42 protein-coding genes, 1 tRNA gene and 2 pseudogenes (2 of these 45 cut by a window edge) are annotated in these 57,671 nt (G+C 33.1%); 18 read left to right on the top strand and 27 right to left on the bottom strand.

What is annotated here, in order from left to right:
* Positions 1 to 2,431: the 5' portion of a hypothetical protein gene (locus AD998_05690; protein KOY85711.1), read on the bottom strand. It extends 1,757 nt beyond the left edge of the window; the window shows 2,431 of its 4,188 coding nt (coding positions 1-2,431); it begins with the start codon at positions 2,429 to 2,431; its stop codon lies beyond the left edge, outside the window.
* 129 nt (positions 2,432 to 2,560) lie between these two features.
* Positions 2,561 to 3,517 (bottom strand): signal recognition particle-docking protein FtsY, encoded by a 957-nt coding sequence (locus AD998_05685; protein ID KOY85710.1) that lies wholly within the window; start codon positions 3,515 to 3,517, stop codon positions 2,561 to 2,563.
* A 141-nt stretch (positions 3,518 to 3,658) separates the two neighbouring features.
* Here AD998_05685 and AD998_05680 point away from each other — a divergent pair.
* The 6 genes from AD998_05680 to AD998_05655 all read left to right on the top strand — a co-directional run bounded on the left by AD998_05680 (position 3,659) and on the right by AD998_05655 (position 7,969).
* Positions 3,659 to 3,731 (top strand) — tRNA-Met (locus tag AD998_05680).
* A gap of 164 nt (positions 3,732 to 3,895) precedes the next feature.
* A complete protein-coding gene (locus AD998_05675; protein ID KOY85709.1) occupies positions 3,896 to 4,861 on the top strand; it encodes a hypothetical protein in 966 nt (321 codons plus the stop codon).
* 3 nt (positions 4,862 to 4,864) lie between these two features.
* Positions 4,865 to 5,275 carry a hypothetical protein gene (locus AD998_05670; GenBank protein ID KOY85708.1) on the top strand — a complete coding sequence of 137 codons (411 nt, stop codon included), beginning with the start codon at positions 4,865 to 4,867 and terminating at the stop codon, positions 5,273 to 5,275.
* A complete protein-coding gene (locus AD998_05665; GenBank protein KOY85707.1) occupies positions 5,276 to 5,668 on the top strand; it encodes a hypothetical protein in 393 nt (130 codons plus the stop codon).
* 451 nt (positions 5,669 to 6,119) lie between these two features.
* On the top strand, positions 6,120 to 7,109 hold the full coding sequence (locus tag AD998_05660) for a hypothetical protein (protein ID KOY88072.1): 990 nt from the start codon (positions 6,120 to 6,122) through the stop codon (positions 7,107 to 7,109).
* Positions 7,106 to 7,969 carry a hypothetical protein gene (locus tag AD998_05655; protein KOY85706.1) on the top strand — a complete coding sequence of 288 codons (864 nt, stop codon included), beginning with the start codon at positions 7,106 to 7,108 and terminating at the stop codon, positions 7,967 to 7,969. The genes AD998_05660 and AD998_05655 overlap by 4 nt, the downstream gene beginning before the upstream one ends.
* Before the next feature lie 19 nt (positions 7,970 to 7,988).
* Here AD998_05655 and AD998_05650 read toward each other — a convergent pair whose 3' ends face one another.
* The 4 genes from AD998_05650 to AD998_05635 all read right to left on the bottom strand — a co-directional run bounded on the left by AD998_05650 (position 7,989) and on the right by AD998_05635 (position 12,698).
* A complete protein-coding gene (locus tag AD998_05650) occupies positions 7,989 to 10,496 on the bottom strand; it encodes a primosomal protein N' (GenBank protein KOY85705.1) in 2,508 nt (835 codons plus the stop codon).
* An 81-nt stretch (positions 10,497 to 10,577) separates the two neighbouring features.
* Positions 10,578 to 10,913 (bottom strand): hypothetical protein, encoded by a 336-nt coding sequence (locus tag AD998_05645; GenBank protein ID KOY85704.1) that lies wholly within the window; start codon positions 10,911 to 10,913, stop codon positions 10,578 to 10,580.
* 24 nt (positions 10,914 to 10,937) lie between these two features.
* Positions 10,938 to 12,047: a hypothetical protein gene (locus tag AD998_05640; protein ID KOY85703.1), complete on the bottom strand. Its 1,110-nt coding sequence runs from the start codon at positions 12,045 to 12,047 to the stop codon at positions 10,938 to 10,940.
* 15 nt (positions 12,048 to 12,062) lie between these two features.
* The gene (locus AD998_05635) at positions 12,063 to 12,698 is read right to left on the bottom strand and encodes a hypothetical protein (GenBank protein ID KOY85702.1); all 636 of its coding nucleotides are present in this window, start codon (positions 12,696 to 12,698) and stop codon (positions 12,063 to 12,065) included.
* Between the two features lie 96 nt (positions 12,699 to 12,794).
* Here AD998_05635 and AD998_05630 point away from each other — a divergent pair, with 96 nt between their 5' ends.
* The 3 genes from AD998_05630 to AD998_05620 are packed head-to-tail and all read left to right on the top strand — an operon-like array spanning position 12,795 to position 14,940.
* The gene (locus AD998_05630; protein ID KOY85701.1) at positions 12,795 to 13,739 is read left to right on the top strand and encodes a riboflavin biosynthesis protein RibF; all 945 of its coding nucleotides are present in this window, start codon (positions 12,795 to 12,797) and stop codon (positions 13,737 to 13,739) included.
* The gene (locus AD998_05625) at positions 13,736 to 13,933 is read left to right on the top strand and encodes a hypothetical protein (protein KOY85700.1); all 198 of its coding nucleotides are present in this window, start codon (positions 13,736 to 13,738) and stop codon (positions 13,931 to 13,933) included. The genes AD998_05630 and AD998_05625 overlap by 4 nt, the downstream gene beginning before the upstream one ends.
* Before the next feature lie 8 nt (positions 13,934 to 13,941).
* Positions 13,942 to 14,940 (top strand): metallophosphoesterase, encoded by a 999-nt coding sequence (locus AD998_05620; protein ID KOY85699.1) that lies wholly within the window; start codon positions 13,942 to 13,944, stop codon positions 14,938 to 14,940.
* 12 nt (positions 14,941 to 14,952) lie between these two features.
* Here AD998_05620 and AD998_05615 read toward each other — a convergent pair whose 3' ends face one another.
* Positions 14,953 to 16,002 carry a branched-chain amino acid aminotransferase gene (locus AD998_05615; protein ID KOY85698.1) on the bottom strand — a complete coding sequence of 350 codons (1,050 nt, stop codon included), beginning with the start codon at positions 16,000 to 16,002 and terminating at the stop codon, positions 14,953 to 14,955.
* Positions 16,003 to 16,081: 79 nt separating this feature from the next.
* Between AD998_05615 and AD998_05610 the strand changes: the two genes are divergently transcribed.
* Positions 16,082 to 16,336 (top strand): hypothetical protein, encoded by a 255-nt coding sequence (locus AD998_05610; protein ID KOY85697.1) that lies wholly within the window; start codon positions 16,082 to 16,084, stop codon positions 16,334 to 16,336.
* Positions 16,337 to 16,993 (top strand): hypothetical protein, encoded by a 657-nt coding sequence (locus AD998_05605; protein ID KOY85696.1) that lies wholly within the window; start codon positions 16,337 to 16,339, stop codon positions 16,991 to 16,993.
* Positions 16,994 to 17,021: 28 nt separating this feature from the next.
* Here AD998_05605 and AD998_05600 read toward each other — a convergent pair whose 3' ends face one another.
* From AD998_05600 to AD998_05565, 8 genes are all read right to left on the bottom strand, one after another.
* Positions 17,022 to 18,458: a peptidase S10 gene (locus AD998_05600; protein KOY88071.1), complete on the bottom strand. Its 1,437-nt coding sequence runs from the start codon at positions 18,456 to 18,458 to the stop codon at positions 17,022 to 17,024.
* 125 nt (positions 18,459 to 18,583) lie between these two features.
* Positions 18,584 to 19,543 carry an ATPase gene (locus AD998_05595; protein KOY85695.1) on the bottom strand — a complete coding sequence of 320 codons (960 nt, stop codon included), beginning with the start codon at positions 19,541 to 19,543 and terminating at the stop codon, positions 18,584 to 18,586.
* A gap of 68 nt (positions 19,544 to 19,611) precedes the next feature.
* A complete protein-coding gene (locus tag AD998_05590; protein KOY85694.1) occupies positions 19,612 to 19,971 on the bottom strand; it encodes a hypothetical protein in 360 nt (119 codons plus the stop codon).
* A gap of 20 nt (positions 19,972 to 19,991) precedes the next feature.
* The gene (locus AD998_05585) at positions 19,992 to 22,487 is read right to left on the bottom strand and encodes a hypothetical protein (GenBank protein KOY85693.1); all 2,496 of its coding nucleotides are present in this window, start codon (positions 22,485 to 22,487) and stop codon (positions 19,992 to 19,994) included.
* 7 nt (positions 22,488 to 22,494) lie between these two features.
* A complete protein-coding gene (locus AD998_05580) occupies positions 22,495 to 24,726 on the bottom strand; it encodes a hypothetical protein (protein KOY85692.1) in 2,232 nt (743 codons plus the stop codon).
* Between the two features lie 85 nt (positions 24,727 to 24,811).
* A complete protein-coding gene (locus tag AD998_05575; GenBank protein ID KOY85691.1) occupies positions 24,812 to 26,911 on the bottom strand; it encodes an iron transporter FeoB in 2,100 nt (699 codons plus the stop codon).
* Positions 26,912 to 26,958: 47 nt separating this feature from the next.
* Positions 26,959 to 27,207 (bottom strand): hypothetical protein, encoded by a 249-nt coding sequence (locus AD998_05570; protein KOY85690.1) that lies wholly within the window; start codon positions 27,205 to 27,207, stop codon positions 26,959 to 26,961.
* Positions 27,200 to 28,405, bottom strand: a complete 1,206-nt coding sequence (locus tag AD998_05565) for a hypothetical protein (protein ID KOY88070.1) — start codon at positions 28,403 to 28,405, stop codon at positions 27,200 to 27,202. Before AD998_05565 ends, AD998_05570 begins: the two co-directional genes overlap by 8 nt.
* A 172-nt stretch (positions 28,406 to 28,577) precedes the next feature.
* Between AD998_05565 and AD998_05560 the strand changes: the two genes are divergently transcribed.
* Entirely contained in the window at positions 28,578 to 29,561 is a 984-nt protein-coding gene (locus AD998_05560) for a hypothetical protein (protein KOY85689.1), read from the top strand.
* Between the two features lie 33 nt (positions 29,562 to 29,594).
* Here the strand turns inward: AD998_05560 and AD998_05555 are convergent, their stop codons facing one another.
* From AD998_05555 to AD998_05545, 3 genes are all read right to left on the bottom strand, one after another.
* On the bottom strand, positions 29,595 to 30,269 hold the full coding sequence (locus tag AD998_05555) for a hypothetical protein (GenBank protein KOY85688.1): 675 nt from the start codon (positions 30,267 to 30,269) through the stop codon (positions 29,595 to 29,597).
* Between the two features lie 53 nt (positions 30,270 to 30,322).
* Positions 30,323 to 31,054, bottom strand: coding sequence for a hypothetical protein (locus tag AD998_05550; protein KOY85687.1), 732 nt, complete (start codon positions 31,052 to 31,054; stop codon positions 30,323 to 30,325).
* A 71-nt stretch (positions 31,055 to 31,125) separates the two neighbouring features.
* Positions 31,126 to 32,706 (bottom strand): bacillithiol biosynthesis cysteine-adding enzyme BshC, encoded by a 1,581-nt coding sequence (locus AD998_05545; protein KOY85686.1) that lies wholly within the window; start codon positions 32,704 to 32,706, stop codon positions 31,126 to 31,128.
* A gap of 182 nt (positions 32,707 to 32,888) precedes the next feature.
* On the opposite strand from AD998_05545, the pseudogene AD998_05540 reads away from it, so the two are divergent.
* Together AD998_05540 and AD998_05535 are read left to right on the top strand one after the other, a co-directional pair.
* Positions 32,889 to 35,555, top strand: a pseudogene (locus tag AD998_05540) (hypothetical protein).
* A 544-nt stretch (positions 35,556 to 36,099) separates the two neighbouring features.
* Positions 36,100 to 36,738 carry a hypothetical protein gene (locus AD998_05535; GenBank protein ID KOY85685.1) on the top strand — a complete coding sequence of 213 codons (639 nt, stop codon included), beginning with the start codon at positions 36,100 to 36,102 and terminating at the stop codon, positions 36,736 to 36,738.
* Between the two features lie 114 nt (positions 36,739 to 36,852).
* Here AD998_05535 and AD998_05530 read toward each other — a convergent pair whose 3' ends face one another.
* The 4 genes from AD998_05530 to AD998_05515 form a co-directional block, all read right to left on the bottom strand.
* Positions 36,853 to 37,674: a hypothetical protein gene (locus tag AD998_05530; protein KOY85684.1), complete on the bottom strand. Its 822-nt coding sequence runs from the start codon at positions 37,672 to 37,674 to the stop codon at positions 36,853 to 36,855.
* A gap of 92 nt (positions 37,675 to 37,766) precedes the next feature.
* The gene (locus tag AD998_05525; GenBank protein KOY85683.1) at positions 37,767 to 38,210 is read right to left on the bottom strand and encodes a hypothetical protein; all 444 of its coding nucleotides are present in this window, start codon (positions 38,208 to 38,210) and stop codon (positions 37,767 to 37,769) included.
* Positions 38,211 to 38,241: 31 nt separating this feature from the next.
* Positions 38,242 to 38,904 (bottom strand): phage-shock protein, encoded by a 663-nt coding sequence (locus AD998_05520; GenBank protein ID KOY85682.1) that lies wholly within the window; start codon positions 38,902 to 38,904, stop codon positions 38,242 to 38,244.
* A 230-nt stretch (positions 38,905 to 39,134) separates the two neighbouring features.
* The gene (locus tag AD998_05515; protein KOY85681.1) at positions 39,135 to 39,572 is read right to left on the bottom strand and encodes a hypothetical protein; all 438 of its coding nucleotides are present in this window, start codon (positions 39,570 to 39,572) and stop codon (positions 39,135 to 39,137) included.
* Positions 39,573 to 39,868: 296 nt separating this feature from the next.
* Here AD998_05515 and AD998_05510 point away from each other — a divergent pair, with 296 nt between their 5' ends.
* On the top strand, positions 39,869 to 40,993 hold the full coding sequence (locus AD998_05510; protein ID KOY85680.1) for a DNA polymerase III subunit beta: 1,125 nt from the start codon (positions 39,869 to 39,871) through the stop codon (positions 40,991 to 40,993).
* A 66-nt stretch (positions 40,994 to 41,059) separates the two neighbouring features.
* Here AD998_05510 and AD998_05505 read toward each other — a convergent pair whose 3' ends face one another.
* A complete protein-coding gene (locus AD998_05505; protein KOY85679.1) occupies positions 41,060 to 41,275 on the bottom strand; it encodes a hypothetical protein in 216 nt (71 codons plus the stop codon).
* Positions 41,276 to 41,571: 296 nt separating this feature from the next.
* Here AD998_05505 and AD998_05500 point away from each other — a divergent pair.
* Positions 41,572 to 42,279: pseudogene (locus AD998_05500) on the top strand (hypothetical protein).
* 44 nt (positions 42,280 to 42,323) lie between these two features.
* Here the strand turns inward: AD998_05500 and AD998_05495 are convergent.
* The 3 genes from AD998_05495 to AD998_05485 form a co-directional block, all read right to left on the bottom strand.
* Positions 42,324 to 44,141, bottom strand: coding sequence for a hypothetical protein (locus tag AD998_05495; protein ID KOY85678.1), 1,818 nt, complete (start codon positions 44,139 to 44,141; stop codon positions 42,324 to 42,326).
* A 230-nt stretch (positions 44,142 to 44,371) separates the two neighbouring features.
* Positions 44,372 to 50,572 carry a hypothetical protein gene (locus tag AD998_05490; protein ID KOY85677.1) on the bottom strand — a complete coding sequence of 2,067 codons (6,201 nt, stop codon included), beginning with the start codon at positions 50,570 to 50,572 and terminating at the stop codon, positions 44,372 to 44,374.
* 139 nt (positions 50,573 to 50,711) lie between these two features.
* The gene (locus tag AD998_05485) at positions 50,712 to 55,778 is read right to left on the bottom strand and encodes a hypothetical protein (GenBank protein KOY85676.1); all 5,067 of its coding nucleotides are present in this window, start codon (positions 55,776 to 55,778) and stop codon (positions 50,712 to 50,714) included.
* Between the two features lie 175 nt (positions 55,779 to 55,953).
* Here AD998_05485 and AD998_05480 point away from each other — a divergent pair, with 175 nt between their 5' ends.
* On the top strand, positions 55,954 to 56,508 hold the full coding sequence (locus AD998_05480; protein KOY85675.1) for a hypothetical protein: 555 nt from the start codon (positions 55,954 to 55,956) through the stop codon (positions 56,506 to 56,508).
* 6 nt (positions 56,509 to 56,514) lie between these two features.
* On the top strand, positions 56,515 to 56,898 hold the full coding sequence (locus AD998_05475) for a nuclear pore complex subunit (GenBank protein ID KOY85674.1): 384 nt from the start codon (positions 56,515 to 56,517) through the stop codon (positions 56,896 to 56,898).
* A gap of 30 nt (positions 56,899 to 56,928) precedes the next feature.
* Here the strand turns inward: AD998_05475 and AD998_05470 are convergent, their stop codons facing one another.
* Positions 56,929 to 57,671: the 3' portion of a hypothetical protein gene (locus AD998_05470; GenBank protein ID KOY85673.1), read on the bottom strand. 217 nt of this gene lie beyond the right edge of the window; the window shows 743 of its 960 coding nt (coding positions 218-960); the start codon falls outside the window, past its right edge — the gene reads right to left on this strand; its stop codon occupies positions 56,929 to 56,931.

The raw sequence follows: 57,671 nt of genomic DNA, 5'->3' as shown, positions 1-57,671 counted from the left end.
TTAATGACTCCTTATATAAATTTTCTGCTTGTGTTGTTTGGTTTGTTCTTTCATAGAAAACAGCCATGTTGTTCAAACTACCTGCATAAATAGGATGATTCACACCATAAATTTTCTTTTTAAGAGTCATTGCCTGTTTTAGAAGTGGCTCTGCTTTGGTGTATTGTTGTGTCGTTTGATAAAAATTAGCCAAATTATCCAAAGAGACTGCATATTCAGGATTGTCTTCACCCAAAAAGTTTTGTCTAATCTCCAATGCTTCTTTGTATAAAGGTTCTGCTTTTTCTAAATTATTTGTTTTTTTGTATAAAGATGCCAAAGCGTTGAGCGTAGTGGCATATTCGGGATGAAGTTGACCTAAAACTTCTTTACGAATTGCCAAAGCTTTTTGGTATGCTGTCGTAGCTTCAGGATAACGCCCCATGAGTTTGTACAAAGCTGCTAAATTTTGTAATGTTTCAGAGTATTCAGCAGATTGCTCTGTAAATATCTTTTTTCTAATTTCAAGTGCTTTATTTAAAAGAGGTTCAGTTTCTGCAAACTTACCTGCATCTTTGTACAAAGATGCCATATCGTTCAATGTTTGAGCATATTGGGCTGTATTTTCGCCTTTTTTACTGGCTACAATTAAGTTTTGCTTGTAAATTTTTTCAGCTTCTTCAAAATGCCCTAAAGATTTATAAAGTTTTGCTAAATCGTTTTGTAAGTCTATATAAATGATATGCCCCTCTCCTAGTTTTTCTTGACAAGTTTTTAATGCTTCTTTGTAAAGCTTCTCAGATTCTGAATAACGTCCCTGATTTTTATACAAACTAGCTATATTTTCCAATGCTTCAATGTATGCAGATGTTTGGTTATTAATATTTTCCTGATAAATACCCAAAACCTGTTCAAAATAAGCTTCTGCTTCTTGGTATTTACCCGTTTCGTAATAAAATGCAGCAAGAGCCATCAGCCATTTTGGATAAGAAGGCGATTGTGTAGCTGCTTGAATATTAATAAGTTCTTCGTAATAAGGGCGAGCATCTTTATAACGCTGAATAGCCACATAACAATCCGCTAAATTTGCCAGATTTTGCCAATATTGAGGGTCTTCTGTACCCACTAATTCCTTTTGTTGAGGTATAATTTGTGCATAGAGTTTGATAGCCTGCTCAAAACGGCGTTCGCTAGAATACAATTCAGCTAAGGCTGCATTGACTTGCAAAGCCTGTGGTGATTTTTCTTGTTTAATTTGCTTTAAAATCTGTAATCCTTGTTGATATGTTTTTTCGGCTTGGGTGTTTTTGTTTTGTTCCTTGAGTGTATTACCAAGATTAACAAGTGCATTGGCATAATCTATGCTATTTTTTCCATAATTTTTTTCTGAAATTTCTAGTCCCAATCGTGAATAGTTTTCGGCAGCAGGATAATTTTGGCGTAAAAACTCCAAACGAGTTAAATCGTTGAGTAGCTGAGAATACTGAGGAGAAGAAGCTGCTTTACTTTTTTCTACCTCCAAAGCTTTTTCTAATACTTTGGCTGCATTGGTAATATCTTTGTTGTTTAGGTACAAACGCCCCAAAACACTCAAAACTTCTGTATATTTCGGATTTTCTTTAGGATTGTTTTTTTCGTAAACAGTTAGTAATTGTTCTAAAATAGTTTTTGATTTGGCACTTTGGCGAGTTTCTTCATAACAAACAGCCAAATTGAGCATAGTTGCTTGTGTGTTTGCATTGGTCTCACCTAACTGACTTTTTCTGATTTCGAGAGCTTTTTCAAAAAAAGAAATGGCATCTTTATACTTATTTTTTTGAGCCAATACAATACCATAAGCATCCAAAGCAACAGCTACATCAGGTGTTTCGAGTTTATTTTTCTGATAAATATCTACTGCTTTTACCAAATTCTTTTCGGCTTCTGTTAGTTTGCCAGCCTTAATTTGTCCTAAAGCCTGATTGGTAAGTGTTTTTGCAAATTCTGGACTCTCCTGCCCTATTGTGTTATTAGGATTGGAGGCTGTGCCTTGTTGATCTTTTTTGAGTTGAGCCAATAGTTTATCCGATTCGGCTTGTTTGCCAGTAGCTGCATACAATTGAGCTAATTTATCAACACTCTTGATGTAATCGGGATGTTGAACGCCTACCAATGCTTTTCGAATTTCAATACATTTTTTATAAGCAGCTTCGGCTTTGGTGGCATTGCCTGCTGAACCTTGTATATTACCCAAATTATAATAAAAAGAGCCTAATTTTTCACTTCCTTTTCCTAAAGCCTTTTCTGCTAATGGTTCGGCTTGCTCACCATAAGTGGCTGCTTGTGGGTAGTTTTTGGCTTGGGTTTCTTGTACCATTTTCTGATACAATTCTGCAAAGTCTTGTGCTTTTAGATTGCTCAGGGAAGCTATTTGTAAAACAGCAAGAGCAACAAAAATCTTGAAAAAACGCATAGTAATATTAAATAAAGTGTATAATAACAGTGTCTGATGATTTTTATTGTATTGATAAAGCTATATAATAAAATTTGCTTTTCAAATGAATTGAAAAGCAAATTTCGTTCTATAATGTATTTTTTAGTTTTAATTTTGTTTAAACAGCGAATCCACAAATTCGGCTCTGTTGAAAATCTGTAAATCTTCTATCTTTTCGCCTACACCAATATATTTTACAGGAATTTTAAACTCATCCGAAATACCTATCACAACGCCTCCTTTGGCTGTACCATCCAGTTTCGTAATGGCAAGTGATGTTACTTCTGTTGTTTTAGTGAACTCTCTTGCTTGCTGAACAGCATTTTGTCCTGTACTGCCATCTAATACCAATAAAACCTCATGAGGAGCATCTGGAATAAATTTTTGAACCGTTTTCTTCATTTTGGCGAGTTCATTCATCAAGTGAAGTTTGTTGTGCAATCTACCTGCTGTATCTATAATGAGTATATCTGCTTTGAGTTCAGAGGCTTGTTTGGCTGCTTCGTACACCACGCTAGAGGGTTCTTTATTCATACCCAGTTCAATTACAGGGATGCCCACACGATTTCCCCAAATTTTTAGTTGTTCCACAGCCGCAGCCCTAAATGTATCTGCTGCACCCAAAACTACTTTTTTACCTTTCTGATGATATTGGGCTGCAATTTTGCCAATGGTGGTCGTTTTTCCTACACCATTTACACCCACAACCATAATTACGTAGGGCGTACTAAGAGCAGGTATTTCAAAATCTTGTAAATCTTCTGATTTGTTTTCAGCAAGAAGTTCAACAATTTCTTCTTTCAGGAGTTTATCTAATTCACTTGCATTGAGGTATTTATCTTTTTTTACTCTTTCTTCAATTCGTTTAATAATTTTGAGTGTTGTATCTACACCCACATCCGAAGAGATAAGGATATTTTCTAGTTCATCAAGGATTTCATCATCCACTTTCGATTTACCAGCAATAGCCTTGCCCAGTTTACTAAAAAAATTGGTTTTCGTTTTTTCTAGACCTTTATCCAGAGATTCTTTTTTTTCTTTTGAAAACAATCCAAAAAATTTCACAGCAGTAAAGTTTTAGCCACACAAATGTATGAATTTTCTATGAAATAGAGGCTTTTTATTCTTTTTTTTATAAAAACTAAAAATAAGTTATAAAAAACTTGCGGATTCAAAAAAAGGTCGTACCTTTGCACCACGTTAAATCGCGGGGTAGAGCAGTTGGTAGCTCATCGGGCTCATAACCCGGGGGTCACAGGTTCGAGTCCTGTCCCCGCTACTCTTAAAAAACCTTCAAATCGAAAAGATTTGGAGGTTTTTTGTTTTTATAGAATTCTAGTTTCTCATTCTAAACATAGCTTCATCGAGAATTTAATAGTATTATTTTCATCTGTAATAGTAGTTTTTTTTGTAAATTGCAAAATAACATACCCTTTTGCATCTATGAATCCATTTATGACAAAAATTATTGTAGAAACTACACTCAAAAAGAAGAAAAATCCTAAAGATTACTCTAAATATGAGTTAGCCAAAGCATTCAGACATTTCAAGATTATTCTATTCAGAACAGTCAAAGACACATTTCTCATTACATTAGGTATTTTTTCAGCTTCTTTTGGTTTTAAAGGTTTTCTACTAACCAATCATTTTATTGATGGTGGAGCAACAGGGATCTCTTTACTGATTTCTGCTACCACCCAAATACCTTTGTATCTCCTACTGATTGTCATCAATATACCTTTTATTATTTTAGGTTATAAAATTATAGGTAAAAAATTTGCCTTCAAAACAACACTCGCTATCATTGGGCTTGCTTTGTGTGTTGGGACTGTAGATTTTCCAAATGTAACCAACGATAACCTTTTGGTGGCTATTTTTGGAGGTTTTTTCTTGGGTATGGGTATTGGACTTTCGGTAAGAGGTGGAGCCGTCATTGATGGTACAGAAGTTTTAGCCATTTTTTTAAGTAAGAAACTTGGCACAACCATAGGTGATATTATCACGATTATCAATATCGTCATTTTTTCTGTTGCAGCTTATCTGCTCTCTGTCGAGATAGCCTTATACTCTATGATTACCTATCTTGCAGCATCGAAAATGCTCGATTTTGTTATTGAGGGCATCGAAGAATACACAGGTGTTACCATTATATCTCCTCACAGCGAAGAAATCAGGCAAATGATCACCCAAGAAATGGGACGAGGTGTTACCATTTATACAGGTAAAAGAGGATATGGTAAATTAGGAGAAAATGCTGACATTGAAATAGTTTATACAGTCATCACAAGGCTGGAAATCAATAAATTACAAACAGAACTAGAAAAAATAGATCCTCATGCATTTGTAGTCATGAATAGAATAAAAGATACCAAAGGAGGTATGATTAAGAAACGTCCTTTAAAACATTAGATTATGAAATTTCTATGGATAATTTTTGTCTTTTTTGCCTTTCACCTGAGTACTTTGGCTCAAAAGTGTCTTCCCTTGAAGGATGGAGAGTATCTTCTTTATTTTAATAACTCTAAATTTAAGCAAAATATTAAAATTGTAGGAAAAAAATGGTATTCTGAATTGAATGGTGAAATTACAGAATTTGAAATTATAGAAATTGGTGATTGTACTTTCAGACTCAAAAGTAGTATTCCTCCTGATACATCTAAAATGAGCGATTTTGATAAAATACTTGCAAAAAGACCTTCTTATTATGATATTATTAAGCGTGAAAAAAATATCTATTATTTTACTTTAAGAGTTGATTTGTATATTGAAGAGGATTCTGGAATGTTGATTCGTAAATTGATCTACAGAAGGCATAAGAATTAAATGAATTTATACTACATCAAAAATACTGCATTTCTCAGGAAAGTTTTATGGATAGATTTTCTTTGTGGTTCTTCTGTGGGTGTTGGAGGGCTTATTTTCCATAAGGAACTCATAAATATTGTAGGGCTTTCAGATATTCTAATTCTCTGGATTGCTAAGATTACTCTATTGTACGCTCTTTCTGCAATGGCTATTGCCCTCATGAAAACCCTTTCTGTACCTTTGGTACGCATACAAGTCTATGCCAATTGGTTTTGGACACTTATAAGCATTGGCTTATTGTTCTTCCATTTTTCTGATGCACAGATATTTGGTAAAATATTCTTGATACTCCAAATACTTGTGGTAGGCGGACTTGCCTACATAGAAGGTAGCCAAATTGTGAGAAAATAAGTAAAAACTATATTTGAGCACTTTAGATTGCTTCCTGCTTCACTATGCTCAGTCGCAATGACGAAGATGAACGTCATTACGAACCGAATGAAATGAGGTGAAGTGATCTCGAAAGGTTCGGCGTAGCCAAAACAAAATTTAGTACAACCACTTTGTTTTTTTACACTCCAAAATAGGTCTAAAATTTCTTAATGTTTACCTATTAAATGTTACAACATTTATTTTTTCTTTAAAAACATCTCATATCTTACATGTACTTTTAAAGATGCAAAATTATTTTAAAGCATAAAAAAGGCTTTTTTGCCTACAAAAATCTTCATAAAAATTATTTTATTACACCACTGAAAAATCAGGGAATCCCTGATGCGTGGAAGTTTTTTATTTTGTATCATTGGAAATAATAAATGCTACTCAAACAGATATAAATTGTTTAATAATAACACTAAGAAATATGAAATCCATAGTTGTATTTAACAATAAAGGTGGTGTAGGAAAAACTTCATTATTATGTAATATAGCATCTTTTTTAAGAATTAGGTATAGCAAAAAAGTTATTGTCATAGATGCAGATCCTCAATGTAATGCAACAACTTACATGTTTCCTTATGAGAATATAGAAAAAATTTATAAGGATGATTCTACTATTTATGAAATTATTAAACCTATACAAAAAGGGAGAGGGTATATAAGAAGTGAGCTACCAATTATTAAAAGCCCTTTTTTTGATATAGATGTAATTCCCGGGGACACAAGATTATCCCTTAGCGAAGACTTTTTAAGTAAGGATTGGTTAGATAGTAAAGCTGGTGATTCACGAGGTTTACAAACTACATTAGTTTTTAAAGATTTATTATTTAAGCTGAAAGATTATGATTATGTATTTTTTGATGTTGGTCCTTCACTTGGAGCCTTAAACAGAGCAGTATTAGCTTCATCAGATTATTACATAGTACCTATGTCCTCTGATATTTTTAGTCTTAAAGCACTTGAGAATATTTCTAATGCTTTAAATCAATGGAAAAATCAACTAAATAAAGGCTTAGAAGAATATAAATTAAAAGAAAATGAAGATTTTAAAATTGAAGATGAGACCATAGGTTGGAATTTACAATTTGGAGGGTATATCACTCAACAATACAAAGCCAAAATGGTCAATAATCAAATTGTACCTGTTAACGCATATGAACGAATTATCAAAAAAATACCTGATGCTATAGAAAAATATCTTGTTAGTATAAATAGTAGAGCTATACGTTTTCATCAAATAGGACAAATAAAAAACCTACATAGTTTAATTCCTTTATCTCAAAGTAGTAATGTTCCAATATTTAATCTAAAAGCAGAGCATGGAGTAGTAGGTGCTCACTTTAACAAAGTAAGAGAATATGAAGAAACACTAAAGGATATTGCTAATAAATTAATACAAAATATTGAATTATGATACAGTGGCCACAAACTTTAATTGATGATATTGCAAGAAGAAAATCAGTAATTATTTTAGGTGCTGGTGTTTCTAAGAACTCAACTAATACATCAGGGCAAAGACCTAAAGATTGGAAAGAATTCTTAGAATTTGCTTCAAAAGATCTTTTAAGTAAAAAAGAAATAAAAAAACAAATAAAGTCAGGTGATTTTTTAACAGCATGCGAATTAATAAAAAAAGAATTAGGACGAGATGGATTTAATACACTCATAAAAAGTGAGTTTTTAACTCCAAAATTCACCTCTGCTGAAATACATAAACATATATATGATTTAGATTCTAGAATTGTTATAACGCCCAATTTTGATAAAATATATGATACTTATGCAAACACAATCTCTCAAGGAAGCATAATAACTAAAAAGTTTAATGAAGAAGATATTGCTGATTGTATAAGACGACCTGAGCATCTAATTATTAAGATTCATGGCTCTGTTGATGCTCCTGATCATTTAATTTTTACAAGAAAAGACTATGCAGAATCAAGAACTAAATATAAGATTTTTTATCAAATGATGGAAGCTCTTGCTCTAACACATACATTTCTTTTTTTAGGTTGCGGAACAAATGATCCTGATATTAGATTGATTCTTGAGGATTATACATTTAAGTTTCCCTTTAATAGAAGACACTATATTGTCATGCCGAGGAATGCCCTTAATCAAAAAGTTAAAGATGTTATATCAGAAACAATGAGTTTGAACATCTTAGAATATGATTCTAATAATTATCATAAAATATTAACTTCATCAATAGCTGAATTAGTTACAGAAGTTGATAATAAAAGACAATCTTTAGCCACATCTTTGTCTTGGTAAGTTTTATTTAAACTCAAACCTACATCGGATCTACATCTATCACAACTTGTACGCTTTTAAATTGTTTCATCAGCATTACATTTTGGCATTGTTGGGCAACAAACTCCTTCACAGCTTTCAGGTTAATTTTTTCACGTTCCAGTTTTACCAAAATATGTTTGATGTACTGGTTTCGGATACGGTCTATCAGTGGCGATTCGGGACCGAGTACACGAGGCTTGCCAAGTTGCTCCCTAAGCAGTTCAGTGAGTACTTGGGCTGCGTCTTTGGTAATGTCTTTTTCTCGGTGGCGAATGGTCAGTTTTATGAGTCTTGCAAAGGGTGGATAGCTGTATTTCTCTCTTTCTAAAATTTCTTCCTCATAAAAACCTTCATAATCGTTTTTAAGTACCCTTTGGAGTGTTGGGTGTTCGGGTGTATTGGTTTGGATAATTACTTTTCCTTTGATATCCCTTCTTCCTGCTCTTCCGCTTACCTGTGTAATCAGTTGAAAAGCTCTTTCATGTGAACGGAAATCAGCAAAATAAAGCAATCTATCAGCATCAAAAATGCCTACTAAACTTACTTTATCAAAATCTAAGCCTTTGCTAATCATCTGAGTACCCACAAGTATATCAATTTGTCCAGTTTCAAAATCGTTGATGATGTTTTGGTACGCATTTTTCTGACGAGTGGTGTCTAAGTCCATACGTCTTACTTTTGCCTCTGGAAGTAGGGTTTTCAGGTCATCTTCAAGTTTTTCAGTTCCATAACCCACCGATTTTATTTTGGTAGAGCCACAAGCAAAACAAGATTGCGGAACAGCCATTTTGAAGCCACAATAATGACAACGCAATTCAGTAGAATGTTGGTGGTAGGTCAAACTTACATTACAATTATTACATTTGGGAATCCAGCCACAATCGCTACAACTCAGGTATGGCGAATAGCCTCTTCGGTTTTGGAATAAAATCACTTGTTCTTGCTTGGCAAGGGTACTTTCCATCTCAGAAAACATTACAGAAGAATAATTTTGCTTCATTTTCTTCTGTTTTTTTTCTTCTTTCATATCCACCAGCTCTATATCGGGCAGTTGGGCATTGCCAAAACGTTGGCGTAAGGCAATAAAACCATATTTTTCCATTTGAGCATTGTAATAGCTCTCAACGGCAGGCGTAGCCGAACCCAAAAGCACTTTGGCTTGTTGCATGTGGGCAATCAAGACTGCCACATCACGGGCATGATAGCGAGGAGCAGGCTCATTTTGCTTGTAAGATGGTTCATGTTCTTCATCCACGATAATCAGCCCAAGGTTATCGAAGGGCAGAAAAACAGCTGAACGAACACCCACCACAAACGAAAACTTCTGATTGATGACACCTTTCCACACCTCAACACGCTCATTATCAGAAAATTTTGAATGATACACACCCATTTTATCTCCGAATATTTTACGCAAACGAGCTACAATTTGGGTAGTCAGGGCGATTTCTGGAAGCAGATACAAAACTTGCGAACCAGAGTCTAAAACCTTCTGAATGAGATCAATATAAATTTCTGTTTTACCACTACCCGTAATACCATGCAACAAAACAGTTTGTTTGTCTTCAAAAAGCTCCATCACTTTATCAACAGCTTGTTGTTGGATGTTAGTAAGGTTTAACTCGTAGCTATCAGCAGGTTGGATATCGGCAAAACGAGAAACCACAATTTCAAATTCCTCGAAAATACCATTTTTAGTAAGTGTTTCTACAGAAGAATTGGAAATTTGAGGATTAGAACGAAACACCGATTTCTCCAAACCTGTTTCGTTGAGTGTCCAATCTCTGAAAACAGGCACATTTCTGAGGTATAAAAGGAGTACATCAAGCTGTTTGGGCTCTTTTTCTTCAAGATATTTAAAAAGTTTCTCTAAATCTGCTTTATCGAGATAATCTCGTGTAAGACGTACTTTTTTGACTTTTTTGGGCTGATAGCGTTCTTTTACTTCTTCATAGACAATTATCAATTCTTTTTCTGTCAGCGATTTGATGATATGATAAATATTTTTGAGTTCTAAAAAAACGGCTGCTTCTTGATACGCCAATGCCTTTTTTTCTTTGAGAATACCTAATAATTTAGTTTCTTTTTCAGTCAGTTCAAACTCTTCGGGGTTACTATTAGGATTTAACTCAATCATGGATTGACTACTGATTTTAAGCCCCGAAGGCAGAGCAATGTTCATTACCTCGCCAATGGTACAAAGGTAATAGTCTGCCATCCAAGCAAATAAATCGAGTTGTTTTTGGGTAACGAGTGGCTCAGTATCCAAAAGTTCGAGAATATATTTGGCTTGATAGTGTTGGGGTGGTACTTGGTGAATTTTAGCAATAACTGCTGTTAATACTTTTTTATTTCCAAATTGTACAATAGCCCTTGAGCCTACTTGTACAACTTCGTTGAGTTCGAATGGGATACGATACGTAAATAATTTTGGAATAGGAATGGGTAAAATAACATCAACAAATAGGGTTACTCTCTCAGTTTCGTTGGGTTCAAAAATCTTCATAATTATTAAGGAAAAATGCTACTTCATCCAAAAATAAGGAATTCGTAGCATTTTTAATATTCATTTTCAGCATTTTTTTTCTTACCTGAAAAGATGTGTTTTTGAACGATTCTTCCAACCTGCTTGGCTTTCATATTTTACAAAATATATTTTCACATCAGCTTGGCTTTCATAATCTACGAAGAAAATTTTCTTTTGAGCTTGACTCTCATAACTTACAAAATACCATTTGCCATCATTATTGGCTTGGCTTTCATAACTCACTTTATACACCAATAAATCTGCTTGACTTTCATATTTGACTTCATATACTTTTACTTGAGCCTGAGAAGCATATTTGGTTGCAAATACTTTTTGTCCAAAACTTACAACCGAGAAAGTTGCTAAAAAGAATACTGTAAGAAGAACTTTTTTCATAAAATATAAGGTTTAAATTGATTTTTAGAATTTAGGTTTTAAATAAATGATTCGTTTTTCGTTAGGGCGAACTTGTATTTCTTGTTGTTCATAACCCTCTTTTCTAAATAGCAATATATTATTATTTTCTTTAGAACGCAACAAATAAAAGCCCAAAGAGTCCGTTTTTACCTGAGTATTTTGGTTTTTAACAGTTACATCCACACCGCCCAATATTTTTTTAGTACTACTATCCAATACTTGTCCACTCAAATCATGATAACCATCATCTAAATCTGTTTCTTTACTCATATTTAAGGCTCTTTGTTCTTGGTTGGGTACAACTTTTGCCTTTTGCTTTTTAGCAGTTTTTCTTTCAAGTTTCTTATCTTGATAATTATCTTTATCTGCCGATTTTACAGTTGTAGAAGATTGTTTAGCAACCTCTATATCTGTTTTTTTATCTTTAAGAGCATCTTCCTTAAAGTAATTTCTTACTTTTCCTGCATTATTCTTATCTGTTACATTTTCTTCTATCTCCTTGACTTCCATTTTTTCTTCTCTTCTATTTTCTACAATAGGCTTTTCGGCTTTCATTTCTCCCATTTTTTTCTCTTCAGGAATGAGGTTTTTGTCCATTGTTACTACTTCATCTTCTTTTTCTAAATCCAAAACTTTACCTTCATTATTCTTCTTTATATTTTTAGGTGATTCTGGTTGAATGGTACGAGTTCTTTTATCTTCTGTTTTATTTTTTTCAGATGGTAAAATATTTGTTTCATTATCATCTTTTTGAGGAACAGTGGCTTCTGGCTTTATCGTATTTTCTTTCAAAGCTACATTTTCATCCATTTGTGGATTTTTAAGTAACAAAAGAGAGAGTGCCACTGTTGAAACCAAAAATACAATGGCAGCAGCCATTCCTGACCAGTTCAACCGAAAGGAAGGCGTTTGATTATGAGGAAGTTGTTGTTTGAGTGTTGCCAAATCTCTTTCTCTTTCCTCTAATCCAATACTTTTAAGCCCCTCCAAAGCTTCTGCTTCAAAAGGATTTTCAGATAAGAACTCTTCTACTTGTATCTGTTCAGAGCTATTGAGCTTGCCTGCCAGATACATTTCAATTTGTTTTTCTGATATATTTTTTAACTTTTTCATAGATTTCCCTCCCTACTACAGCAGCCACAACAACATAAGTATCCACAGATTGTTGTTATTGGAAGCATTTTTTTCCATAAATATTTTTAAGTTTCTTTTTCCATTTTGGATATAACTTTTCACCTTACTAAGCTCATATCCAGTAAACTCTGTAATTTCCTGATAACTTTTCTTTTCTAAATAGAACATTTTTAGACACACTCGTTGCTCTTCGTCAAGGTTTTCTAAACCTTTTTCTAAAAGTTGCAAGCTTTGTTCTTTGTCTTCTGTCCCTTCATTATCAAGATGCAAAGGCATAGAATTTTCCATACCATCTTCATCACTTTCTGTAAAAAAATCTTGATAAACCATCTTCTTTTCCTTTCTGAGCCACATCAGGCACTCATTTCGGGCAAAAGTATAAAGCCAACTCTTAAAATTTTCAATATCTTTTTGTTCAGGAAGTTTTTGGGAAAGGCGTTCAAAAATATGCATCACCATATCTTTCGATTCCTCTCGGTCTTTCAGATATTTGATACACAAACCATAAGTAAGCGAAATATAACGTTCGTATAGCTCCCCCAAGATTTTATTATCTTGGTACTCCTGATACTTTTGAAGTAACTCAGCATCAGAAAGATTTTTGGATGTAGAACGTTTAAAGAATAACATTTCTTAGAAACAAAGTATTATATAAATAGTATTTTTATCGTTTTTTTGCAAAATCCTTGAAAAATAATGATTTTTACAGAATTCTAGTCAAAAACTATGCAAATTTTTCATAATACACAAGATTTTCCTGATTTGCCTTTTGCCGTTGTAACCAGTGGTACATTTGATGGGGTTCATATTGGACATCAACAAATATTACAGCGTATTATTCAAATTGCCAAAGAGAATAATGGGCAAAGTGTAGTGATTACGTTTTTTCCTCATCCACGCATGTTTTTTGGGCAAGATGTAAAATTACTCAATACTTTAGAAGAAAAAATAAGTTTACTCAAAAAAACAGGCATTGATTACCTGCTTGTACTTCCGTTCAACCATGAACTTTCTAATCTTTCAGCAGAAGAATTTATCCAGAAAATTTATATACAAACCACTCAAGCCAAAAAATTGGTGATTGGTTACGACCATCATTTTGGTAAAGGAAGAGAAGGTAATTTTGAGTTTTTACAAAAGAGTATTTCAGAGCATCCATTTGATATTGAGGAAATTCCAGAACAAGATATAGACCAAATAGCTATCAGTTCTACCAAAATCAGAAATGCTCTTTTGCAAGGAGATGTACAAACAGCCTCTAAATATTTAGGTTCAGCCTATCAGATGAAAGGATTGGTTGTAAAAGGAGACCAATTGGGCAGAACTATTGGCTACCCAACAGCCAATATTCATATTGAAGAAAATTATAAACTTATTCCTTATGATGGAATTTATGCTGTGAAGGTATATATAGAAAACTCCGAATATGGAGGAATGCTTTATATTGGCAATCGCCCTACACTTCAAAATCCTTCTGAAAAACGAATTGAAGTGAATATCTTTGATTTTGAAGACGATATTTATGGTAAAACCATTCAGATTGAATTTATAGATTTTATTCGCCCTGATGCCAAACTTTCAGGACTTGAAGCTCTACAAATGCAACTCGCTCAAGATAAAATAGATGCATTGCAGAAAATTAGTTCTTTACAAAGTAATCTGACTGAATGATGCGTTACTTTTTAGTCAGTTATATCGCTCCTGATGGATTTGGGAGCATTTGGTTTGAACATTCTGAGTTTCCAAATTATCAGTGGTTGTGCCAGAAAATAATGGATAGTCATACCAAACAAGAAATTATTATTCTCAACATTTTTGAATTTAAAAATAAAACTGATTTTGATACTTTTAGAAGAGAAAGTTGATAACCCATATGAACAGAACATTTGTAGTAGGTGATATTCATGGTTGTTTTGATGAACTGATAGAATTATTAGAAAGTGTAGCTCTCCAGCCTGATGATTTTCTTATTTCTGTGGGTGATATTGTGGATAGAGGCAATAAATCCTTAGAAGTATATCAGTTTTTTAAGAATAGACATAATTCTGTTGTACTCATGGGAAACCATGAACGAAAACATCTCAATCAAGTACTTTCTTATGCTCAAGAAATTGTAAAAGTGCAATTTGGAGAAGAATATCAAGGCTTTTTAGAGTGGTTACAAACATTACCTTACTACTACGAAACTCCTGATGCCATTATCGTTCATGCTGCTTTTGAGCAAGGCAAAAACCTCCAAGAACAACGAGAAGATGTACTTTGTGGTGCTACTGCTGGCGAACGATACTTAGAAACTTTATATCCCGAAAATACTTACTGGAATGATTATTATACTGATAATAAATCCATTATCTATGGGCATCATGTAGTAGGTGATTCTCCTAAAATCAAAAATAATACTTATGGCATTGATACAGGCTGTTGTCATGGAGATTTCTTGACTATGATAGAACTTCCTGATTTTAAGGTTCATCAAGTAAAAGCAAAAAAAGATTATTGGAAAGAAGAGCAAATCAAATGGCAAATTCCTGTACTAAAGTCTAAAGACTGGAATAATATGTCTTTTGAGAACATACAAAAACAGCTTGAAAAATCAAGTTATATCCAAGAACCTCAAACCCGAGACTATCTTGATAATCTTGAAAAATGGACTCATGATTTAAAAAACTCATTGCCTAATATATTACAGAAAATCAATAATTTATCTCAAGATTTATTAGGACAATTCCCAGAAGAATTTAACCAAAAAGCTACGCAATATCCTTTTAGCACTTATTTATTCAAAGCTAAAGCTAAAAATTTACATCTCAAAGATTTGGAAAAAGGCTTAAATACTCCTCAAAAAGTATTGGATATAGTCAAAATACTTTAGAATTTTTCATAACTATAAAATTGTATTCCAGCCCCAAATATCTTGGCTTATACCAAGCCTAATGTCTTGTAAGTGTTTTTTCAATACAAACATTTGAGCATCCTCTTGGAAATACGGTATATAACTTTTTGTATCTATATCTATCTGCGAGAAAGGAGCAATAATAGCAGCCGTTCCTACACCAAAAGCTTCTATTTTGCTACCACTCTCAAAATAATTTTGAATTTCTGTGATGCTAATAGGGCGTTCTTCAACAGCAATACCAATATGCCTTGCTATTTGAAGTACAGAGTCTCGTGTTACACCTTCTAATACTGTACTACCCGCAGGAGGTGTGAGAAGCGTTCCATTGACAATAAACATTAGATTCATAGTCCCTGATTCTTCAAAATAATTGTGGGTTTGAGCATCTGTCCAAAGAATTTGGTCGTAACCTGCTGTATTGGCTTGTATAGTCGGATAAAAAGCAGCACCATAATTTCCACCATTTTTGGCCGCTCCTGCCCCACCCTCCACAGCTCTTACATACTCACGTTCTACTCTCACTTTCAAGGGTTTGGAGTAATAAGATGCCATTGGTGTAGCCACTACCATAAATAAATACTCTTGTGAAGGCACAAGCCCCAATCTGCTTTCTGTGGCTATCATGAAAGGACGTAAATACAACGAATAGCCTTCTTTATCGCTTATCCAGTTTTTTTCGAGATTTACAAGTTGTTTTGTTCCTTCTATAAATAGTTCCTGAGGCACTTCGGGCATACACATACGCCTCAAAGACTTGTTCATGCGTTCAGCATGTTTATCTAATCTAAAAATATTAATAGCTCCAGAAGGTTGTTTGTAGGCTTTAAGCCCCTCGAAAACGGTTTGTCCATAATGAAAACACATTGCAAGTGGCGAAAGAGAAATCTCTCGATAAGGCTCTATTTTCGCCTCTGCCCATTGATTTTGAGCATATTTGGCAATAAGTATATGGTCTGTTGTTTCTATACCAAACGAAAAACTCTCAAAATTAAAAGCCTCTAAACGACTTTTCTCGGCTTTCTGAATATGTATTTGCATAGAGTTTAAAATTATTATAAAAGTTTTGTAAAAAATGAAATTATTTCTTATTTTTAATTAGTTAATAATAAATATTATTATGGATAATTTTAGAGATTTTTTAACACATATTAAAGATATAAAGTTTGAATATGTACTTTTTGGAACAAGTGTTATTCTCATTCGTTCAGGAGAAATGCAGATTCCTGGTTATGTTCTTAGACGAGATGTATTTATTGATAGTATTCATAATGACTATATTATATTAAAAAATAATGATGGATTGTATATTACACCTCTTTCTAATTTAACAATTATTGGATTTAAAGAAAATGAGTTAAAATTAAGTAACTGAATGGAAGAGTTAAAAAATTTAAGAGATTTGGAATTTATTGCTCAGAAATCAAAAGATTTACTTGATAAACAAATAGCATCTCACAAACACAAACATTCTAATTCTAGTATAATTACTACTATTTTAGTATTATTTATACCTTTGCTTTCTGGAGAATTCAATAATTCACACATATATATAAAACTACTTCTAATTATTCCTATTATTTCTACAGTTTGGGCAATTATACTTTTATTAGGTATTCTACGTAGTAAACCACTATATCATGGCATTAATATTAGTAAATTTGATGATTTAGTTAATGATACTTATGAAAACATTCTTTTATGCGAAATAGGTGCAAACAAATCTTCTTTTAATGATAACAGCATAATTATCGAAAAAAATGATATAAACTATGCTTTGGCTATAAAATTAACCATTATCTCAATTTTAGTATCAATATCTCTCTTATTCACAAATAAACTCATAAATCATTACCAACCTTTAAAATTAAATACTATGAGTGAAGACAATAAAAACAAAGAAAATAGTGATAAAAATAATGACTCTTCAAAAAAAAGAATCATTCCAATTATTGAGCAAAAAGATAGAACTAAATTAAATAATGATAAAAAAATGGACATAAACTGGAAAGATACCAGCAAAAATAAATAATTTCTTTTGCTAGTATCTTTTTGGAGTTTTACTCATAAAATCCTTCCAAATCTTTTCGCATTTTAAGGAAAGATTCTTTATGGATATACATCATGTGTCCTGCTTCGTAGTAGGTAATTTTCACGTTTTTCTTCTGTTCAGGGCGAAGCATGAGGTGGTTAAAAGTGTATTCTGTGGCAAAATAAGGGGTTGCAAAATCGTAATAGCCACTACAAACCCAAACTTTCAGGGCTGGATTTTTCGACATAGCACTGCGAAGTTCCTCACCTACATTCAAATATCGGTTTTGAACATTGTTATAATTCCAAGGCTGTACACGGCTTGTCAGCACTTCGTAAGGCAAATTATTATTGTATTTGAGTTCTTGACGTATATAATGATTGATAGCTGTAGCATAAGGTCCTGAGATAGTGGCATCTAAACTTGGGTCAAATTCAAAACGTTCACCAGCATTGTCATAATCCACGCCAGTCAGTCTGCTATCCAAACGACCAACTATTTTGCCTTCATTTCTTAAAAGCTCTTTTGTAAACCTTCCTATTTCTATTCTATAATAACAATTTTTAAGATAGGTTTGTGAAAGCCCAGTATAACGAGCCAGTTTATCAGCTACATTTTTAGTTTCTGTTTCTGTAGCTAAATCGCCTTTTGTTAAGAAAGTAGCATATTCTCCTAAAGCAAAATTCTCTACTTCTTTAAGTGTTTTGGATAAATCTTGTTGCAATTCGGGTGCTAATTTTTTATGATAAAAAGCTGTTGCTGTATAGGTTGGCAAAAATAAAGTATAAGGTAAATCATTTCCTTTGTCAAATCGGGCAGTTTGGAAATTCAAAATGCTTGAAATCAGGCATAAGCCATTGACATACAAATTATAACGATTTTGTAAGAAATTGGCAAGACCTACGGCTCTTGTTGTACCATAACTTTCGCCTGCAAGATATTTAGGTGAAGCCCAGCGTTTGTACTGAGAGCAGTATAAACGAATAAATTCACCCACAGATTCAATATCTTCTACATAACCCAAAAATTGAGCAGGTTTTTCGCCTTCGGCTGCCCTGCTATAACCAGTATTGACGGGGTCAATGAATACCAAATCCGTTTTATCAAGCCAGCTATATTCATTGTTTACATATTTGTAGGGAGGGGGCAAGGGTTCTCCTTTATCGTTCATTACTACTCTTTTAGGTCCAATACAACCCATGTGTAACCATACCGAAGCTGAACCAGGTCCACCATTGAAAGTAAAAGTGATAGGTCTGGAATTAACGTCTGCTCCATCTTGCAGATAAGCCATAAAAAATATATCGGCTCTGGGCTTGCCAGTTTCATCTCTGAGGGTCAGATAACCTGCCTGAGTGGTATATTTGATGTTTTTACCTGCAATAGTCGTTTGTTGTCTGGTTTCAACAATATTTCTATCAAAAAGCTTAGGATTCGGCTCTTTAGCTTCCTTTAGCTCTTTGATTTCCTTATTTTCTTTGTCTTTATTTTTGTCCTTATCCTGAGCAAGTACCCATGTTGTTGATAACAAACTGATTAAAAGTAAACGAATAAGCATATAGTTTTAGTTTGAATTTCAAAGTAATTTAATTATTGCGTAATAGGAACATTCTTCAAAATGCTTTCTATGACTTGCCTTGTTGTGATACCGTCTGCTTCTGCTTCATAATTGAGTATCATTCTGTGGTTTAGAACGTCCATAGCCACTTCTTTGATGTCTTCGGGTAGTACAAAATCTCTTTGATTGAGATAAGCCAATGCCTTAGCAGCCAAATTAAGGCTGATACTTGCCCTTGGTGAAGCTCCAAATTGTACATACTGAGCCTCCTGACGCAAATTGTAGTCAGCAGGATAACGAGTAGCAAACACGAGTTCAATTATATATTTTTCGAGTGTTTCAGATATTGTTATCTGATTGATTTCCTGCTTGATAGCTGTAATATCTTCTTTATTCAAAACTCTTAAAAGCTCAGGCTTAAAATTCATGTTCGACATTCGCCTCATCACTGCCAGTTCTTGCTCTTTATTGAGGTAGCCTACATAAATTTTCATCATAAATCTATCTATCTGAGCTTCAGGAAGCGGATATGTACCTTCTTGTTCCACAGGGTTTTGCGTAGCAAGTACCAAAAACGGATAATCCATTGGATAGGTTGTTTCTCCAATAGTTACTTGGCGTTCTTGCATAGCTTCCAAAAGAGCTGATTGTACTTTGGCAGGTGAACGATTAATTTCATCAGCTAAAATCAAGTTAGCAAAAATAGGTCCTTTTTTTACCTCAAAATCACCTTCTTTTGGGTTATAAATCATAGTCCCTACCAAATCAGCAGGAAGTAAGTCAGGTGTAAACTGAATGCGTTGGAATGACAATTGCAATGTTTTCGCTAATGTATTGATAGTCATTGTTTTTGCAAGACCTGGTACACCTTCTAACAAAATATGCCCATTGGTACATAAACCTATGAGCAAGCGATTTATCATGTATTCTTGTCCAATAACAACCTTACTCATTTCTTCAAAGAGCAAACCTATTTTTTCTTGATTAGTCATGTTTAATGTAATATTGAGTATTCAGAATTATTATTTTTTCTTATGTCTTATTTCTCACATCTTTTCTCCTAATACTGATTTCGGCTTAGTTCGCTTACATAATTCAAAGCTCCAAAATGCACAATCAGAGCAGTCCCTTCTTTTGTACCTGAGCCACATTGTGAGCCTTGCGACACAAAATAAGTAAAAGTTTTAGCATTTCGCTTCAAAAGTTCTTGAGAATCTGGTTTACCCAAAATGGCTACTATTTGTGCTTGCGATAAACCTTTAAGTACTTCTTTTTGCTTTTCAACAACCTCTAAATATTTAAGTCGTTCATTTTTACAGCCTTTAGAGTCGTTTTCCCATATTTTTTTATCAAAATTTTCTAATGTGTTATTAGAACATGCATTCAAAGTCAATAAGATAAAAACAAAATATTTAATCATAAAATTAGTTTCAATTTGTATTAAAGTTGCATTCCTATTACCAATATATCATCAGTTTGAACGATATTTCCTTTCCATTCGTGTAAAGTTTCTAATAATAATTGTTTTTGTTGTGACATTTTTAATAAATGATTATCTAAAAGTAATTGTTTGAACTTTTTTGTCATAAACTTCTTTCTTTTTTCACCTCCCATCTGATCTTGAAATCCGTCTGATGCCATATAAATCGTTGTAGGCTCAGTAATAGGTATTGTATGTAAAGTAAATTGTTTCATTACATCTTCTTCGAAAGAAACCCCTGCAATATGATATACATCACCTCTTATCTCTTCAAATCCCTGATTTTTAATCATATATATTGAATTAACAGCCCCTGCATATTGAAGTTCTTTGTTAATTTTGTCCCAAAGTACTATTACACCATCCATTCCATCTATCAATTGATGATTTTCGTTCTCAATAGCTTTTTTTACATAAAGATCTAATCGTTCAAGAATTTTGTTTGGTACAAGTATTTTATCTTCTTTCACTATTTTATCAAGCATGTTTGCTCCTATCATGCTCATAAATGCTCCTGGAACACCATGTCCTGTACAATCCATTACAGCAACAATAACAAAATTCTCTCCTTCATAAAGCCAGTAAAAATCACCTGAAACAATATCTTTGGGCAAATATAATACAAAACTCTCAGGAATATACTTTTGAAATGTCTCTTCAGAAGGAACAAGAGATTGTTGAATACGTTTGGCGTAGTTGATACTATCTAAAATAGAGCGATTTTTATCTTCTAATTCATTCTTTTGAAGGCTAATAGTTTCAATAGCAGAAGACAGTTCTTCATTGGTTGAGTTGAGTTCATCATTTTTTTCTAAAATCTCCAATCTTTGCTCTTTTAAAAGGACATTCGTTTCTTCAATTATCTTTTTTTGCTTTTTCAACCGATTATTATCTTTCCTTTTTTGAATATATCCGAAAATGGCTAACCCCAAAAAGCTAAGTACACCACCTCCTATGAGTAAAAATAAAATTTGCTGATTTTTTCTAGTTTCTATTTCGTTTTGTAATTCTATTTCTTTGAGTTTTTTATCTCTCAATAGTATTTCTTCTTTACGGTGTTGTTCAGTATTATAGGCTTCTTGTTGTATTTTTGCATTTTGTAATTCTGCCTCTCTCAATCTGTTTGTTTGTTGTGCTAAATCTAATGCTTGTTGTTGTAAAACAGATTCTTGGCGTTGACGTTCAATAAGTAAACTACTCAAACGAGCCTGTTCAGCAAGGCGTTGTTGTTCAGATTCAGCAAGAGCCAAGTTTTTTTGTTGTTGTTCTATTTTAAAGGCTTGTTCTTTCTTCTCAGCATTTAATGTAAAATTTTTCAGATCTAAGGTTTTCATTTCTTGCTCTGCTTGTAAGAGCTTTAACTCATTTTCTACCTCTTCAGAAAGTTGTTTTCTTCGTAAAATTTCATCTTGATAAGCCAATCGTATTTTGAAGATACTATCAGATGTTTTTTTATAGTGTGTGTACTCTTCCAATGCTGTATTATTCTGATTACGTGTTGCATAAACCAAAGATAAAGTTTCATGAGCAGATTTTTTTGCCTCTAAGTTTCCAGATTTTATACTATTTTGAATAGCTTGATTACAATATTTTTCAGCTTTCTCTATCTCTCCACTATAAAAATATGTTTTGCTCATCAGATCAAAAATATCAGCTTTTTCAAATTCTTTGGCAGAAACATCCGCATTCAAGGATTTTTCTGCCTCTAATAAATACTTTTTGGCTTGTGAAAAATTTTTCTCTGCTTGATATAGAATGGCTACATTAATAAGTACAGTTCTATAGTCTGATTTATTTTTTAAACCTTGTTGATTTTGTAGAGCTATAGATTTTTCAAAGTACTCAATTGCTTTAGAGTTATCTTGTAGTTTTTTATAACCAAACCCAATGTTGTTAAGTGTCGTAGCTTGGGAGGTTGTGTTACCTATTTGCTCATAAATAGTGAGTGCTTCCAAGTTTTTACTTAAACCCTCTTTATATTGATTTTGCAGATTGTATAAATTTGCCAAATTACTTAAAGCTTCTTGTTTTTCAGAGTTACTAGATTGACCAGTCGTTAAATTGAGATATTTCTCATACATTCTGATAGATTCAGGATAACTCTTATCGTTTTCATGAGCTTTTGCTGTTTTTAATGTTAAAAAAATTGTTTTTTCAGATAAATCTTTTGGGGAAAGCTCATTCAAAACTTCTTGAGCTTTTTGAAAGTAATGTGCAGCTTGGTTATAAACCTGCCATTCATTACACAGAGAGGCTGTTTCTATATAACTAGAAATTAGATTTTTTAAATCTTTTTCTTTTTTTAATAACGTATTGACTTGATAATAATATTTAAAAGCTGTTACATATTGTTTTTTATCCTTATTGTTTCTAGCAAGCACCAACAAGCTATCTACTTGGGCAATAGATGTTGTTGTAATGAAAAAAACACTTATCAGGAAATACAATTTAAGCATTGTAATTTTATTTAAATAAAAAATTAACCCCTATTTGTACCATACGCATAGATTGTGGATTATAAAGTAAATCTCCTCCTCCATATGCACCAATACCTGCATATTCAGTATTTAATAAGTTGTTAATTCTAATGTTTGTATAAAGATTCTTATTTATGTTATAGCCTAAAGTTAAGTGAGCTACATAAAAACTACTTATCTTATTTTTAGGATTTGTAAAATCTGTTTGTGTAAATACATCTTTTGTATAAAAACTACTCATCCACGAATTTCTAAGATGTATATATATTTTTTTTGATGGCTCAAAAGAAATATTCCATTGCACCATCCAATCCGGTTCTTCTCTAAAAGTATTAATGATACCTTCTTTATTAGGTAACTCTTCTTTCCCTCTTGAATACTTTATAAACACATCCGAACTTACACGAGATTGACTAATATTTTGGATACGAAAATTAGCTTGTATTCCTCTTAACAATGCAAAAGCATTGGGATCATTGATGAACATGTTTACTGTATTTCCTACTCCTAATGGATATAAATTTTTATCCAATACACCTATTTGGGACTCCATCAATCCATTAATTTTATTTTGAAAGGCTATCAATTCTAATGAAATATTTTCTGCAAACTGATGACGATAGCCTATTTCATAATTAACTGATTTTTCTGGAGATAAATCAGGACTAGGAACACTTAAATACAAAATTTGACCATTTCCTGCTGGAATAGCCACTGAATTATAGCTATTATTGGTGGTTGGAGCTTTAAAAGCTGTCCCAACAGAAAGTCTGATAGAACTTTTAGGGCTTATTTTATATAAAAAAGCTAAACGTGGATTCAAACTTTCTCCATAAATTGACTGATAATCATATCGAATACCACCTATCATAGATATTTTTTCAGTATTGTAATACCCCTGTACAAAACCTGCTATATTATCAAATACAATAGGATTGTAGCCAAATTTACCAAAAAGTGTATCAGAAAGCTTTATACTTCGAGCAAAAGGCTTGTATGTTTTTTCATCAATAGGTTCAGGCAAATCGTTGGTTTTTGGTAAATTTCCAGAAATTTGATAGTAAACCCCTGTTGTAAGTTGTAGTTTTTCTCTAATTTTAAAGGTTGCTAATTGTTCTATCAATAAATCATCAGAAGCAGCATATTTATATTGCCTTCCTTTGTCACCACCTTCAAAAGTTAAGGCAAAAGAACTTTGTTTATCTAAACGATAATTGAGCCAAGAAATATTGGTTACAAGTGTAGTGTTTTTAATAGTTTTATTCCAAACCAAGGATGTACGTCTAATTTTTTCCCCAAAAAATACTTCAGGATTGTAATAAAAATAAGATGCTGTTGATTGCCCGAGAGAACTATGTTCACGTCTATACATTTCATTGTATGTGAGTTCTAAACCTGCATATTGAAGAGAAATTCCATATAAATAACTCGTCCTCGGCATGTTTTCCAGTTTAGGAAAGATATTAGAACCTTTGTAATAAGGTGTATAAGTTGGAATACTTGTAGCAAAATCAGAATTATAATGATTGGGATTCCAAAGTGATGCCGTTCGAGGCAAATTTAAGTCGTTTTGTTTGCTAAAATTTCCATAAATGGAATATTGAACAGATTGTTTCATGGACTCTTTGGGCAACCAATTACTTCCTACCAAAAAATGAGCATGATTATAGCCCTTGTTACCAGTTGTAATGCCTGCTTGTATATTTGTATTATCATCAGGATTTTGGGTAATAATATTGATGACCCCTGCCAAAGCATCAGCTCCATAGATAGCAGAAGTTGCCCCTGTTATGATTTCTATTCTTTCTGCTTGTTGAATAGGCAATTGTTCACCAATAGGCATTCCTAATGTGGTTGTAGGATTGATAGGAATGCCATTCAATAAGATTTTTACATAATAGTTTCCTCTCAAACCTCTTAGTAAAAATGTTTCACCTTCTTGACCATTGCCTACACGAGAAGTTTTAACACTGGGAACATCTTGAAGAACATCTACTAAACTTTTATAAGCATTTTTCTGAATTTGCTCTTTAGATACTATAAAAATAGTGATGGGTAAATCTGAAACTTTTTGTTCTGAACGGCTTGCTGAAATTACTTTTTGTTCATAAATATTAATATTCTTATACAAATCATCTTCACCCAGTTTTTCAATTTCTTGAGCAAATACATTTTGGGATAAAAAAAGAATTGTAGTAATAGTGTATAAACGAACCATTTTTATGTAATTAAATCATTCTTGATGAAATAAATAATAAATAAAAAAACGGCTTTAGTGTATGAACAAATATAGTTAAATATTTTTATTTTAAAAGTTGATATACAAAGAATGAAGAAATATATGCTAATAAATTAAACACTATAATTTGCCCAATGGGATATTTCCAAGAACGTGTTTCTTTATACACAATGGCTACTGTACTCATACATTGCATGGCAAAAGCATAAAAGACCATTAAAGAAAAGCCAACAGCAACACTGTAAAATGGTTTTTGAGTTATTGGATTAATTTGTTTTGACATTCGTTCTCTTACACTTTGTTCATCATCCGTACCCAAACCATAAATCACAGACATAGTGCTTACAAAAACCTCTCGGGCTGCAAAAGAAGCAATTAAGGATATTCCTATTCGCCAATCGAATCCTAAAGGCTTAATAACAGGTTCTAAAGCCTTACCCAATACACCAGCATAAGAAGCTTCCAATTTTGCAGAATTGATGAGAGGCTCTAATTCTTTTTCTGAAAATGTAATATTTTCTTTACGAACTTTATTTTCTGCTTGTTCCAAACTATCACCCCAACCAAAAGAAGCTAAAGCCCATAAAACTACAGAAAGCACTATAATTACTTTACCCGCTTCCAATGTAAAAGCTTTCAGTTTTTCTAAAATAGTTAACCCTATGTTTTTCCAACGAGGCACTTTATATGTAGGCATTTCTACCACAAAATAACTATTATCTTGATGTTTAAGAAGTTTTGACAAAATGATACTTGCCAACAATGCCATAAATATTCCAAGCAAATACATTGTTAAAAGAGCAAGTGCTTGCCAACTGATAAACCCAAAAGCATTTTCAGCAGGTACAACCAAAGCTATCATCACTGTATAGATAGGCAAACGAGCTGAACAACTCATCAGTGGAGTTATCAAAATAGTGATTAAACGTTCTTTTCGATTATCAATATTTCGAGTTGCCATAATTGCAGGAATGGCACAAGCTACTCCCGAAATAAGAGGAACGACACTTTTTCCATTCAAGCCAAATTTACGCATGATCTTATCCATGATAATCATAGCTCGTACCATATACCCAGATTCTTCTAAAATAGCTATAAAAGCGAATAAAAGAGCTATTTGAGGTATAAAAACGACTACCGAACCAATGCCTGCAATTATTCCATCTGCAAGGAGTTTAGTAAACCAACCATCAGATAGATTATTTTTGATAATTTCTTGTAAGTTAGCTGTTTGGTCTTCAATGAATGTCATCGGCAATTCAGCCCATTTAAAAATAGCATTGAACATTAAAAGTAAGACTCCTAAAAAAATAGCATATCCCCAAACTGGGTGTAATAAAATTGTATCTATTTTTTGGGTAATGCGTAAAGGGTTATTCGTTTTTTCATACTTCTGTGTTGTTTGGGCAATAACAGAACCTATTTTATCAAAACGCTCAAGAGTTTCTTGTGCTTGTAATGATAAGCTATTAAATTGATATTTAATTTGTTGTTTTTGCAAATAATCTTTTTCCTCTTCTGAAAGAAAATGCAATCTTTCATAGTGATGCAAGTACAGATTGGCTATGTAAGTATTTTTTAAAGTAAAGTTTTCTTGAACTTCCTCAATGAGTTGTTTTTGCTTGGATAAACATTCCAATAATTGTGGCTGATAAGAATGCTCTGAGAACTCTAAAACTTTAGTTTTAAGTTCTAAAATTCCATCTCCATTACGTGCATTGGTGGCTATTACAGGAACACCTAATAGATTTTCTAGCTTTTTAATATCTATTTCCCAGCCACTTTGTTTAGCTAAATCTATCATATTGAGAATTAGCAGAATAGGCACACCCAAATCTCTAATTTCTTCAAATAACAACAAGTTTCGTTGTAAATTTGAAGCATCTGTTACTACAAGAATTAAGTCAGGTTTTTCGGAGTTTTGGCTATCTAAAAGAAAATTTAAAACTACTTGTTCATCCAAAGATTTAGGATACAAGCTATATGTTCCTGGTAAATCTATAATTTGAGCTTTTTCTTTATTAGGTAATATACAAAAGCCCATTTTCTTTTCAACTGTTACCCCTGCAAAATTAGCTACTTTTTGATTGAGCCCTGTAAGCTGATTGAATAAAGAACTTTTTCCACTATTGGGGTTACCTATTAATGCAATTTTCACGTAAATATCTCTTTAATGGTAGATTGTAAATAATTGATGAAAACTTCCATCATTTAGAACTCATTTAGAATTTCTACTTCTATATGTTCTGCCTCTGATTTACGAATAGAAAGTAGTGTTTCTAATACTCTTACACAAATGGGATCTCCTAAAGGTGCTACTCCTATCATTTCAATAGTTGTGTTAGGTAACATACCCATTTCTAGAGTTTTTAAAAATATATCTTCTCTATTAAATTTTCGAATAATTGCCTTCTTCCCTTTAGGTAGTTTGTGTAATTGTATATGATTTATTTTATTCATATCTCAAAAGATCGTGTGGTGTTTGAATAGAAGCTTGCTTAGCGGGATACCATCCAAACGCTATTCCTATAAAAATTGTTATAAAAAAAGCCCCCAATGTAAATGTCCATTCTATCAATATATTGATCTCCATAGTCTTATGAATAATCCAAGAAATCAAGAAACCTACTAAAATACCAGCTAAACCACCCAAAAGGCAAATTACTATGGATTCTACCAAAAACTGATTTCTAATATCTATTTGCGTTGCTCCTACTACTTTTCTAATACCAATTTCTTTGGTTCGTTCTAGTACAGAGGTAAGCATAATATTCATAATACCAATACCTCCAATAAGTAATGAAATTCCTGCGATAGCTCCAAGTACATAATTAAGCATTTCTTGAGTTTTCTGACGTTCTTTCAAGATTTGTTCAGGAACAATGACATCAAAATCAGGTTGTCCATTATGTAATCGAAGTAAGATGGCTTGTATGGTTTCAGCTGTTTTAATAAGCTTTACAGCATCTTGAACTTGTACAACTAATCTTGTGAGTTGGTGTATATTTTGTTCTGCCTTATGATTTTTTTTGTAATTAAATCTTCGGATAAGACTTGTAATAGGTGTATAAACAGAGTTATTAGTATTATGAATTCCTAAGTTTTCAAAGTTAGTTGTAATAACAGGTTGTGTATCTAATACTCCTACCACCTTAAGCCATTGGTCATCACAACGAATATATTGCCCCAAAGCTGATTTTCCACCAAATAGTTTAGCTTCCATACTACTCCCTATCACACATACTGCTTCTGCACCAATAATATGATTTTTACTAAAAAGATTTCCTTTTTTACAGTGAAGCCCAATTATTTCAAAATAACTATTTTCTATTCCATACAAAGAACTTTGCAACCATTTTTGTTCTGACACTACCAAAATTTTCAAAGAAATTTCTGGACTAATAAATGCTAAATTTGGAAAAACTTCTTTGATATTTTGAGCATCCTGAAGGCACAGTCCACGAGAAGGTTTTGTGAAACTTACTTTACTTTGTGTATTGTTAAGGGGCTGTATGACAATACTATTACCTCCTATTAATTTTAGTTGAGATAGGATTTCTTGTTTTGCACCTTTGCCTACTGCAAGCATGGCTATCACAGAAGCCACTCCAAACATTACACCCAAACCAGCCAATAACGTACGTAGTTGCCTCTCCATCAACGACTCTAAAGCCAGTTGATAGTAAAATGCTAAACGAGAAAGTATTGTTTGAAAAACTTTCAAAACATATTAAGATTAGAATCGTTATAAATAAGTACAAATTTAACAAATCAATTCACAAGTTCGTTTATCTTTGTTGTAATTTTCTAAAAACACTCTTACAAAGTATATGAAACAGGTCTTTATTACTGGAGCAACTGGGCTTGTAGGGAGTTACGTAGCCAAGTTTTTTGCTGATGCAGGTTATAAAATTAAAGCCCTTAAAAGAACTAATGCAGATACTTCTTGGGTAAAGGGCTGGGAAGATAAAATAAATTGGGTCGAAGGTGATATTTTGGATGTAGTAGCACTTGAAAAATATGTGGAACCTGAAGATATTGTCGTACACGCTGCCGCTTTAGTTTCTTTCCAAACCAAAGATAAGAAGCAAATGTTTCAGGTGAATGTAGAGGGTACAGCCAACATTGTAAATATTTGTTTAGAAAAAAACGTCAAGAAATTAATTCACATTAGTTCCATTGCTTCTTTAGGCAGAAAAAAAGGTGAAATTGAAATAGATGAGCATAGTAAATGGGAAGAATCTGAACTCAATACTGTTTATGCAGAATCTAAATATTTAGCAGAGCTAGAAGTCTGGAGAGGTATTAGCGAAGGCATGAGAGCTGTTATTTTAAACCCTTCTTTGGTTTTTGGAGCTGGTGATTGGAACAGAACAAGCCTACAACTTTTTAAGTATGTAGCTGATGGTAAAAAAATGTACCCTAAAGGCAGCCTAAATTATGTAGATGTAAGAGATATTGCACAAGTGGCCGTTCAGATGGCTGAAAATGAAATACAATCAGAACGATTTGTGATGAGTGCAGGTAATATCTTGTATAAAAGCTTATTTGATAGAATAGCCAAGGCTATGGATAAAAAACCTCCTTCTATCCCTGTTACACCTTTACTTGCCGAAATTGCATGGCGAGCCAGCAGTGTAGCTTCTCTATTTACACGAAAGCCCCCGCTTATCAGTAAAGAAACAGCAAAAGTTTCACAAATGCACTTTGTTTATCGAAATCATAAAATTCATACATTTTTACCTGATTTTCAGTTTCGTCCACTCCATGATACAATTGAGTGGGTGGTACAAAACAAAAAAAGCCTTGAATAACTCAAGGCTTTTTCATGCAGTATTTTTATTGAATTACAATTTGATACCTACTTCTATTACAAACAAGTTTTGTTTGATAGAAAGGAAATTGGGAGCTCCTGCATCCAAACTACTTACAGAGTTAATAAAAGATCGTTGGTAGCCAATACCTCCAAAAATAGGATTGTTACCCAACTGATATTCTACACCAGCACCAATAAACATTCCAATATCAAGAGGGCTGAATTTTCTTATCAAAGAAGCACTTTTTAACTGCCCATCAACATAATTACCTGATTTTCTGCTATTTCCTACCAAAATTTCAGGCTGTATACCAAAATTCACATAGCCTTTACCATTTGTGAAAAGTTCATCAGTAAATAACTTCAAACCTACTGGAATTTGGATGTATTGCAATCCATATTTTTCATTGATAGCATCTATTCCTGCTACTTGTGTTTGGTAGTTTGCTTGTTTAGTTGTAAACAAAATACCTGTTGTCAAGGCATAACGCTCTGTCCAAACAATATCAGCAATAGGACCTGCCATAAAACGAAGGCTTGCACCATTAGGACTTGCATCTATGCCATTCTCAGTAGATTTTACACTATTGAAGGCTATCGGCGTTCCAATTTTAAAACCTAATTTAAACCCTGTATCATCTTGGGCAAAAGTTGCCAAACTGATTAAAGCAAATACAAAGGATAAAGCAATTTTTTTCATAACCATATTTTTGTTAAAAGATATTGGCAAATAATCAAAAAAATTAGACTCCTGCAAAATTATTTACCAATATTTGCAATTTGAACCTTAATATCAGCAATTTCTTTTTCGTAATTAGTCACTTGTTTGTTGATATTACCATTCATTTCATTAAGAGCATCTATCTGACGGCGAGCTGCAACATTTTTATTTTCTATCTCTGTTTTCTTGAGTTGATCCTTTTCTTTAGATATTTTTTTCTGATTGCTTTCTATGTCTTTTTGTAAGCTTTTAGCTTTTTTCTCATTGTCAGTGATTTGTCCACGCAAATCTTTCAACACTTTTTCTTTATCTCTGATTTGTTTTTCATAGAAACTTTTGTAGTGACTCATCAAGAAGTTTGCAAAAAACTCTTTCAGTCTATCCATTTCTTGTGGATTATCTTTTGTATTGAGATAAATATCATATCCCATCATAAAAGCAACAGCCATTTCAGGTTTTCCTGTTTCGCTAGAAAATAAAACATAAATATCTCCTCTACGAGTGGTAACTTGTGGTAAGTTCGCTTCTGGGACAATCATACCATGTTTGCCATTCTTTTTTGTTTTTAATTTGAAGTTTTTGCCTACATAATCTTCAAATGCATCTTTTAATTCATCTTCAGAGCCTCTTTCAACATTTGCTGCCCAAGAATCTACATTTACTTTTGCATCTCCTTTGGTAACTGTTATTTGTTTTTGATATGGAGCAAGAGATTGAGCCATGAGGCTTCCTGCAAATAGAACACCCAAGAAAGTAAGTATCTTTTTCATAAGAAATAAGTTAGTTTATTGCATCAATTTACGAAAATTATGCCAAATAGTTTTTCTTTTCTAAAAAGATTTTAAAAAAGCCCTATAACTTGAAAATTAAAATCCCAAGGATTTATCAAATGATACACATTATCAAGCCATTGAGAGTCGTTGAGATAAAAGTTTAAAAAATTATCTGTTCGCTCTTGCAATGCCCCATTAGGAAATAATTTCTCTTTTATACCCAAAACTTGTGTAACTTGTGTTTCCTGATTGCGTTCTTCTGCTTTTTGAAGTCTTTTTTCTAAATTATCTAAAGATTTAAGCGTTTTTTGCTCTTCAGCAGCTATTGCTCCTTCCAACGATTTGTCTATTTGTTGAGCTTTTTGCTGAATTTTTTTGAATACCTCTTTAAACTCTTCCATTTCTTGATTCAAGTGAAAATCGTTGGTTGAGTTTTTTTCCACAAAATATTTTTTTAAGCTTATTTCATCTAAAAATAAATCTTCAATGGTTAAGCCCAATTTTTCTATTTTTTGTTGCTGATTTCCTTGTACCATCAAAGCAAATGTACGAGAAAACAAGATAGGATATTGCAGATTATCAGCACCTTGTGTTTCAAAATATTTGAAAACATTTTTGAGTTGCAACCAATAAGCTATTTCGCCAGGTCCACCAACATAACCCAAGTTTGGAATACTAAGTTCCTGATAAACAGGTCTGAGTACAGCATTGGGACTAAACATTTCAGGTGTTTCTTCTGCTATTTGTAGAATGTCGTGTTCTGAAAAATATAAATCTGTATTTACTACATGATATTTACCATCAACAAACTCTATTCGTTCTCTTAAATCTTCATCCAAGTAAAATAAATTGATATTTCTTGGATTTACTTGTGCTTTATAACCTAAATTTTCTAATTTTCCAGATACTTCTTGAACAATTTGTCCTGATTTTTGAGTCCTTAATTCATTCTGTAAAATTGGTATCAGATTTTTCTTTAGTGTTGTATCATCCCCATCTATTACAACTATACCTTTATCTCCAAATAATTCGTTTACAGCCCATTGTGTAGCCTTTGCAAGACTTATATTCTTTGTATAAGCAGTTTCAAATAACTCTATTTTTTCAGGTAATTCTTGAAGAAGAGATTCTATTCCCTGTAAATTCATTCTTCCCACAGCTCCTTTTTGAGTGGTTTCCCATTGATATTTTTTACCAAAAAGCCTAAAATGGCTTATTTCTGCAAAATCATGATCTTCAGAACCCATCCAGTAAACAGGTACAAAATTATATTCAGGAAACTTTTCCTTAAGGCTATTTGCCAATTTAATGGTTGTCAGTATTTTATATACAAAATACAGCTCTCCAAAAAATATAAGAGGCTGATGAGCAGTCGCTACCGTAAATGTTTTGGCATCTTGGAGTAATTCTATATTTTTTTGCGTTTTTTCAGAGATTTTAAGATTTTTATATTGTTCTTTTAGAGCTATTTGCAAATTATTTCTTTGAGCATCTGAAAATTGTTTTTTCTTCAAGATTTCTCCAAAACTTTCTATGGTAGGTGAATATTGATAAAATTCTTTTAAAGAATCTTGTTGTGTGATATAGTCTAAAAAAATCTTAGAAAATGCTTTTGTTTCAGAGAAAGGAATGCCTTTGATGCGTTGCATTGTAGTTTTATGAAAGTTTAAGTTTGTAAAATATTGATTTTATACAAATTATCTATAAATTCGTGTAGGTAGAATAAACATTTCGTGTTATGCTGAAACTCACATTTACTTTTATATCTATTTTTGTATGTTTATTTGTTTTTGGGCAACATACTAATCAAACGCAAACACAAGGAATTTCGTTTATTGAAAACAAAAATCAATGGCAAAAAGATATCCGTTTTCGAGCCGATTTACCTTCAGGCTTTTTATTTGTTTATAACAATGCTCTTCAGTATAGTTTTTATGATGGTAAGGCTTTGGCTTATCAGAAACATAAAGACGTTTACAAAAATAATCCTGAATATGCCATTTATGAAAAAGAAAATGGTTTAAAAGCTCATAGTTTTGTGGTAGAATTTTTGGGAGCAAACCCTGTAAGTGTCCAATCAAAAAAAGTAGTCCCAACAAATTATCATTATTATGTAGGAGATAAAAGTAATTGGGCAAGTGATGTAAAAGGCTTTGAAGAAATTTATTATCCAAATGTATATCAAGGCATTAGCTATCATTTATTTAGAAAAGGTAAATCTCTTAAATACGAAATTACAGTCGAAAAAGACGCTAATCCAAATCAGATAAAACTGCATTATAATTATGCAGATCAAGTAACTATTTTGCCTGATGGCACACTCGAAATTAGTACTTCTGTTGGCAAAATTTATGAGAAAAGACCTGTCAGCTATCAAATCATTGGCAAGAAAAAAGTAGAAGTCAAAACCAATTTTGTACTTCAAAATAACATCATAAGTTTTTCTTTTCCAAAAGGTTATAACAAAAATCATCCACTTATCATAGACCCTGAACTTGTTTTTTCTACTTATTCGGGTGGTTCATCAGACAATTGGGGCAATACTGCCACCTTTGATGCTGCTGAAAACTTATATTCTGGCTCTACACTTTTTGGGTTAAATTTTCCCAATTTCACAGGAGCTACTACTATAGGCTCGCCAAGTAGTGGTTTTGGTGGACTTACTGATGTAGGTATATTTAAGTATAACCCTACAGGAACTACATTACAACAGCTAACTTTTATTGGTGGTAGCAGTTCTGAAATCCCACATAGTTTAGTGGTAGATAACCAAAACAGACTTTTAATATTTGGAACAACTAGTTCAACCAATTTTCCAACCACATTAGGTAGTTCTTTTCAGGGAGGAACTTTATCTACTGTGGTAGGTATTTCGTATGATAATGGTAGTGATATTTTTGTAACCAAACTCAATGCAAATGGCACACTCAACGCTTCTCGTATGATTGGGGGAACTGGAAATGATGGCTTAAAACCCTCTGGAGGAACAACTATTCATAATTATGGAGATGAATTGAGAGGAGATGTATATGTAGATGCTCTTGATAATGTTTATATCGCTTCTACCACTCGTTCTGCTACAATACCTGTACTTACAGGAACAAATACCTTGACTGGTGTATCCGATGGTTTGGTAATAAAAATGGACAATACACTCAATATCACATGGGGACAATACTTTGGTGGAAATGGTCTAGATATTGCTCTATCTATTCAAACAAACTCAGCCAATGAGGTTTTTGTGGGGGGGGGAACTAATAGCAACAATTTACCTGCTACAACAGGTAGTCTCAATCCAACTGCTTTGGGTAATGATGACGGTTTTATAGCAAAATTTGATGCTACAGGAACGCTGATTTCTACTACTTATTTGGGTACCAGTGCTGCTGATATGGCATTTTTTATTGATTTAGACTCAGATCAAGAAGTTTATGCTTTTGGGCAAACATTTGGGAATTATCCTATTTCAGTTGGTGTATATAATAATCCCAATAGTGGGCAGTTTATTCATAAAATTAGCCCTGATTTAACAACAAGCCGTTGGAGTACACGCATTGGGCAAGGAGATGGCAATCCTGATATTTCTCCAACAGCTTTTTTGGTAGTTACTGAAAGTAATTGTAACAATATTTATATTGCAGGCTGGGGTGGTAGCAATCAAGGTTCTTTGAGTGGAACAAGTAGTGGTCGAATTACCAACATGCCTACTACTTCTGATGCTTACAGACCTACTACTGCTACAGGTAGCGATTTCTACATTGCCGTTTATAAACGCAATATGGAAAGACTCTTATATGGTACTTTTTTCGGCGAAAATGCTAATAATGAAGTAGGCGACCATGTAGATGGAGGTACCAGTCGATTTGCAAAAAATGGTATTATTTATCATTCTACTTGTGCTTCTTGTGGAGCTACCAATGGCTTCCCAACAACAGCAGGGGCTTGGTCAGCAACCAATAATAGTAGCAATTGCAACAATGCCGTTTTCAAATTTAAACTCAATGTTAGTGCTGACTTTGATATGTTGAACCCTAAAAATTTACAATTAATCAACTCAGGTACAGAAACTTGCGAGAAAAGATTATTGTTTAAATTTACAGGTTTGGATGCTGATGATTTTCTTTGGGAAATCTTAGATGCTGGTAATAATGTTATTTTTTCTCAAAATACTCAAAAAGACTTTAGTTATACCTTCACTGTTGCTGGAAATTATAAAATCAGATTGAGTGTAACCAATTGTAATCAAACAGATCAAGCTATTCAAGATATCAATATCATTATTCCAAATTTTCAAACAAATGATAGTGTACAGATTTGTAGAGGTGAAAGCATACAGTTGCAAGCCAGTGGAGCAAATTCGTATCAATGGACACCCACAACAGGCTTGAGTAATCCTAATATTGCCAATCCAATTGCTTCCCCAACACAAACAACTAATTATACTGTAACATTTATTAATGATAAATGTAGAATAGATCAAAAAGTAAAAGTTATTGTATTACCTGTACTCACTGCCGATTTTACATTCAAACTTCTTAAAGATTGTAATACCCCCTATCGTGTTCAACTAAGTTTGCCTACAACTTTGGATACAGCCAAATTTGTACGATTCACTTGGGATATGGGTGATGGCACTATTTTAGAAGGTACTCATCCTCAAGAGTATATTTATAAAGAACCCAACAAAGATTATGTTGTTATGCTTACAGCTCTCAATCCTAATGGTTGTAATACAGTTGTGAAGAAAACCGTCAGCATACCAGCCCCTCCTATTCAACCACCCAATGCCATTACACCCAACAATGATGGCATCAATGATACTTTTGAAATTGCAGAAGTAGGTTCTAAAGTAGAAATATGGAACAGATGGGGTAAAAGAATGTTCAAATCTGACAACTACAAAAACGATTGGGGAAAAGATGTTGTAAATGGCTTGTATTATTATCTCATTATTTCTCCTTCAGGGGTGAAATGCAATGGTTGGATAGAGGTTTTAAAATAGTATATTTGCTTTCAATCAAACAACTATCTTATTATATTTTATGCGTTATATTTTCTTATTTTTTGTAGTGAGTATCATGGTTTCTTGCTCTAACTCCAAGCAAAAAGATAGCAAAAAAACCGAAGAAAAAGCTGTAAAGTACACTCCCAAAATCAAAGATTTTGAAAAACCCATTATACCCAAAGCTGATAGTGCTTTTTTGGGGCAAATTCAGTTTTTAAAAAATGATGCTATTAGCATTGTATTGCCCGATAGTACTGTCATCATTGCCAAGCAATCAAACACTACCACAAGAAAATACCAAATAGCCAAAGATAGTTTTCTTATTTTCAGTACCAAAAACTATGCAAAAGGCTATAAAATCTTCTCAAACGACAACAGGGCTCTTTGGGCTGTAAAAATGGGTTCAGAATCCATTGAAATTACTCAAGAAAACTTTGATAGAAATTTGTTTGAAATCAGAGTTCAAAAAGATGAGCTTTTAGTTCGTCATAAGAACATAGAATTGGGTAAAGCTACCTTAAAAGAAAACAAAGTAGTTTTTACTAAAAAAGGCAAAAAACTATTTGAAATAGATTCTGATGTGCTTTTACCAGCCTATGGCATACTACTCATTGAAGAAATAGGCATTGAAGAGCGTTATGCTTTATTTGCAGAAACGCTCGCAAGAGGATATTAAATATTATGTATGAATTGGCAAAGTCTTTGAGAAAGGAAGAAAGAGTTTCAATATTCTTTTTTCCTTTCTCTTTTTTCAAACAATAAATTTCTGTGAAAAATATTAGATATTTGTTTATTGCAGAATCCCCCAAACAATAGAACCAATACCCAAAACTACACAAGCAATCGCACCTATCAAAGACCATTTGGCTGCACTTTGAGTATCTTCAACCAATTCTTCTTCAGATTTTACAGAAACTATAAAGTTTTGCCCTTTTTCTTTGGGCTTTAAAATCGCTAATTCCCCTTGTCTATCAGAAGCCTCACCATACACATACAGTTGAGCATTGATAGGAATACATTCCTCTATCAATCTGTAGCCAATAGTATTGGAAGAACCAAAATTAGAGCTTCCTAAAAAATTCATCAGTTGGCCACCCCAAGAAGTATCTTTATTTTGTTGTAGATAATTATCAGAAAATTCTCTTTCAAATCTATCTAAACTTTTTTGCGTTATTTTCTTTGCCCCTTCCATATTTACTCTTATTTGCTTACCACTGTTATCATCTATATAAAATGGAATGGCATGTTCATTGGTAGAAACTGTTTCAGTATTTCTGCGTGTAACCCAACGAGAGTTACCATTGCTATCTGTTTCTTTCTCTTGAGTTTCATATTCTCTTAGAATGGTCGCTTTGTAGTACACTACAGGTTTTTCTGTATGGTCAGCAATGAGGGGTTTCTGAGCAACAGCCATTCCTTTTACTTCTACAATTTCTGTATAATTTCCTGTTCCTACGGCATCTTTGATATGGTCGTAATTCTCCCAAATCAGTTTAGCAGTAGTAGTTTCTTGATAACGAATGTTTAGAGCCTTATCTAATTGTCCTTTTCTATAAAACCAAAGCCCAACACCTCCTCCAATTAAAACAATTCCGATTATAAAAAATACCATTTGTGTATCTATTTTAAGTGAAAATTGAATATTTAGTTGTAAAAAAAGCAGATGATAAGGTTACCATCTGCTTATAATATGTGGGGTAGGTACTAAGCAGGCTGAGGGCTTGGCTTAAACATTTCATCATAGCTATCAGCTACTGTAGCTACAGTTTGCACAGCAGCCATAAACTCATTGAAGTCTAAGTTCGCACCTGCCAAAGAGTATGAATAAATTACAGCTCTATCAAATGTAAGACCGAAGCTACCAAAATGCATGCTTGCATTCAGACGCAACAATTCTTCAGCAGTTTTACCATCTACAGCAACATTTTCTGCTAGATAAGAATATACTTCAACCAGTACATCCTCTGTATGCCAACCAATAATACGGATATTTACATTGACTGTTCCAAATGCGAAACTGTAAGTATTTTCTACTTTAGCAACTTCATAATCGTGGAAAAGTTCTTGAATATATTTTTCTACTTTCGCTTGTGTAGAAGTGAGAAGACCTTCATTAATACCTTCTTTAATCACTTTAAATTTGGGCATATGTCTATGGGTTTAAACGTGTAAAGTTTGATTATTTGTTAAGTTCTGCTTTCAATTTAGCGAGTTCATCATCTACAGCAGAGTTTTTCTCTAAAGCCTTAAACTCATCATCTAAGCTTGTTTTATCATTAGACATTTCCATAAAAGCATTTGCTTCTGCTTCTGCTTTCAAAATTTTCTCTTCAAACTTGTCAAATTTAGCAAAAGAGTTAGAATCGAAACCTCCGATTTGTTTAGCAATCTCTTTTTGAGCTTTTGCAGCCTGATTACGAGCAATCAAGGTTTGCTCTTTCATCTTAGCTTCATCTAATTTTAACTTTAAGCTATCTACTTGTTGTTTCAATGTAGAAGCTGTAGCTGCTGCATTTTCGTACAATTGTTGATATTGTGTTACTTGTTGGTCTGCTTCAGCCTTTTTAGCCAATGCCTTACGAGCCAAGTCCTCATTTCCTGCTTGTAATGCTTGTGCTGCTTTATTCTTCCAATCGCTTGAAGCTGCCACAAATTTTTCATAATCTCTTTGCAATTTTTTTTCTTGAGCCATTGCTTGTGCTAAACCCGAAGTTGCTTTGGTGATAGATTCTTGCATTTCTAACACCATCTGCTTTATCATTTTTTCAGGATCTTCTGCTTTATCAAGCAGGTCATTGATGTTTGCTTTGAAGATATCTCCAATTCTTCCAAAGATTCCCATAATATTTTGCGTTTTTTAGTTGAAAAATATTTTAACACCGAAAAGCATCGGCAATAGCCAATATTAGCATATTTTTTTCTGAAAGCAAAATAATTATAAAAAAATCTTTCCAGAGTTATTTTTTACGAAATGGCATCTTTTTTTTATGAAAATATTAGTTGGATATACCTAAAGAAAAAACCTCAAAAAAATATTTTTTGAGGTTTTGAAATTATATTAACTGTGAAAAACTACACTATCTCTATATTTCTAACAGGCTTTTTCTTTACTTCTTCCTTTTTTGGAATAGATATATTCAAAATTCCATTTTCGTAATTAGCTGAGATTTTATCAGCTTCTACACTACTAGGAAGCACAAAACTTCTTTGAAAAGAACTATAATTAAACTCTTTACGAGTATAACGCCCTTTTTCATCTTTTTCTTCATGTTCTATTTTACTTTCAGAAGAAACACTCAATACATTGTGATTTAATTCTATCTTGAAATCTTCTTTTTGTTTACCAGGAGCAGCCAGCTCAACTACAAAACCATCTTCAGTTTCTTTGATGTTTGCGGCAGGTACTTGAGTAACTCCTGTATTTTTAAAAATTCTCTCATCATTCATGAAATCCTCAAACATAGAAGAGAAAGCAGGAAAGAATGAGTTTGTTTTTCTAATGAGTGTCATAACTTTAAAATTTTGAGGTTAAATATTTAGTTGTTGTAAAGTATTTTACAAGTTCTTTGCCAATACCTTAAATTGAACAATATGGCATGTTTTTATAACAAAAAAAGACACATTGTCATTTTAAATTATACAAAGTTTGTAAAAATAAGACATTTTGACATTATGCATTTTTAAATCAAAAAAACTTTGGTTTTCAATATTTTTAGCAAAAAATATTTCGTGTATATAGTTTTTAAACTGCGTTTTTTTCTTAAATTTGCAGACTTTTGAAGCAATATTATAAACTTTAGCTCTATATGAAATTTACGGTTTCTACCTCAGCGTTACAGAAGCAACTTTCTATTATCAGTGGTGTAGTGAGTGGCAATCCAATCGTGCCAATTTTAGAAAATTTTTTGTTTGAACTCAAAGAAGGCAAATTAACGATTACGGCATCAGACTTACAAACCACCATGATTACCAGTTTGCCTGTTGACGCTAATCAAGATATTCATATTGCTATTCCTGCTAAAATTCTTTTAGATACACTCAAAAGCCTTCCTGAACAGCCTGTTACCTTTGAAATAGATTCAGATACTTTTGTTGTAGAAATTCACTCTGAAAATGGTAGATACAAGCTTGCAGGCGAAAATGCAACAGATTTCCCAAGAGTGCCCACTACCAACGCTTCTTCAAAAATGAGTGTTTCGGCTCAAGCCTTGTTTGGAGCAATTGGAGGAACTATTTTTGCCACAAGCAATGACGAATTACGTCCTGCTATGACAGGTGTATATTTCGATTTGAGAGAAGATTACACCAATTTTGTAGCAACAGATGGTAACCGTCTGATTCGTTACAGAAGAGATGATCTTAAAAATTCTCAAAAATTGGGTGTAATTATTCCTAAAAAAGCCCTAAACTTAATGAAATCGGCATTGCCCAACGATGAAACTATTGTAGAAACAGAGTTTAGCAAATCAAATGCTTTTTTCAACTTTGGAGATACTAAAATGATTTGTAGGCTTATTGATGAGCGTTTCCCTGATTACGAAAATGCTATTCCTGCAAACAATCCTAATAAAATGGTGATTTCTCGTGGCGATTTACTAGCTTCTTTACGCCGTATTTCTATTTATGCCAATAAAAATACTTATTTGGTACGTTTGAAAATCTCTAACGATAATCTTCAAATCTTGGCAGAAGACTTGGATTTCTCTAATGAAGCTTCTGAAAACTTAGTTTGTAGCTATCAAGGTGAAGAAATAGAAATTGGCTTCAATGCTAAATTCTTGATTGAAATGCTTTCTAATGTTCCAACTAAAGAAGTTAATTTTGAGCTTTCGGCTGCTAACAGAGCAGGTATTATTTTACCAAGCGAAAAAGAAGAAAATACAGATACATTGATGCTCCTTATGCCTTTGATGTTAAGCAATTATGCTTAATTCATAATATTTCGTCTCAAACGACAAAAGCCTCCAAAATTGGAGGCTTTTGTCGTTTTTCTTTATTTATTTTTGCTCAAAAGCTTCTGTTTTTACAATTTCACTGTTCTCTATATAAATCCACAACTTTGTATTGGGTATTCTTAAATGTGATGGTAGCATCTGATTGTTTACTCTTCTAATATGCCCACCATCCAACAAACCTTGCTCTGCTCCTATCAAAATATCCAATGTATTAGGCTCTAAACTTGCTATAACTTTTCCTATTAACTGAATTTTCATATATAGTTACTGTTCAATTATGAATTTCTAATGTTTGCTAAAAAGTCTATATAATCTTTTTAAATTTAAAAATTGATATTGTTGATGCAACCTTTAGAAAAAATATTGTCCTTATTTTAAAGTTTAAATATTTTAAAATTATGCAAAAAATTTCAATTCTGATTATCTCATTACTGATACTAAATTCCTGTGCTACAATTTTTCATATAAGCCCAAGTAAAAAAATCAGTGCCATTCAATTTGCAAATACGCCTCACAATAACGCATATCATTTTTTTTATCCAAATGTTGAAAATGATACTATTTTACAACGTTTAAATATCGAGTATAAAATCCCAGAACTTGTAGCAGGCTCAAAAAATGAATATGAAAAAGTCTTACGTGTGCTAAACTGGGTACGCCAGCAATGGGAACACAATGGATGGAATAATGCAAAAACAAACAACCCCATAGAAATTTTGGAACGAGTAAAGAAAGGCGAAAAGTTTCGTTGTGTTGAATATGGGATTGTACTTCGAAATTGCCTCAATGCTATTGGCTTACCTGCTCGCACATTAGGTTTAATGACTCGTGATGTAGAAAAAACCAAGTATGGAGCAGGGCATGTTTTAGCAGAAGTTTGGCTAAATGATTATCAAAAATGGGTTATGGTTGATGCTCAATTTAATGCTATACCTTTTCTAAATAATACACCACTTAATGCTGTTGAGCTCCAAAGTGCTATTATTGAAAAAAAGCCTTTTAAATTTGTAAACATCAAAGGCGATTTCAGCGAATCTGAAACAGCTAATTATATGAGTTTCATTCCACATTATCTATATTATTTTAATAGCCCCTTTGATAGTCGTAGAGTAAAGACAGAAGATGTGTATAAAGTAAATAATAAAACACATTTGCTCTTAGTTCCCAAAAATGCAAAGAACCCAAGTGTTTTTCAGCGTGTTTATCCAATAGATTATGTAGAATACACAAACAATGTAGCAGATTTTTATGCAAAGCCTTAAGGAATTAAATAACACAAGAGCCTCCAATTTTAGAGGCTTTTGTGTTATCTCTGAATGACTATTTTTTTGTATTGAATTTTATTATTCAATTTATATTCAATAAAATATACTCCTGTTGATTGCTCTGTCAAATCAATTTTTGAAGAGTTCTGACTAATTTTTAAATTTAAAATCTTTTGCCCCAATGCATTAAAAATTGTTATTTCTTGATTCAAATTTTCTATATAAAATACCCCTTTACTTGGATTTGGGTAAATCTTTATATCATTCTTATTATCTTCTAAGTTATTGATAGAAACTATTTTAGCATATTTAGAATTTCCATCAAAATCAGTCTGTTTTAAACGATAATATGATATTCCCTGAAAAGGCTCCTTATCTATAAAAGTATACTTTTTTATTGTTGAACTGTTACCAACTCCATTTACAACACCTATGGCAGAGAAACTTTTACCATCATTACTTTTTTCAACTGTAAAAAAGTGATTATTAATTTCTGATGCAGTTTGCCATTCAGTATGAACTTCATCATTTTTATAAGTAGCTTCAAAATTAAGAAGTTCTATAGGTAATGGCGTTTGTGCAATATTAATTGTACCAACTGTAAAACGAATGTTATTGTTGAGTCCAGTAACTCCTGAAAACTGATAAGTAGTACCAGCCACAAATGTAGCTCCTGCTACTACTCCACCTCCAGCAACTGTTTCATCAGAAAATATTCCATCATTATCTGTATCTATCAACAAACGCAAATCTGAAGCTGTAACGGGTCCCAATCCACTTAAATTAAAACGTATATCAAAGCTTGTGATACTTCCTGTTTCTGAGCCTCGCCATATACGTGAAAATCTACCCTGTAAACCTTCCCCAGCAGGATAATCCAGACTAGTACCAGACCTTACAGCAGGAGCATTGTCATGCCCCCATATATAAAATTCGTTATCATCCAATCCCACAGAGTTCAATATTGTAACAATACCTGTCCCTTGTGAGTTATTTTGAATATTACTAGCATCAACCCTTCCTATACCTGCTACTTCATGGTCGTAATTTCCTGAAGCTACATCATCTTCATCATATAAATCGTTAGCTGTAAGTGTTCTACCATATTTTGCAGCTAAATAATTATTTACGATTATACGTTGGGCTGAATTGATTGGAGCATTAAACATAATGACCTCTGCCAAATCTCCATTGATAAAACGCCCTGTTGTATTTCTTTCGTTTCCAATATATAAATCAAAATTATTGGCAGAAGGCGTTTTATTTTCATTATCTGTATAAATTGAACCAAAATTTTTATATACATCTCTACCAACTGTAGCATTATAAGAATATTCAATAATATTAAATTCAGTAGTTGTTACCTGTCCTGCTGCAGAACTAGGTCCTGTTCTTGTTGCATCTGTATATAAATGAGGCATATGTACATTACCATCATTATAACTTAGCATTTCATAGTTTTCTTGTACATCATTACCTTTGACAAGCCAAGCATTATAATTTTTTTGTAAATCTGCTATTACAACAATAAAAATATGCCATTGTGTTAAGTCTAATATTGCATTATCAGTTATCCATAGTTGATCATCTGTACCATCAAAATCTATGGAAGGATAAGAATTGACAGAGTTTGCTACAAATGTAGGTCTTGCATTTACACTACTAGGTACAGCATTAAAACCATTTCCTGATTGGTCTGCCCAGTTTGTAACACTTGTACCAGTAAGTGTTACACCTCTGTTTGCATCAAGCCAAATAATATTGTTGGTAGATGCCCCTACACCTCCTGGTCCTGTTTGAGCAAAAATACTTTTGAGGTTATAGCTATATAAAAATATTATCAGAAAACAGCTCTTCATATTATTATAATTTGATATAATTCTCAGTAAAAATAAAAAAAAAACTAAAGACAAATAACACTACATTTTGATATTTTTTTTGATATAAATGTTTTTATTAATAATAGTTTTTATTCAAGAATAATTATGATTAATTCGTTATTACATAGAAAACTATTCCGTAAACAAGCTACTATAAAATAAAAAAGGGCTTTTAGCCCTTTTTTATAATTAAGTGTATTTAATCAATTCTAATCTATTTTTACTCTTATACCAGCTGAGTGGCTTGTAAACTCAGGAGCATACATACATTGAATGGTTGTAATACCATTTGAGAAATCGCCTTTGATTGAAGCTCTAAGCGGATATTCAAAAACATAAGTTCCTTTACGTAAGTAGCTAAAAAAGAAGTTTGTAGCCATGTCTTTGGTACTTTCGTAATACCACAAACCATCCTGATATTTATAGCTGGAAATCACATTGGTTGGCTCAAAACCTGCTGCTCTCATGTCTTTCATGTGTACATACTCCATATCTCTATCTACTCTCAACTCCACTCTTACTTTAATCATATCACCCACTTTGATTGAATTTTTGTCTGTGATAGGAACTAGAATTTTCCCTTTGTCAGAGTCCTTTTCAATAAAGAGTTGCTTTTTAATGCTCAAAGGAGTTTCAGCAAACGTAATTTTATCCAATTGTTCAAAATATTGCCAGTAAACAGCACCCCAAGCCACACCATCATCTTTCTTCTGAACTTTGATATTACCAAAACTAGGTTTCACTTGTTCTGCATTCCAAGCAGTTTTGAAATAGCCTGTTCCTGCTTCTACTTTGGTTTCAGTAGCTTCTGAAGGTCTAACTTTTTCACCTCCAATTGTTACTTCTACAAGTTGCTCACTTGCAAGTGCATCAGAGCCTCTACGAAGAAGAGCAAAGCAAGCTTCTGATGTAGCTCTTGTGGTTTTCCAATCTTGAGTCTGTTTTTGTTTCAAAAGCCAAACTTTCAAGTCTTCCACAGCTTTCTGATTTTTAGCTACTTCATCATATACTTCAATCATCAAAGCTTGTGTTTCAATAGGAGCTTGATACCACCAATAGCCTCTGTCTTGTTTCCAGTACATTCCAAATTCTTCTGAATTTAAAGCTCTTTCTGAGAACGATTTAATCATGGCTTGTGGAGTTACTTTATCTCCAAATCTATCCAAAGCAAGTGCTAACATACCTTCTGTATAAATTGGATAAGAAAGCCAGAATTTTTTTGCTTGTCCTAAATAATAGTCAAATGCAGTTTTACTTGAGTTAGGGATAGCAATGTCTTTGAAATAACTTCTTGCATACAAATATTGTATTTGTGTATAACCCAGGTTATTATCTTCAAATTTACATTGTCCACGTTTTACACAAGCTTTGAGGCGTTCATAATCATCGTCAATCATTCTATCTGCATAACGAATTGCATCTTGAATCATATCCCATGTTTTTGCATCTTGACGAATAGATTTTATCTTCATCACGTCTAAATGTCCCATTTGAGCAATAATATGCTGTGTCATGTATCTGTCTTCAGGGAAGCCCAAGAACCATGTAAAACCTCCACTGGAAAGCTGATGTTTACGAACTTTTTCAAGAGCAGCAGCTTGTTCTGATGCCATTCTGTTTAAGTCGAATAATAATGCCACTTGGCGTTTGCGTTGACTTTCATCTTTGGCATTAAGTACCCAAGGTGTTTCTTCTAAAATAGCCGATTTTAACTCTTGATTTTTCTCTAAATTTGAAAGCAAAGCTTCAGGTTGATAGTTTTTCCAAGTGTCAAATACTTGCTTGATTTTCGGATTACTATTAGCAATATGTGTTGCAATAGAGTTTGCATAATATCTGCTAAAAGTTTGCTCAACACACTCATAAGGGTACTCCATCATGTATGGTAATGCTTGTACAGCATACCAAGCAGGGTTTGAGGTAAACTCTAATGTAAATCTTTGATGCTTTAAAGTATTAGAGCTTCCACTGGTAATGAGTTTTTCAAATTTAAACTCTTTTTCTTGTTTACCACGAATAGGAAGTGGCATTGTTTCTGTTACAAGCATTCTATTTGTAACCACAGGAAGAGTCATTTCCTCACCATCAGAGAAATTACCTGCTTTCGCTACTACTTTGTAAGTAAGAGCTTGTAATCCTTCTGGTATTTTAATTTTCCATTCTATATTGATGCTTTGTCCTGCTTTGGCTGTGAAGCTTCTAAGAGCTTCGTTGCTTGCAAGAATGTTAACTTTTTTATTGTTGATAGCATCAAAAAACTCTATTTGGGCTTGTCCTTGTAGCTCTTTTTCTGCTAAAGAAGTCACTTTTACAGCAAATACCATTTCATCATTTTCTCTGTAAAAACGAGGCTGATTAGGTACAACCATCAAATCTTTTTGGGTAACAAGACTATTCTGAGCAAGTGCATAAGCAAGTTCTTTATTATGTACAAAACCTAGCATTTTCCAGCGAGTAAGAGCTTCAGGAACAGTAAACGCCACAATGATTTCTCCATTTTCATTGGTTTTTAAATCTGGATAGAAAAATGCTGTTTCTGCAAAGTTTTTACGAACTTTTACATCTCCTAAATCTTCTGGTTTAGTTTTTTTACCTTCTTGCCTATTTTGTTTCTCACCACCTTTTATACTACTCTCTTTTTCACCTATATCTGCTTTTGTTGCAGTAATAGCTTTTTCAGCTTTAAGTTCCCCTGGAGAACCTGCCATCATCTTATCCGCTTCCATATCCATTGATTCTTCTACCTCTACCACATTACCATCTTTGCTTTTAGATTTTTTAGCTACACTTCGATATACTTTTCTATCATAATATCTTCTTTGGTAATAACTTACAGAATATCCAAACCAATTCAAATCATCATAATCATAGGTGTAAGCATAATAATAGCTATCCCATCCATAATTTTTGATATTGAAAGAAATTTGTTCAAAACCATTGTTACTACCCCAAGAAGACCAAAGAGCATTATTTCCCCAAAAATCTATATCCCACACATTCGGTCTGAACACATCCAAAGAAGCATCATAAAGTGTAGCAACCATCTCAGCAGCTACTTTATCAGCTTTTTTACCTTTGATACGCAGTTTCCATTGTTCTTGCTCACCTGGTTGAAGTTTATTTCTGTATGTTTCAAAAACCACTTCTAATTCTTTGTTGGTATAAGGAATGTTTACAAATACATTTTGTGTGTATAAACGATTGTTTCTGATACCTGTAGCAAGTACATAAATCCCTCCTCTATAGTTTTCTTTAAGAGGTATATCAAGCGTTTTTTGCTCATCGTTCAAATTTATCCATTGTGTTTCTAATACATCTTTATCCAAAACAATCTGATAAAGTGTATTCCATTTCCCTGAACCAGAAAGTAAAATTTCAGCTTTTTCGTTGGGTTCATGAATGTCTTTAAGAGAAATAGCCTGCAAGTGTCTTGGATAAGCCATGTTTTTAGATTTCTCAGAAATCACATTGAAATACATTTTTTCTCTTACTTCCTGCCCGAATTTATCAGAACTTACCATTTCAAGCAGATATACACCTTGTTGCCACTTTTTCAAATCTCTGATTTCAAACTCTTTTTTGTCTTTGGTATCAAATTTTGTATCAAAAACTTCTTTATCTTTCTCCCAAAAAGCCATATTGTCTTCATTATTATAAGCTTCCAATGGGAACATTTTTTCAAAGTTTTCTTTTGAAATACTTACAAGGTCAGGTTTTGACCAAAATCTCTTCTTATAGGCTTGTTTAGGAGATTTAAGTCTATAAATTCTTATTTCACCTTTTGCTGACTCAAATTCACCCATCAGATTGGTTGTTTTGATAGCAAATGGTTTATTTTGCCAGTCGTCTTGTTTGATATCTTGGATATTAGTCCCTATTTGTAAAGCTTTATAACCTACTTTTACAACTGTTTCAGAAGAACGTGTTTCACCATTTAAATCTGTAACATCTGCATAAACTGTATAGTTGAAAGTTGGTTCGCTGGCTTTATCCACACTCAAATCAGGTATTGCTTCAAAATTGATTTTAAATACACCTTGAGCATCTGTTTGGCTAACTCCATTGGTAATTTCGATTTCTGGAGAATCAGGGTAATAACCATACCAACGCCACCACCAATTTGGGAAAGATGCTTTTCTGACAACTCTGTATTTTACTTGAGAATTATCAATATTTGCACCTGAATAAGCTTGAGCTTTACCCTCCACTGTTACTTGGTCACCTAAACGAAAGGCTCCTTTAAATGGCTCAAATTTTACTTCAAATTTAGGGCGTTTATATTCTTCTACAGAAAAATAGGTATCTCCAGAAACAGATGAATGCAGACGCATCTGTCCTGTAAGCCCTGTTTTTGGGGCTATTACAAAACCATTAAATGTGCCATATTCATTTGTTGTGAATTGTTTGGTTTCTACAACCTGACTGTTTACATCATAAAATGTAACTGTAACAGAGCTATTGGGCAATATTTTATTTTCTTTTCCTTTTTTTTCATAAACCAAACCTTTAAAGTAAACTGTTTGCCCTGGTCTATAAATAGCTCTATCTAAAAAGAAATGTGTATAATTGTATGCTTGAGCTTCACTATAAATACTTTGGTATAATGAGCCTCTTGAATAATAACTTCGATTATCTACATCATCTGTAGATACATAATCATTCTGACCAATAAAATTAACTGTCAAGTTTCCTACACTATACTTATATCCACTTCTTGTTTCATAAATAAATGGTATTTTGAAATAACCTTTGTTATCACTTGTAAAATTTCCTTTGTTGATAGATTCATAATCCCCTATTCTTGAATTGTACTCATAAGCAAAAACTTCCGCTTTAACATTTGCAATTGGCTCACCTGTTTGCCTGTTGAGTACATAAAACTCTGTTGTGCCATCAGGCATATTTTTATGAATATAAGCCATATTAGAAACAGTAAAAAAGGCGTAAGCTACCACATTTTTACTCAAACTAAACCCAGAAGCCTCGCTCATCAATATCATATAATCTCCTGTTGGTAAGCCTTCAAAAGGCACTTCAGTACGATGTGTTTGATAATCTTGTTGTGTAGGCAAATCAAAAGCTCCTTTTTTTAAATCAGTTTTAGCTAAAAAATAGGTTAAAAACTTCTTCTCTTCATAGTCATCATAATCTTTGTACTGTTTTTTACGTTGCTCTCTAACTTCTTTTCTATTTACTTTTACAATTTTGTAATGAATTTTTTCTAAATTTTTATAACTCAACAAAGCTTTAAAGTAAGTTTGTGAAGGCTCTGTTTGTTCCATCTGTACACTCAAAGACTTTTGTTTGATAGCTGTTTGTAGTGACATACAGCTGACAGCCCCTTCAGACGTAGGGAATAACTTACTTCCTTCTTCACAAATTTGATAGGCTTTTTTCAAGTCTTGTTGGTGCTGATTGCCTTTCTCTGAGCTATATTTTTGCCCTTGTCCATACCAATATTCAGCCATGGCATGATATACAAAGGTAACTTGTGAATTTTGATTATAACGCTTTTTTAAATTTTCTAAAGCCTGTAGATATAATTCATCTTTTTGTGGCAAAACAGAATGATTATGCACAAACTTGAGTCTTGCTAAATCATTTTGAATAAAAATACTTTCGTTATTTTGATTAAGTTTTAAGAGTTGTTGATAGATTTTCAGAGCTTGAAATTTAAAAGCTTCTTCATCTTTTGTTTTGATTTCAGTTTTTATAAAATTTTCTGCATCTGAGGCATATATTTTATCATTGATTTGAAAATAATAGGCTGGTCTTGTTACCTCTGGTTCAGTGTTCTGATAAAAGGTAAGAGTTCTCCAAGCAAGAAAGTCGTATAAAGTAGGACGTAGTTTTCTTGCACTTGTAGAGCCTTTATAAATAATTTCATCAAATATGTCAATTTTAGTGCTTTGTAGTACATCTGTATTTTGCAGAGAAAGTGTATAATATTTTCTTACTTCTTCTACAATTTTATCTAATGTCCAAGTTTCTAAGTCTTCACTATTTTCAGCCATTTTAGTACGCCCACTAAATTGCCAACGGTTTTCTTCATAGTATTTCCAATATATTTCAGCAAGCATAGAATACAATACATTCCTAGTAGGCATTTCTGCTTTCTCAGCTTCTTCTTTAAGCTGATTTAACGCTTTTACCAAATCTTTTTCTTCTTTAATTTCAAAATATTTGAGCCGATGAATCACAGCCTTTACAAGCTGAGCATTGTTTTTTTCGGTTTTAGCTTTTTGATAAATTTCTTCTACAGATTTACGAGCTGTTTCTGGTAGCCCTTTACTTTCTGCATCAGTTACTTTTTTCCAAAGATTTTCGTACATGGTTTGTGCGTAGTTAGGTTGCAAATAGGCAAAGAAGCAACAAAGTGTTAATCCCAGCCTTAGAAACAAATTTTTCATAAAAGAGTCTTTATTTGTATAGATGTAAGGTTAACTAAAATTCCATAAAAATTTCAGTTTTTTTTCAATTATTTTCAATTAAAAAAGGGTAAATGCTATGCATATACCCTTTTTATTTTTAACTATTATTATATCTATATTACCTTGCAATAATTAATTTTTTATTACCCATATTTCCCTTACTATCTACCAAACGAATCATATATAATCCACTTGCATACTTCTGAATATCAAACTCATGGTTGTCTTCATTAAACTCTCCTTGTGCCACAATTTTGCCTAATCCATCATATACTTGATAGGTTAGTTTTCCTAAATTCTGAGTTTTTAAATATACTTTATCCTTAGCAGGATTAGGATACAAGAATATTTGATCATTCAATTGATCTTCAATAGATGTTATACCACCTGGAATAGTTGTTGGTTCAGCATAAGCAGCCTGATATATTTCTTTTGTAGTCTCATCTTGAATAAATACTATTACTGCCATTTGATTTTTATTGTAGAAACCTAAAGGGTTATACGATTGATTAACCGTAGTTTGAGTAACATTTTTAGTCCAAACAGTATTCACTCGTACTCCTGCAGCATCTGGAAGCAATCTTTTTACAACATTTCTAAATGTATTGCCTGCCAAACCAACTACATTACCATCAATTTGTTTTTCAATAACAGCCATTCTTACAATAATAGGCTTGTTAAAATCTTCTACAGCTCGAACACTAGCCCCTACATTCAAAAGTTCAACAGGGTTATTACCAAAAGCTATACTGATTTCAAAAGGAGATGGTTTCAAAGAGCGTTTTTGATACTCAATCAATAAAGGGTCTATTGTAGAATATTTTGCTGTAAAAGTTTCTCCATCTCTTGTTGTACGAGGTATCTGAGAAACTCCATAGAACAATGCTCTTGCACTAGGGTCTGCTGTATTATCTTCATTGAATGGGTCATCCTGATTAGGGAAACCTGCATGGTAGCGAATATCTATACTTTCAACTTGAGTATTCGCTATATTATTGATAAAGCTATCTTCCGCACCTACTTCAGGAGCTCCTGCATTGGTAAAGTGCTCAAGCAATATTTTACGATTACGGCTACTGATTTGGATATTATCTAATGCAAATCCATCATAACGGTCTGTATTATCCGCAGGAAAACCTAATCCTCCAAAAACTATTCTGAAACGTACCTTACCACCTACACCAGCTTGATTTTTTACTTGATCCAATACAAAACGAGCCGTTTTCCATTCTGTTTGTGTATCTCCAGACCATCCTCTTACTGTTCCATTAGGCAAGCTTGGTGTTCCAGAACCTGGCAAGCCTGTGATACCAGCAGCATTATACCATTCAACCCCTTGATTAACAGCACCTAAAACATCCCAGCTTACACCATCATTAATTGTATATAAAACAGCCACACCATCTTGTCCAAAACGAGTATGCGACCAATAATCAAAATTAATGGAGGGTCTATCTAAATTTGTAAGATCAAAACATGGACTTTCCAAATAAGATTGCTCTAAATCTTTGTATTGCTCTGTATTAGAAGCACCAATAAAAGTTCTCCAAAATGCTCCATCTTTAGGAACTATTCTACCGCTATTAGCCACTAAGTTCCCTCGTTGCCATGAACTTAATACAGCACTTGTTTGTCCTGTCGTCCATCCTCCATTGTCTGTATTAAAATTTTCAATATATGGACTTGTTGTTGTTGGATTATTTTGCTCAAAAATAACTATTTGTTTACTCACAGTAACAGGACAACTTACATCAGAATTACTACTTGTTTGAACAGTCAATGCTACATTATACACACCTGCAGAAGTATATGTATGTTGTGGGCTTGGTTGAGTGGACGTATTACCATCACCAAAATCCCATGCCCAGGCAACTATGGGGTCTCCACCTGTTACAATAATTGTTTGATCTGTAAATTGAGTTGGAGAACCTAAACATTGTCCTAAAAATGAGAAATTTGGTTGAGGCTTTGGTTTTATTTCTATTGAAAATGGTACTGTTTGTTTACACCCTTCAGGATTAGTAATGGTTAAATTGATATTTTTTACTCCTGTAGTAGTATAAGCAACAGAAAATGTATTGGCTATTGTTGTTGTATTTACTATTTCTGTACCTGACCACTCATAAGATGATATAGGTCGTGAATAATTTACGGTAAATTGAGTAATATCCCCTAAACATCTATTGGTAATTGTTATATCACCAGGGCTAACTGTTGGACTTGGATTTACTGTAAGTGTTTTAATAGCAGATGTATCTGAACAACCATTACCATCTGTATAAATGTATGCTATCTCATATACATACACATCATTAGTATTAGTTGGTATATTAAACTGTGATGATCCAAAATCTATTGTATTCAGTCCAAATGCTAAAGTGAAAGGGTTTATCATTGGAGCTGGAAGAGGTTGAATTCTATTGATAAGAAATCTGCCATTTGCAGAGATTAGAGCATTAGGACTCACTGATGGATCTAAGGCAATTGAATTTGCATCCCTACAAACTGCTGCTGTAGTAACTCCTGTTTGATTAGATGCTGGAAAGTCAAAATCCAGAACAGGTAAATCATTGATAGTTACAAATTTAGAAACTACATTCTGGCAACTTGCAGGACCAGGGTATGTTTGTGCAAATGTATATTCAATTTCATAAGTACCTGGCAAAGTACCTGTTATAGAAGGTAAAGGGTTTTGAGGGCGAAATGTTCTATCAGGCCACAACAGTTCAAATGCTGTTGCATTAGCAATAGGATTTGTTCTACGTATCCTAAATACCCCTCCTGCTTCAGGTACTCCATTTACTGAAGCACTCAATGTGCTATTTCCTTCATTTCTACAATAAGCTGCATTTAAACCCGTAAAATCTACAGTTGGAGTTGGTTTTATATTAAATGATTGTGGAGCTGTTTCAGCTTCGCATCCTGCAGATGTTTTATAATAGTAAACAACAGAGTAATTGTCTGCTGGAGATAAAGCAGGTACATCTAAGTTTAGTGATGTAATTCCATAAGGGAACGTTCTTACTGAAACATTGAGACTATTTTTAATAGTGAAGTATCCATTATTAATATTAAAAGGTTCATCTGTAATATTGAATGATGGTGTTAGATTTAATATAGCACTTCCTTGACAATAATTGCTTAATAAACCAGAAAAAGTAGGTACTGGTACTGGTGTTAAAAAAAACGATCTTGGAACTGTTTCACCTATACAACCATCTGCATCTTGATATCTATATTTTATGTATAAAGTTTGAGTACTAGTAATAGGATTAGGAATGGCAATCCCTGATACAGTTGTCCCCTGTAAAGCTGATGGATTAAATACTTTAGTAGTAAGATTAATAACACTATTTGAAGCCACAGAGAAATCAGCTGGATTAGTTGTTCTACTTATTAAATAATCCCCATCTATAGCAGGCAATGCAACAGTACCTCCAGAAGAGAGAGTATTTGTAGCATTTAAAGGAATAGTAGTTACATCAGAACATATGTTTTGTCCAGGGAAAATACCCGTAAAATTTACATTAGGATTAGATTTTCTGCGAGTAGTTTTAAATCTTCTATACTTGTATAAAGATCCAACACCACCTCCCGTAAAGAAAGAACAATCACCACTTGCACATGTATAATCTACCTCAACAGTAATAGAATAATTCAAGTCTAAAACCAAGGCATTTGTATTGATTTTATAAGAACCTGGAGAACCCATTATACCTAGACCTGTTATAGCATAAGTCAAAGGTCCAACTCTATTGAAGGTTGCTGTATATATCTGAAATCCTACCATTGGATTAAATGTGAGTCTTGTAAGAGTCACAGATGGTATAAAAACGGTTGATGTATTAGGAGTTAAAGTTGGTGCTCCTGAAGGTTGGATGCCAACACCATCACAATAAGAGTTTTCAAGTAAACTGATGGCATCAATTGAAGAGAACACCTCTATAATAATGGAAGCTGAATTGCTACATCCATTTGCATCTGTGTAAGTATAAGAAATAGTATGGTCTCCAACTCCAGCCGCATTCGGAAAAAATAATTCTCCTACTACACCAGGACCTGAGTAATTACCTACTCCTGAACCTTGTAAAACTCCTCCCAAAGTTCCTCCAAATGTAAATCCTCGCAAAGGTTTTCCTGTGGTTTCTGTATCTGAATAAGATAATGTCATACCTGATGTATTATACCCTACATCAGGTAATGAATTAACCGTTAAATTAATTATACTAGAGGTAACAGAACAACCTCCTATACTTGCTTCAACAGTATAATTTCCTGTAATTGCTGCTGAGGTTGTATATACATTTGAGCCTCCAGATTGCAATATAGTAGCTCCTCTTCTAAAAACAAAAGTAGTTCCGTTACTAGCAGCAGTAAATGTAATAGAAGTATTTGCACAGATAGTATTATCAACATCATTGCTAGTGAGAACAACAAATGGAGAAGGATTTACAGTAAATACTCCACTACTATTTGTAGAGCTACAACCTGCATTTGTCCCTTCTACACTTACTACATCACCATTATTTAAGGTAGATGTAGAAAACAAACCTGTTGCATTTGTAATAATAGAATTGCCATTAACAAAAAATTCATAATTACTAGCTCCCGTTGCCTGAAAATTCACTGTTGTACCAGCACAAATTATATTATCAGCATCATCATCTGTGAGTGTTACATTTGGAGCTGCTACACTTGCAAAAGTAGCTAAATTGGTGCTACTTAGTGTAATACCAGTGATAGTAGCTCCACCAGTCATTTGGATAGAACCAGCACCCGCAGCAGTAGTAGCTCTTACCCTCAATCCAGAGATAGTCATTACATCATTCTGATCAGAGGCATCTGCATCATAAAAAATAACAACTTGATTGGTTGAAACTGTGATAGAAGCATTGCTCAAATCTTCTCCGCCACTAGCAACACTTACTGTTCCAATTCCTGGTTCAAATTCAAAATTTCCTGCAATTTGTAGTCTTAGGAAATTGCCATTGGTCGTAGCTGTGAAGTCATTATCATTGACTTCTGTAATTACTATATTACCCAATGTCTGATAATTTCCTCCCACACATAGACCATTCAGGTTGGGAGCTGTTACAGAAACGTTAAAAATTAAAAATTTAGTACTTACTAAAAAGCCAACTAAAAGAGTAAGAAAAATAGAAACTTTTGTATAATGGTGTGTCATAGTTTTAAAATTTGAGACATTTTGAGTATATTCCTTATTTTACAAAAAGGTAACCACCCTTGATTTTTATTTAAAATAAAGCAAAATATTACAAATTAACAAGTATTTTTTTTGACATTTTGTATATTTTTTTGCTAATTTCGCATGAATCTTTTTTTTATAAAAATAACTCTTCATGCCTAAAGATTATAGCAAGATATACGATGAAATGCAAGATGAAAACTTTGTCTTGTCTTACAAAGGGCAAGTAGGTTTTGTACAAATCAACTCGCTACTAAAAATTATTGAAGACCGTTTAGAAACAGCTGAAACCAATCCAAAAACAAGAAAAAAAGTATATAATATAGCTACCGAATGTTTTCAAAATCTAAGTCATCATTTAGAAAAGAATAGCCAAACCATAGGTGTTAAGGGTCTGGCTATTTTTGAGGCTTATGAAGACAAATATATTATTGCCACTGGTAATTATGTTTTCAAAGAAAGTGAAATGAAAATACGTGAAAAAATAGACTATATTAATTCTTTAAACAAAGACCAATTAAGAGAATATCATCGTCAAATGCTTTCAAATGACGATTTTTCTGAAAAAGGAACAGCAGGTTTAGGCTTTATAGATATTGCTAGAAAAACTGATGGAAATATTCGTTATGAGTTCCATCATCTTAATACTAACCTCGCTTTTTTTACCCTTAGAGTAGAAATTATACGTACAGAACTTAAAAATATTTAGTTTCATATGGAAACCTTTAGAGTAGACAAAACATCTAATACCCCTTTTGTACAATTAGATGCTGATACAGGCAGAATGGAAATCAAAGGGCGTTCAGTACCAGAAAATCCACTAGAATTTTATATACCTATCAATGATTGGTTAGAGCATTTTCGAGCACAAGCAGCTGAAAGGGTTTTGAGTATGGATGTAGAATTAGAATACTTCAATACCAGTTCTTCAAAATGTCTTTTAGATGTTTTTAAGAAAATGGTTGCTATACAAAGATCTGGTGCAGTGGTAGAAATCAATTGGTGGTGTGAAGAATTTGATGATGATATGATAGAAGCCGGTAAAGATTATCAAGATTTGTTAGGTGTACCATTTAACATCAAAATTATTGAGGAGTAAAAGAAAACCCTTTTAAAAGGGTTTTCTTTTTTAGAATAATCTTGGAGAAATAATAATATCATCATTTTTATTCTTACGAAACTGATAACGTATCATCATTTCGTGGCTTCCTGATGTGTTTCTTCTAATACCTGTAGTCGCAAAATCGTACGCATAGCTCACCCTTAACTGATTCGTTGGATGAAATTCTAAAATTGCATTCAATGAAGATGAGTTTCTATAAGAAAGCCCAAACCCAAAACGCTCTTGATACCATAAATTCGCATTCAAATCAAAAGATATAGGGGCAGCCTCTACTCCTCTTAACAGTACAGAAGGTTTTAATTTTAAAGTTTCATTCAAAGTAAATACATAGCCTGTTGTAATAAAATAATGCCTAAATTGTTTAGCTTTACCTAATTCGCCCGCAGGTATTCCTTGTATATTCTCTGTAAATTGATGATTAATTAATCGGGGTATGGATGCTCCAATATAAAGGTTTTCATTATTGAACCATACACCAATACCTACATTGGGTAGTATACGGCTAATATTCTCTCCAAATGTTGGGTCACTACCTGTCACAGTAGCATTTGAAGCATAATTTACTTCTGCTCCTTTGAAAGCATATTGTGTAACTCCAGCCTGCAAACCAAAAGCTAAACGTCCTTTTTCATCTGTTTTGATACGATAAGCATATTGACTCATGATATCAAAAGTCTGAGTTTTACCAACTTTATCCATTGCAACCATAAGCCCCATGCCTAATTTATTTTGTAAAAAAGGAGCATCAA

The sequence above is a fragment of the bacterium 336/3 genome, assembly GCA_001281695.1.
GTDB lineage: Bacteria > Bacteroidota > Bacteroidia > Cytophagales > Thermonemataceae > Raineya.
The sequence above is the reverse complement of the archived record's forward strand: the minus strand, read 5'-3'. Positions and strand labels throughout refer to the sequence as shown.

Excerpts from the sequence above, each read along its gene's own strand:
- AD998_05675 (KOY85709.1), top strand. The coding sequence starts at position 3,896 with ATGAATCCATTTATGACAAAAATTATTGTAGAAACTACACTCAAAAAG.
- AD998_05670 (KOY85708.1), top strand. The coding sequence starts at position 4,865 with ATGAAATTTCTATGGATAATTTTTGTCTTTTTTGCCTTTCACCTGAGT.
- AD998_05665 (KOY85707.1), top strand. The coding sequence starts at position 5,276 with ATGAATTTATACTACATCAAAAATACTGCATTTCTCAGGAAAGTTTTA.
- AD998_05660 (KOY88072.1), top strand. The coding sequence starts at position 6,120 with ATGAAATCCATAGTTGTATTTAACAATAAAGGTGGTGTAGGAAAAACT.
- AD998_05655 (KOY85706.1), top strand. The coding sequence starts at position 7,106 with ATGATACAGTGGCCACAAACTTTAATTGATGATATTGCAAGAAGAAAA.
- AD998_05650 (KOY85705.1), bottom strand. The coding sequence starts at position 10,496 with ATGAAGATTTTTGAACCCAACGAAACTGAGAGAGTAACCCTATTTGTT.
- AD998_05645 (KOY85704.1), bottom strand. The coding sequence starts at position 10,913 with ATGAAAAAAGTTCTTCTTACAGTATTCTTTTTAGCAACTTTCTCGGTT.
- AD998_05640 (KOY85703.1), bottom strand. The coding sequence starts at position 12,047 with ATGAAAAAGTTAAAAAATATATCAGAAAAACAAATTGAAATGTATCTG.
- AD998_05635 (KOY85702.1), bottom strand. The coding sequence starts at position 12,698 with ATGTTATTCTTTAAACGTTCTACATCCAAAAATCTTTCTGATGCTGAG.
- AD998_05630 (KOY85701.1), top strand. The coding sequence starts at position 12,795 with ATGCAAATTTTTCATAATACACAAGATTTTCCTGATTTGCCTTTTGCC.
- AD998_05625 (KOY85700.1), top strand. The coding sequence starts at position 13,736 with ATGATGCGTTACTTTTTAGTCAGTTATATCGCTCCTGATGGATTTGGG.
- AD998_05620 (KOY85699.1), top strand. The coding sequence starts at position 13,942 with ATGAACAGAACATTTGTAGTAGGTGATATTCATGGTTGTTTTGATGAA.
- AD998_05615 (KOY85698.1), bottom strand. The coding sequence starts at position 16,002 with ATGCAAATACATATTCAGAAAGCCGAGAAAAGTCGTTTAGAGGCTTTT.
- AD998_05610 (KOY85697.1), top strand. The coding sequence starts at position 16,082 with ATGGATAATTTTAGAGATTTTTTAACACATATTAAAGATATAAAGTTT.
- AD998_05605 (KOY85696.1), top strand. The coding sequence starts at position 16,337 with ATGGAAGAGTTAAAAAATTTAAGAGATTTGGAATTTATTGCTCAGAAA.
- AD998_05595 (KOY85695.1), bottom strand. The coding sequence starts at position 19,543 with ATGACTAATCAAGAAAAAATAGGTTTGCTCTTTGAAGAAATGAGTAAG.
- AD998_05590 (KOY85694.1), bottom strand. The coding sequence starts at position 19,971 with ATGATTAAATATTTTGTTTTTATCTTATTGACTTTGAATGCATGTTCT.
- AD998_05585 (KOY85693.1), bottom strand. The coding sequence starts at position 22,487 with ATGCTTAAATTGTATTTCCTGATAAGTGTTTTTTTCATTACAACAACA.
- AD998_05580 (KOY85692.1), bottom strand. The coding sequence starts at position 24,726 with ATGGTTCGTTTATACACTATTACTACAATTCTTTTTTTATCCCAAAAT.
- AD998_05570 (KOY85690.1), bottom strand. The coding sequence starts at position 27,207 with ATGAATAAAATAAATCATATACAATTACACAAACTACCTAAAGGGAAG.
- AD998_05565 (KOY88070.1), bottom strand. The coding sequence starts at position 28,405 with ATGGAGAGGCAACTACGTACGTTATTGGCTGGTTTGGGTGTAATGTTT.
- AD998_05560 (KOY85689.1), top strand. The coding sequence starts at position 28,578 with ATGAAACAGGTCTTTATTACTGGAGCAACTGGGCTTGTAGGGAGTTAC.
- AD998_05555 (KOY85688.1), bottom strand. The coding sequence starts at position 30,269 with ATGGTTATGAAAAAAATTGCTTTATCCTTTGTATTTGCTTTAATCAGT.
- AD998_05550 (KOY85687.1), bottom strand. The coding sequence starts at position 31,054 with ATGAAAAAGATACTTACTTTCTTGGGTGTTCTATTTGCAGGAAGCCTC.
- AD998_05545 (KOY85686.1), bottom strand. The coding sequence starts at position 32,706 with ATGCAACGCATCAAAGGCATTCCTTTCTCTGAAACAAAAGCATTTTCT.
- AD998_05535 (KOY85685.1), top strand. The coding sequence starts at position 36,100 with ATGCGTTATATTTTCTTATTTTTTGTAGTGAGTATCATGGTTTCTTGC.
- AD998_05530 (KOY85684.1), bottom strand. The coding sequence starts at position 37,674 with ATGGTATTTTTTATAATCGGAATTGTTTTAATTGGAGGAGGTGTTGGG.
- AD998_05525 (KOY85683.1), bottom strand. The coding sequence starts at position 38,210 with ATGCCCAAATTTAAAGTGATTAAAGAAGGTATTAATGAAGGTCTTCTC.
- AD998_05520 (KOY85682.1), bottom strand. The coding sequence starts at position 38,904 with ATGGGAATCTTTGGAAGAATTGGAGATATCTTCAAAGCAAACATCAAT.
- AD998_05515 (KOY85681.1), bottom strand. The coding sequence starts at position 39,572 with ATGACACTCATTAGAAAAACAAACTCATTCTTTCCTGCTTTCTCTTCT.
- AD998_05510 (KOY85680.1), top strand. The coding sequence starts at position 39,869 with ATGAAATTTACGGTTTCTACCTCAGCGTTACAGAAGCAACTTTCTATT.
- AD998_05505 (KOY85679.1), bottom strand. The coding sequence starts at position 41,275 with ATGAAAATTCAGTTAATAGGAAAAGTTATAGCAAGTTTAGAGCCTAAT.
- AD998_05495 (KOY85678.1), bottom strand. The coding sequence starts at position 44,141 with ATGAAGAGCTGTTTTCTGATAATATTTTTATATAGCTATAACCTCAAA.
- AD998_05490 (KOY85677.1), bottom strand. The coding sequence starts at position 50,572 with ATGAAAAATTTGTTTCTAAGGCTGGGATTAACACTTTGTTGCTTCTTT.
- AD998_05485 (KOY85676.1), bottom strand. The coding sequence starts at position 55,778 with ATGACACACCATTATACAAAAGTTTCTATTTTTCTTACTCTTTTAGTT.
- AD998_05480 (KOY85675.1), top strand. The coding sequence starts at position 55,954 with ATGCCTAAAGATTATAGCAAGATATACGATGAAATGCAAGATGAAAAC.
- AD998_05475 (KOY85674.1), top strand. The coding sequence starts at position 56,515 with ATGGAAACCTTTAGAGTAGACAAAACATCTAATACCCCTTTTGTACAA.